This is a genomic window from Kitasatospora sp. NPDC059146 (genome assembly GCF_042786665.1).
Lineage (GTDB): Bacteria > Actinomycetota > Actinomycetes > Streptomycetales > Streptomycetaceae > Kitasatospora.
On the sequence record NZ_JBHZCY010000014.1, the window covers coordinates 16,735 to 73,856 of the forward strand.

At 74.4% G+C, this 57,122-nt stretch carries 44 protein-coding genes and 1 pseudogene (1 of these 45 running past the window's edge); 18 read left to right on the forward strand and 27 right to left on the reverse strand.

Annotated elements, in window-relative coordinates:
- From ACFXPX_RS08795 to ACFXPX_RS08805, 3 genes are all read right to left on the reverse strand, one after another.
- Positions 1 to 1,378, reverse strand: a 1,378-nt coding sequence (locus ACFXPX_RS08795) for an FAD-dependent oxidoreductase (RefSeq protein ID WP_380640242.1), incomplete at its 3' end; no start/stop codon positions are given.
- 152 nt (positions 1,379 to 1,530) lie between these two features.
- Complete coding sequence (locus tag ACFXPX_RS08800; protein ID WP_380640245.1) at positions 1,531 to 2,367, reverse strand: slipin family protein; 837 nt, start codon at positions 2,365 to 2,367, stop codon at positions 1,531 to 1,533.
- A 246-nt stretch (positions 2,368 to 2,613) separates the two neighbouring features.
- Entirely contained in the window at positions 2,614 to 3,474 is an 861-nt protein-coding gene (locus ACFXPX_RS08805) for an NAD(P)H-binding protein (RefSeq protein ID WP_380640248.1), read from the reverse strand.
- 255 nt (positions 3,475 to 3,729) lie between these two features.
- Between ACFXPX_RS08805 and ACFXPX_RS08810 the strand changes: the two genes are divergently transcribed.
- The 5 genes from ACFXPX_RS08810 (at position 3,730) to ACFXPX_RS08830 (ending at position 6,825) form a co-directional block, all read left to right on the forward strand.
- Positions 3,730 to 4,404: a pyridoxamine 5'-phosphate oxidase family protein gene (locus tag ACFXPX_RS08810; RefSeq protein ID WP_380640251.1), complete on the forward strand. Its 675-nt coding sequence runs from the start codon at positions 3,730 to 3,732 to the stop codon at positions 4,402 to 4,404.
- A 116-nt stretch (positions 4,405 to 4,520) separates the two neighbouring features.
- Complete coding sequence (locus ACFXPX_RS08815) at positions 4,521 to 5,186, forward strand: ATP-binding protein (protein ID WP_380640253.1); 666 nt, start codon at positions 4,521 to 4,523, stop codon at positions 5,184 to 5,186.
- A gap of 30 nt (positions 5,187 to 5,216) precedes the next feature.
- Positions 5,217 to 5,459 carry a plasmid mobilization protein gene (locus ACFXPX_RS08820; protein ID WP_350508867.1) on the forward strand — a complete coding sequence of 81 codons (243 nt, stop codon included), beginning with the start codon at positions 5,217 to 5,219 and terminating at the stop codon, positions 5,457 to 5,459.
- Entirely contained in the window at positions 5,456 to 5,827 is a 372-nt protein-coding gene (locus ACFXPX_RS08825) for a fic family toxin-antitoxin system, toxin component (protein WP_380399960.1), read from the forward strand. The genes ACFXPX_RS08820 and ACFXPX_RS08825 overlap by 4 nt, the downstream gene beginning before the upstream one ends.
- Positions 5,828 to 6,201: 374 nt before the next feature.
- On the forward strand, positions 6,202 to 6,825 hold the full coding sequence (locus ACFXPX_RS08830; RefSeq protein WP_380588913.1) for a hypothetical protein: 624 nt from the start codon (positions 6,202 to 6,204) through the stop codon (positions 6,823 to 6,825).
- A gap of 16 nt (positions 6,826 to 6,841) precedes the next feature.
- Here the strand turns inward: ACFXPX_RS08830 and ACFXPX_RS08835 are convergent, their stop codons facing one another.
- From ACFXPX_RS08835 to ACFXPX_RS08845, 3 genes are all read right to left on the reverse strand, one after another.
- Positions 6,842 to 7,834 carry a GlxA family transcriptional regulator gene (locus ACFXPX_RS08835; protein WP_380640255.1) on the reverse strand — a complete coding sequence of 331 codons (993 nt, stop codon included), beginning with the start codon at positions 7,832 to 7,834 and terminating at the stop codon, positions 6,842 to 6,844.
- 126 nt (positions 7,835 to 7,960) lie between these two features.
- Positions 7,961 to 8,950, reverse strand: coding sequence for a phosphotransferase family protein (locus tag ACFXPX_RS08840; protein ID WP_380640257.1), 990 nt, complete (start codon positions 8,948 to 8,950; stop codon positions 7,961 to 7,963).
- A 1-nt stretch (position 8,951) separates the two neighbouring features.
- The gene (locus ACFXPX_RS08845; protein ID WP_380640259.1) at positions 8,952 to 9,554 is read right to left on the reverse strand and encodes a TetR family transcriptional regulator; all 603 of its coding nucleotides are present in this window, start codon (positions 9,552 to 9,554) and stop codon (positions 8,952 to 8,954) included.
- Positions 9,555 to 9,627: 73 nt separating this feature from the next.
- On the opposite strand from ACFXPX_RS08845, the gene ACFXPX_RS08850 reads away from it, so the two are divergent.
- Positions 9,628 to 10,515, forward strand: coding sequence for a class I SAM-dependent methyltransferase (locus ACFXPX_RS08850; protein ID WP_380640261.1), 888 nt, complete (start codon positions 9,628 to 9,630; stop codon positions 10,513 to 10,515).
- Between the two features lie 102 nt (positions 10,516 to 10,617).
- Here ACFXPX_RS08850 and ACFXPX_RS08855 read toward each other — a convergent pair whose 3' ends face one another.
- Genes ACFXPX_RS08855 through ACFXPX_RS08865 form a run of 3 tightly spaced genes read right to left on the reverse strand, consistent with a single transcriptional unit; the run spans position 10,618 to position 16,500 of the window.
- Positions 10,618 to 11,445: a class II aldolase/adducin family protein gene (locus ACFXPX_RS08855; protein WP_380640264.1), complete on the reverse strand. Its 828-nt coding sequence runs from the start codon at positions 11,443 to 11,445 to the stop codon at positions 10,618 to 10,620.
- Positions 11,397 to 16,043 (reverse strand): AAA family ATPase, encoded by a 4,647-nt coding sequence (locus tag ACFXPX_RS08860; protein WP_380640266.1) that lies wholly within the window; start codon positions 16,041 to 16,043, stop codon positions 11,397 to 11,399. Before ACFXPX_RS08860 ends, ACFXPX_RS08855 begins: the two co-directional genes overlap by 49 nt.
- Positions 16,044 to 16,050: 7 nt before the next feature.
- Positions 16,051 to 16,500 carry a hypothetical protein gene (locus tag ACFXPX_RS08865; protein ID WP_380640268.1) on the reverse strand — a complete coding sequence of 150 codons (450 nt, stop codon included), beginning with the start codon at positions 16,498 to 16,500 and terminating at the stop codon, positions 16,051 to 16,053.
- Between the two features lie 277 nt (positions 16,501 to 16,777).
- On the opposite strand from ACFXPX_RS08865, the pseudogene ACFXPX_RS08870 reads away from it, so the two are divergent.
- Positions 16,778 to 17,596: pseudogene (locus ACFXPX_RS08870) on the forward strand (VOC family protein).
- A gap of 170 nt (positions 17,597 to 17,766) precedes the next feature.
- On the forward strand, positions 17,767 to 18,018 hold the full coding sequence (locus ACFXPX_RS08875; protein ID WP_380522222.1) for a hypothetical protein: 252 nt from the start codon (positions 17,767 to 17,769) through the stop codon (positions 18,016 to 18,018).
- Between the two features lie 17 nt (positions 18,019 to 18,035).
- Here ACFXPX_RS08875 and rox read toward each other — a convergent pair whose 3' ends face one another.
- Positions 18,036 to 19,466, reverse strand: coding sequence for a rifampin monooxygenase (gene rox / locus ACFXPX_RS08880; RefSeq protein ID WP_380640271.1), 1,431 nt, complete (start codon positions 19,464 to 19,466; stop codon positions 18,036 to 18,038).
- Positions 19,467 to 20,048: 582 nt separating this feature from the next.
- On the opposite strand from rox, the gene ACFXPX_RS08885 reads away from it, so the two are divergent.
- Positions 20,049 to 21,212: a DNA gyrase subunit B gene (locus ACFXPX_RS08885; RefSeq protein ID WP_380640274.1), complete on the forward strand. Its 1,164-nt coding sequence runs from the start codon at positions 20,049 to 20,051 to the stop codon at positions 21,210 to 21,212.
- Positions 21,213 to 21,233: 21 nt separating this feature from the next.
- On the opposite strand, the gene ACFXPX_RS08890 is transcribed toward ACFXPX_RS08885, so the two are convergent.
- Entirely contained in the window at positions 21,234 to 21,764 is a 531-nt protein-coding gene (locus ACFXPX_RS08890) for a GNAT family N-acetyltransferase (protein WP_380640277.1), read from the reverse strand.
- Positions 21,765 to 22,090: 326 nt separating this feature from the next.
- Between ACFXPX_RS08890 and ACFXPX_RS08895 the strand changes: the two genes are divergently transcribed.
- Entirely contained in the window at positions 22,091 to 23,371 is a 1,281-nt protein-coding gene (locus ACFXPX_RS08895; protein WP_380640279.1) for an MFS transporter, read from the forward strand.
- 53 nt (positions 23,372 to 23,424) lie between these two features.
- Here the strand turns inward: ACFXPX_RS08895 and ACFXPX_RS08900 are convergent, their stop codons facing one another.
- Together ACFXPX_RS08900 and ACFXPX_RS08905 are read right to left on the reverse strand one after the other, a co-directional pair.
- On the reverse strand, positions 23,425 to 25,176 hold the full coding sequence (locus ACFXPX_RS08900) for a penicillin-binding transpeptidase domain-containing protein (protein ID WP_380640281.1): 1,752 nt from the start codon (positions 25,174 to 25,176) through the stop codon (positions 23,425 to 23,427).
- A 195-nt stretch (positions 25,177 to 25,371) separates the two neighbouring features.
- Positions 25,372 to 26,439 carry an alcohol dehydrogenase catalytic domain-containing protein gene (locus ACFXPX_RS08905; protein ID WP_380640283.1) on the reverse strand — a complete coding sequence of 356 codons (1,068 nt, stop codon included), beginning with the start codon at positions 26,437 to 26,439 and terminating at the stop codon, positions 25,372 to 25,374.
- A 282-nt stretch (positions 26,440 to 26,721) separates the two neighbouring features.
- Here ACFXPX_RS08905 and ACFXPX_RS08910 point away from each other — a divergent pair, with 282 nt between their 5' ends.
- Together ACFXPX_RS08910 and ACFXPX_RS08915 are read left to right on the forward strand one after the other, a co-directional pair.
- A complete protein-coding gene (locus tag ACFXPX_RS08910; protein ID WP_380640285.1) occupies positions 26,722 to 27,963 on the forward strand; it encodes a styrene monooxygenase/indole monooxygenase family protein in 1,242 nt (413 codons plus the stop codon).
- Between the two features lie 152 nt (positions 27,964 to 28,115).
- Positions 28,116 to 28,661 carry a hypothetical protein gene (locus ACFXPX_RS08915; protein WP_380522203.1) on the forward strand — a complete coding sequence of 182 codons (546 nt, stop codon included), beginning with the start codon at positions 28,116 to 28,118 and terminating at the stop codon, positions 28,659 to 28,661.
- A 28-nt stretch (positions 28,662 to 28,689) separates the two neighbouring features.
- Here ACFXPX_RS08915 and ACFXPX_RS08920 read toward each other — a convergent pair whose 3' ends face one another.
- From ACFXPX_RS08920 to ACFXPX_RS08940, 5 genes are all read right to left on the reverse strand, one after another.
- Positions 28,690 to 29,742 carry a hypothetical protein gene (locus ACFXPX_RS08920; RefSeq protein WP_380522201.1) on the reverse strand — a complete coding sequence of 351 codons (1,053 nt, stop codon included), beginning with the start codon at positions 29,740 to 29,742 and terminating at the stop codon, positions 28,690 to 28,692.
- Positions 29,739 to 30,998, reverse strand: a complete 1,260-nt coding sequence (locus ACFXPX_RS08925) for a CHAT domain-containing protein (RefSeq protein ID WP_380640287.1) — start codon at positions 30,996 to 30,998, stop codon at positions 29,739 to 29,741. The genes ACFXPX_RS08920 and ACFXPX_RS08925 overlap by 4 nt, the downstream gene beginning before the upstream one ends.
- Before the next feature lie 6 nt (positions 30,999 to 31,004).
- A complete protein-coding gene (locus ACFXPX_RS08930) occupies positions 31,005 to 37,094 on the reverse strand; it encodes a tetratricopeptide repeat protein (protein ID WP_380640290.1) in 6,090 nt (2,029 codons plus the stop codon).
- 104 nt (positions 37,095 to 37,198) lie between these two features.
- Positions 37,199 to 37,942 (reverse strand): SOS response-associated peptidase, encoded by a 744-nt coding sequence (locus ACFXPX_RS08935; protein ID WP_380588871.1) that lies wholly within the window; start codon positions 37,940 to 37,942, stop codon positions 37,199 to 37,201.
- Between the two features lie 117 nt (positions 37,943 to 38,059).
- Complete coding sequence (locus ACFXPX_RS08940; RefSeq protein ID WP_380640353.1) at positions 38,060 to 38,815, reverse strand: AraC family transcriptional regulator; 756 nt, start codon at positions 38,813 to 38,815, stop codon at positions 38,060 to 38,062.
- Between the two features lie 141 nt (positions 38,816 to 38,956).
- On the opposite strand from ACFXPX_RS08940, the gene ACFXPX_RS08945 reads away from it, so the two are divergent.
- Positions 38,957 to 40,126: an MFS transporter gene (locus ACFXPX_RS08945; RefSeq protein WP_380640354.1), complete on the forward strand. Its 1,170-nt coding sequence runs from the start codon at positions 38,957 to 38,959 to the stop codon at positions 40,124 to 40,126.
- 143 nt (positions 40,127 to 40,269) lie between these two features.
- The gene (locus ACFXPX_RS08950; RefSeq protein WP_380640292.1) at positions 40,270 to 41,484 is read left to right on the forward strand and encodes a saccharopine dehydrogenase family protein; all 1,215 of its coding nucleotides are present in this window, start codon (positions 40,270 to 40,272) and stop codon (positions 41,482 to 41,484) included.
- 107 nt (positions 41,485 to 41,591) lie between these two features.
- Here the strand turns inward: ACFXPX_RS08950 and ACFXPX_RS08955 are convergent, their stop codons facing one another.
- The 3 genes from ACFXPX_RS08955 to ACFXPX_RS08965 form a co-directional block, all read right to left on the reverse strand.
- Positions 41,592 to 42,158 carry a rhodanese-like domain-containing protein gene (locus ACFXPX_RS08955; RefSeq protein ID WP_380640295.1) on the reverse strand — a complete coding sequence of 189 codons (567 nt, stop codon included), beginning with the start codon at positions 42,156 to 42,158 and terminating at the stop codon, positions 41,592 to 41,594.
- Between the two features lie 79 nt (positions 42,159 to 42,237).
- Positions 42,238 to 42,987 (reverse strand): sulfite exporter TauE/SafE family protein, encoded by a 750-nt coding sequence (locus ACFXPX_RS08960; protein WP_380522189.1) that lies wholly within the window; start codon positions 42,985 to 42,987, stop codon positions 42,238 to 42,240.
- Complete coding sequence (locus tag ACFXPX_RS08965) at positions 42,984 to 43,139, reverse strand: hypothetical protein (protein ID WP_380640298.1); 156 nt, start codon at positions 43,137 to 43,139, stop codon at positions 42,984 to 42,986. The genes ACFXPX_RS08960 and ACFXPX_RS08965 overlap by 4 nt, the downstream gene beginning before the upstream one ends.
- Positions 43,140 to 43,484: 345 nt before the next feature.
- Here ACFXPX_RS08965 and ACFXPX_RS08970 point away from each other — a divergent pair, with 345 nt between their 5' ends.
- The 4 genes from ACFXPX_RS08970 (at position 43,485) to ACFXPX_RS08985 (ending at position 48,457) form a co-directional block, all read left to right on the forward strand.
- Complete coding sequence (locus tag ACFXPX_RS08970) at positions 43,485 to 44,870, forward strand: rhodanese-like domain-containing protein (RefSeq protein ID WP_380640299.1); 1,386 nt, start codon at positions 43,485 to 43,487, stop codon at positions 44,868 to 44,870.
- A 249-nt stretch (positions 44,871 to 45,119) separates the two neighbouring features.
- A complete protein-coding gene (locus ACFXPX_RS08975) occupies positions 45,120 to 45,287 on the forward strand; it encodes a hydrophobic protein (protein WP_380522185.1) in 168 nt (55 codons plus the stop codon).
- Between the two features lie 29 nt (positions 45,288 to 45,316).
- Entirely contained in the window at positions 45,317 to 45,850 is a 534-nt protein-coding gene (locus tag ACFXPX_RS08980; RefSeq protein WP_380588857.1) for a DUF1360 domain-containing protein, read from the forward strand.
- Positions 45,851 to 46,219: 369 nt separating this feature from the next.
- Positions 46,220 to 48,457, forward strand: a complete 2,238-nt coding sequence (locus ACFXPX_RS08985; protein ID WP_380640301.1) for a catalase — start codon at positions 46,220 to 46,222, stop codon at positions 48,455 to 48,457.
- Between the two features lie 71 nt (positions 48,458 to 48,528).
- Here ACFXPX_RS08985 and ACFXPX_RS08990 read toward each other — a convergent pair whose 3' ends face one another.
- The 6 genes from ACFXPX_RS08990 to ACFXPX_RS09015 all read right to left on the reverse strand — a co-directional run.
- Positions 48,529 to 48,987, reverse strand: coding sequence for an SRPBCC family protein (locus ACFXPX_RS08990; protein ID WP_380640303.1), 459 nt, complete (start codon positions 48,985 to 48,987; stop codon positions 48,529 to 48,531).
- Between the two features lie 229 nt (positions 48,988 to 49,216).
- Positions 49,217 to 49,642, reverse strand: coding sequence for an ATP-binding protein (locus ACFXPX_RS08995; protein ID WP_380522178.1), 426 nt, complete (start codon positions 49,640 to 49,642; stop codon positions 49,217 to 49,219).
- Positions 49,643 to 49,701: 59 nt separating this feature from the next.
- Complete coding sequence (locus ACFXPX_RS09000) at positions 49,702 to 50,133, reverse strand: hypothetical protein (protein ID WP_380640305.1); 432 nt, start codon at positions 50,131 to 50,133, stop codon at positions 49,702 to 49,704.
- Positions 50,134 to 50,242: 109 nt separating this feature from the next.
- A complete protein-coding gene (locus tag ACFXPX_RS09005; protein WP_380640308.1) occupies positions 50,243 to 52,498 on the reverse strand; it encodes a SpoIIE family protein phosphatase in 2,256 nt (751 codons plus the stop codon).
- Complete coding sequence (locus tag ACFXPX_RS09010) at positions 52,495 to 56,586, reverse strand: HAMP domain-containing protein (RefSeq protein ID WP_380640310.1); 4,092 nt, start codon at positions 56,584 to 56,586, stop codon at positions 52,495 to 52,497. The genes ACFXPX_RS09005 and ACFXPX_RS09010 overlap by 4 nt, the downstream gene beginning before the upstream one ends.
- Before the next feature lie 241 nt (positions 56,587 to 56,827).
- Positions 56,828 to 57,122: the 3' portion of an STAS domain-containing protein gene (locus ACFXPX_RS09015; RefSeq protein ID WP_380640312.1), read on the reverse strand. The gene runs 53 nt beyond the window's last position; the window shows 295 of its 348 coding nt (coding positions 54–348); its start codon lies off the right edge, out of view; the stop codon is at positions 56,828 to 56,830.

The following is a 57,122-nucleotide window of genomic DNA, read 5'->3' on the forward strand; positions in this document are numbered from 1 at the left end:
GCTCCCGGAAGGCCACGCCGAACCGACGGCGGGCCCGTACACCGTGACGTTCCTGCTGGCGTACCTCTTCATCAAGACCTTCGAGTACAACGGCGGCATGTGGAACCAGGCCCAGCGCTACATGGCGACGGACTCCGCCCGCTCCGCGACCCGTTCGGCCCGGCTCTCCGCGATCCTGTGGCTGGTGTGGCCGGCCGTGCAGACGGCCGGCGGCACGGTCCTCCAGCAGGCAGGCGACGGTCTCGTTGGCGTCGCCCTTGGTGTGGCCGATCAGGCCGACCGGGCCGCGCTTGATCCAGCCGGTGACGTAGACGGCGGTGACGTGCGAGCCGTCGCCGTCCAGGACGCGGCCGGCCTGGTGCGGGACGGTGCCGGAGACCGGGTCGAAGGGCAGCTTGGGCAGCTCGTCGGAGTAGTAGCCGACGGCGCGGTAGACCGACTGGACGTCCCAGTCGGTGTGCCGGCCGGTGCCGCGCACGTTGCCGGTGCCGTCGAGCTCGGTGCGCTCGGTGCGCAGGCCGACGACCTTGCCGTCCTCGCCGAGGACCTCGACCGGGGACTCGAAGAAGTGCAGGTAGACCCGGTGGGGGCGGTCGCCGACGTCGCGGATCGCCCAGTTCTCGACGGTGGCGGCGACCAGGTCGACGTGCTTGACGGCGCGGCGCTCGGCGATCGAGCCCTCGTCGTACTCGATGTCCTCGGGGTTGACGATGACCTCGATGGTGGGCGAGTGGTCCAGCTCGCGCAGCTCCATCGGGCTGAACTTGGCCTGGGCCGGGCCGCGGCGGCCGAAGACGTGGACCTCGACGGCGCGGTTGCCCTTGAGGCCCTCGTACACGTTCGGGGGGATCTCGGTGGGCAGCAGCTCGTCGGCGGTCTTGGCGAGGATCCGGGCGACGTCCAGGGCGACGTTGCCGACGCCGAGGACGGCGACCTTCTCGGCCTCCAGCGGCCAGGTGCGCGGCACGTCCGGGTGGCCGTCGTACCAGGAGACGAAGTCCGCGGCGCCGTAGGAGCCGTCCAGGTCGATGCCCGGCAGGTCGAGCGAGCGGTCCGCCATCGCGCCGGTGGAGAAGACCACGGCGTCGTAGTGGCGGTGCAGGTCGTCCAGAGTGAGGTCGGTCGGGTAGTCGACGTTGCCGAACAGGCGGACCTGGGGCTTGTCGAGGACCTGGTGCAGGGCGGTGACGATGCCCTTGATCCGCGGGTGGTCGGGGGCCACGCCGTAGCGGATCAGGCCGAACGGGGCCGGCATCCGTTCGAACAGGTCGATCGAGACGCCGGGCGCCTTCGCGGCGTCGGACTTGAGCAGGGCGTCGGCGGCGTAGATCCCGGCGGGGCCGGCTCCGACGATGGCGACTCGGATCGAGCGGGTCATGCGGGTGAATCCTCCGGGTGGACGGAGCGGGCCGAATGGTCTGGACCCTTGCAGCCAACCCGCTGGCCGCGCGGAGGTGTAGGCGGTGTCGATCTATGACCTCATAGAGCCAAGCTATGGCCGGCCCGGGAACTTTCCGGGCCGGCCGGACGTCAGCTGCCGTCGACCGGGGCGGCGGGTTCGGCGTCGCGTGCCTGCGTGGGGACGGCGGGTGCGGCGGCCGCCGGGGCCCCCTCGGCGAGCCGGTTCGCGGAGGCCTCGAAGAACCGCAGCATCTCCACCGGGAACGGCAGCACCAGCGTCGAGTTCTTCTCCGCCGCCACCTCGACCACCGTCTGCAGCATGCGCAGTTGGAGGGCCGCCGGCGTCGCGGACATCGTGGCCGCGGCCTCGGCGAGCTTGGCGGCGGCCTGGAACTCGCCGTCCGCGGTGATGATACGGGCCCGGCGCTCGCGGTCCGCCTCGGCCTGGCGGGCCATCGAGCGCTTCATCGAGTCGGGCAGGCTGACGTCCTTGATCTCCACCCGGTCGATGTGCACGCCCCAGCCCGACGCGGGGCTCTCCAGCATGACCTCCAGGTCGTGGTGGAGGTTCTCCCGGCCGGACAGCAGGTCGTCCAGCTCGCTCTTGCCGATGATCGAGCGCAGCGAGGTCTGGGCGACCTGCAGCATGGCGAAGTTGTAGTTCTGCACGTCCACGGTGGCCCTGATCGGCTCGATCACGCGGAAGTACAGCACCGCGTCCACGCTCACCGACACGTTGTCCTTGGTGATGCCCTCCTGGGTGGGCACCGGCATGGTGACCACCTGGACGTTCACCTTGCGCATCTTGTCGAGCACCGGGATCAGCAGCGTCAGGCCCGGCTCGCGGACCGTCCCGCGCACCCGGCCGAGCCGGAACACCACACCGCGCTCGTACTGCTGGACCACCCGCACGCCGGTCGTCAGCAAGAAGAGGACGACCACGGCCACGATCACGAGTGCTGCCACGCCAGTTCCACCTGCTCCCCGTCGCGGTGCGGCCGGGCCGGGTCCGGTGTGGCCCTGTCGCCGGGCGCTCGCCGCGCGCAGCACAGTATGCGCCCGGCCGGACGGCACGGTAAGGGCTGTGCAGGGATCTTGACGGTGAGTTGACGATCTGCGGTGGCGCCGGGAGAGGTGGTGTCGGGGGCGGTGGTCCGTCCCCGTCCCCGTTCCCGCCCCCGGGGGCCCGGGGACGGGAACGGCGCGGGCGGCTCAGGCGCGGAAGGCGTCCGCGTGCTCGGCGGCGAACTCGGCGAAGGAGCGGGGCGGACGGCCGGTCAGCTTCTCGACGTCCGGGCTGACCGTCGAGGCCAGCCCGGCCGCGTACAGCCCGTACAGCTCGACCATGCCCTCGGCCCGCCACCGGTCCCAGCCCATGTTCAGCAGGCCGTCGAGGGCGACCTCCGGGGTGAGCGCGGCGTAGGCGACCGGGTGGCCCGCGGCGGCGGACAGCTGCTCGGCCACCTCGTCGTGGGTGAGTGCGGCCGGGCCGGTCAGGGTGTAGACCGCGCCCTCGTGGCCCTCGGTGGCCAGCACCTCGACGGCGGCCGCCGCGACGTCCCGGGCGTCCACGTACGCCACCGCGCCCTCGCCGCCCGGCACGGCCAGGTGGCCGGCCTTGACGGTCGGGGCCGTGCCGAGGAAGTTCTGGTGGAAGCCGTTCGGGCCGAGGACGGTCCACGGCAGGCCGGAGTCCTTGAGGTGGTCCAGGCCCGTGACGTGCGAGCCGACGAAGCGCACCCCCTCCGGCCGGTACTCGACGCCGGCGGCCGCGTGCAGCACGATCCGCGGCCGGCGGCCGGTGCGCACGGCGGCGTCGATCACGTTGCGCTCGTGCTGGGCCATCTCCGGATGCACGGCGACCAGCAGGTAGACGGTGTCGGCCCCGTCCAGGGCGGCGTCCAGCGAGACCGGGTCGGTGAAGTCGGCGGCGACCCGCTCGACCCCCGCGTCCCACTCGGCCGGGCCCGCCGACCCGCCGCGCACCAGGGCCCGCGCCGCCAGCCCGCGTTCGCGCAGTCCGACGACGACCCTCGAGCCGACCGTACCGGTGGCACCCGTCACGACGATCACGGATGTGTCTCCTTGCTTCCCCGTTGTTCCCCGTTGTCGCGAACCGGACTTGAGTCCGCGTCAGGGGGATGATCGCAGGCGGCGGACGGGTGATCAAGGTCGGGGCCCCGCGGGCCCGCCCCGGGGTGCTCCGACACGCACGGGGCGCTGCCGTTCCTCGACTCGGGGTGGGCCGGACGCTTGGATGGATCCGGCCTGGTCACCGCCCGGACACCGGTCCGGGCACCCCCCTTGGCGAGCCGAGGAGCCACCACCGTGAACGACACTCCCGATCCCGACCGCACCCCCGATCCCGACCCCGCCGTCGTGGCCCGCCGGATCGCCGAACGCCTCGGTCAACTCGGCCTCACCGAGGACGCCCTGGCCCAGCGGGCCGCGATGGCCCCGCAGTACCTGCGCCACCTGCTCGAAGCCGGACCCGCCTTCGACCCCGGCGGCTTCGTCCGGATCGCCGCCGCCCTCGGCCTCAGTCGGGAGGAGCTCGTGGCCGGCCGCGCGGACGCCCCGCCCGGCCACGAAGGGCCGGGCCCCCGGCCCCGCCTGCTCGACCTCACCGACGCCGAGTGCTGGGAGCTGGTCGGCACCCACGGGATCGGCCGGATCGGCCTGCCGGTGCACCCGGGCCCGGCGGTCTACCCCGTCAACTACGTGGTCGACCAGGCCTCCTTCGCCTACCGCACCGGTGAACGCACCGCCACCGCGCCGGAGTCGGGGGCACAGGTGTCCTTCCAGGTCGACCGCATCGACGAGTACCTGGGGCGCGGCTGGAGCGTGCTCGCCCTCGGCACGGCGCGGTACGTCGACGACCCGGCCGAACTGCAGCGCCTCGACGGGCTGCCCGGCGCGGCCCCCTGGGCCGGCGGCGACCGGCCCCGCTGGGTCCGGATCCGTCCGGCCGAGATCAGCGGCCGACGGCTCGTCACCGGGTGAGCGGAAGCCCCCGTGCGGCCGTCCGGCAACTTCCCTACCGGCGCGGCGTGTTGGGGGTCGACCGGTGCTGGACAGCCATGGTGGGCGGCCGCCGGGCGCTGGGGCATACTCCTCGGATGGACGCGACCCCGAAGGACACCTGGACCAACACCACCCACGACTGGGCGGCCGCCGTGGACGCCGAGCACCTCGCCTGGATCCGCGCGGGGGCGGGCGGCCTGGCACCGGGCGGAGTGGCGCACCTGGTGCTGGAGGTGCTCGCCTACCCGGGCGACGAGGCGGCCGCGCGCGGCACCGGCCGGTGCGTGGTCACCCTGCACGCCGACGGCGCGGTCTCGGTCCGCGACGACGGCCGGGGCACCGACACCCGGGTCGACGAGCACGGCGAGGCGGTCAAGAAGCCGGTCATGGCGACCAAGGACCTGCGCTTCTTCGACGACCCCGGCGCGGAGCTGCTCCCGGACGGGCACCCGCGCCGGGGCATGTCGGTGGTCGCGGCGCTCAGCACCCGGCTGCTCCACACCAACCGCCGGCTCAACGGCGCCTGGACGCAGCGCTACGAGCACGGCCTCCCCGTCACCGGCCTCGACCCGATCGAGCCCGACGGCACCACCGGCACCTGCGTGACCTTCCACCCGGACGCCGCGTTGGTCCCGCAGGGCCTCCCGGACGCGGAGCGGCTGGCCCGGTGGGCGGCGCACTGGCCGGCCCTGGAGGTCCGGGTCGAACACGGCCCGGCGGCGTCCCGTGCCAGCGGTCGGAGTGCCGAGGCCGCCTTGTAGCGATCCGTAGCTGGGGCTACGCTCACCGCCATGAAGCAGTTGAACGTCCGACTGGACGACGCCGTGCACGAGGCCCTGGAGCAGCGCGCGGAGGCCGCCGGGATGAGCCTGCCCGACTACGCGCGCAAGGTGCTGGCGGAGGAGGCGGACGAGCGGCGCGAGCGGTTCCTCACCGCCGCCGCCCACTTCGCCCAGGCCTGGGGGCCCGCGTTCGAGGAGGAGTTCGGGCCGTACCCGCGCAGCACCCGCGACGCCACGGCGGACGCCGCGTGATCCTGCGGATCGACCGGGTCTGGCTGCTCGACATCGCGCACCAGTTCCTGCCGAGCGACCCGGACGTCACCGACTACGGCACCCTGGCCGCCGCCGTGGCCCGGCACGCCGACGAGGTGATGGAGGTGCCGGTCTACGGCGCCGTGCACCAGCGGGCGGCCGCCCTGATGCACCAGCTGATCCGGGTCCCGGCGCTGGAGTCCGCCAACGAGCACTTCGCCGCCGTGGTGGCCGCCTCCTACCTGAGCGCCTCCGGCGTCATCGTCACGGCCGACTCCAAGCAGGCCGTCGAACTGGCCGCCCGGATCCGGGCCGGGAACGCCGACGTCCGGGAGACCGCGGCCAAGATCCGCACCTGGTACCACTGAGCCAGGGGAGTTCGGGGTGCCAGGGGAGCCCGGGGCCTTGGGACGGGCGTCGCCGGAATTCGACGGCGAACGACCGATTTGGGATCACGGTTCGGTGACCTTCCGCTCCTTGGCGCCCCCATGGTCCGGTCTTGGTGTTCGAGGGGCGATAGGTTTCCCCGGCGAACTTTCTTGATCACCACGGGGGATCCACCATTTCCACTCAGTCTGCCGAGCTGCCCGACGCCACCGGGCCCGCCGAAGCCACCGCGCCTGCTGCGCCTGCCGTTCCCGCTGCGCCCACGGAGACCGCCTCCGCCGTCCCGATTGAGGGGGCGGCGCCCGGTTACGGCGAGGGGCAGCTCACCTGCGCCGTCTGCGGCTCCGTCCCGGCCGTGAACGCCACGATCCGCGGGCACCAGGGCTTCATCGTCGTCCTGCGCTACCTCAAGCGCCGGGGCCCGTACTGCCGCGACTGCGGCATCGCCACGCACCGGGAGATGACCTCCGACAGCCTGTGGCAGGGCTGGTGGGGCATCCCGTCGATGATCATCAACCCGATCGTCATGCTGCTCAACATCCCGCAGCGCTCGAAGATCAACAAGCTCGCCGAGCCGCTGCCCGGCGGCCCCAGCACGCCGATGGACCCGGGCAAGCCGGTCTACCTGCGGCCCACGATCGTCGGGGTGCTCATCCCCGCCGTCCTGGCCACGCTGCTCTTCGTGCTCCTGAAGGACGACCCGGAGTTCGCCAAGGCCGGCGACTGCGTCCACAACAGCAACGTGATCGCCATCCCCGGTCTGGACGACAAGAACCCGGACCTCAAGGTGGTTCCCTGCTCCGACCCGCAGGCCGACGCCCGGGTCGTGGGCCGGGCGGACGACTCCAACGACGGTGAGACGGAGTGCCGGAAGTACCCCGACGCCGACAGCTACTTCACCTACAAGCACGGCAGCGACAAGTACCTGCTGTGCCTCAAGAGCCTCAAGCCGAGGCCGCAGTTCACCTTCGCGCCGTAGGCCCCGCTACGGGCCGTCACCAGTGGGAGAAGTGCCGGCGGTACTCGCCGGGGGTGACGCGCAGGGTGCGCCGGAAGCTGCGGTGCAGGGTCTCGACGGTGCCGAAGCCGCAGGAGTGGGCGACGGCGTCGAGGGTCGCGGTGGTGCTCTCCAGCAGTCGTCTGGCGGCCTCGATCCGGACGCTCTCCACGTACGCGGCGGGCGTGCGGCCGGTCTCCGCGCGGAAGACCCGGGTGAAGTTCCGCTCGCTCATCGCGGCCCGGGCGGCCAGGGCGGGGACGCCGAGGTCGCCGTCGGGGTGGTCGGAGATCCAGTCGAGGACCTCCCGCAGCGGGGCCCGCTCCGGCCGCTGGGCCGCCAGCTGGGCACTGAACTGTGCCTGCCCGCCCGGGCGTTGGACGAACATCACCAGCTGACGGGCGATCGCGCGGGACACCTCCGGGCCGTGGTCGGCCTCCGTCATGGCGAGCGCGAGGTCCATGCTCGCGGTGATCCCGGCCGAGGTCCACAGCTCGCCGTCGCGCACGAAGATCGGATCCGGGTCCACGGTGGCCAGCGGGTACTGGTCGGCCAGATCGGTGCAGCGCGACCAGTGGGTGACCGCGCGCCGCCCGTCCAGCAGCCCGGCGGCGCCCAGCAGGAACGCCCCGGTGCAGACCGAGGCGGTCCGGCGCGCGTGGCGGGCGGTGCGGGCGAACCAGTCGACGAAGCGGTGGTCCTCGCAGGCCTGCTGCACGCCCGCCCCGCCGACCGCCACGAGGGTGTCCACGGGGGCGTGGGCGCCGCCGTGCGCGCGGTGCTCGGCGCGTCGGTCGAACTCGTCGATCGTCAGGGTCGGGGAGACGGCGAGTCCGCCGCTGGAGGGCAACGGGCCGGGCGTCGCGGCCACCGTCTCGATGACGACGCCGCCGGTCAGGCGCCCGGCGTGGGTGAAGACCTCGTGGGGGCCGGTCAGGTCGAGGATCTGGAACTCGGGGAAGACCGCGAAGACGATGCGTGGACTGCTCACCCCTCCAGCCTGGCCGTACGGCCCGATGGCAGCAAGGACACGAAGGTGACGATTTCCGCCACGCGGGGGGTGCGACGTGCGGGCGAGCCCTCCGCGTGGCGGCCCTGCCGCACACCGGACCGTCCCTCAGCGGGCCAGGTCCAGCGCGCGGTTCAGGTTGTACTCGGCGATGGCCGCCATCGCCGCCCGGTCGGGGAAGTCCCCGTCGAGCAGCCGGAGCGGGCCCGCGGTCAGCGAGAGCCGCTGCGCCAGCAGGTAGAGGGCGAGCCTGTGTTCGTCCAGCCCGGCCGGTTCCAGTGGCCGGTAGTCCTCGTGCAGCCGGATCCGCAGGAAGACGTGCTCCCACTCGACGTCGAAGTACATCGTGCCCTCGATGTCGATCACCACGGGCAGTCCGGCCGGGTCGACCAGGACGTGGTCGGGCCCCAACTCGCCGTGCACCACAGCATGTTCAGCGCGCGGCCGGACGGCCTCGGCCAGCGCCGACAGCCGCGCCGCCAGCTGGTCACGGGCCTGCGCCACGCGGGGATCGCGCGCGGCCGCCTCGGCGAGGTCCCGCCGGGCGCGGGTGAGGACGACCTCCTCGCAGGACCTCCCGTGCGAGCGGCCGCCCTCGTCGACCACCGCCACCTTGCCGTAGCCGGGCGCGCGGTGGCCGCGCATCGCCTCCAGTGCCTCGCCGAGCCGGGCCAGCACCGGGGCCGCGGCCCGCCGGTCGCGGGCGAGCAGGGCCTCCAGGCTCTCGCCCCGGACGTCCTCGACCACGGCCAGGTCGGCCGGACCGTGCGCGCCCTCACGGTCGACCAGTCGGATCGCGGGGACCTGGACGCCGAGCCCGGTCAGGCGGGCGTGCGCGGCCTCGAAAAGGTCGAGGCCGAGCCCGGGGGAGAACGGGTCGGCGAGGTCGTCGTCGCCCTCGGCCGCCGGCCAGTAGTTCTCGCTGCGGTTCCAGCGGTAGGCGACAGCCGTGGTGGCGTCGTCCATCAGCAGGCGGTAGACGCCCTTCTTGCTGCCGCCCGCCAGCCGCTGCACGGCGGCGAGCCGCCGGCCCCCGCCCAGCGCGGCCCGCCCCGCGCTCGCCAACTGCGCCCGTACCGCTTCCGCTTCGGTCGCCATGTCAGCGGGGCCGTCGGTGGAGGACGTCGGCGAGGGCGGTGGTCACCAGCTGGCGGACGGTCTCCGTGGCGGGTGGGCCGGGGTCCCGGTCCGCGAAGAGGAGGTGGCCGCCGCCGACGAGGGAGAGGGTGAGCGAGTCGACGTCGGCGTCGGCCGCGATGCGGCCTGCCGCGCGTTCCTCCGTCAGGTAGGCGGAGACCGCCGCGGCGACCTGGGAGAGGATCGCGATGCCGCCGCCCGGCATGGCCTGCCGCAGGCGTGCGCGCAGCTCGTTCCGGAAGGTGATGAGCGGGATGATCGCCACCGGGACCGGGCCGAACAGGGTGGTCAGCGCGGTGGTGAGGTTGTCGGCCACGGTGCCGGTGCCGACGGAGTCGCGCAGGGCCCGGGCGTGGGCTTCGAGCTGCGCGGCCCGGTCGAGCACCAGTTCGGTGAGGAAGGCGTCGAAGTCGGCGAAGTGCCGGTGCAGCACGCCCTTGGCGCAGGCCGCCTCGTCGGTGACGGCCCGGCTGGTGAGCGCGTTCGGGCCGTCCCGCAGCAGGATGCGTTCGGCGGCGTCGAACAGCTGCTGGCGCGCGTCGCGCAGGTGTACCCCGGTCGGCACGTGCGGACCCCCTCCGGTGCCAGAAGTCTGGCGGTCGCTTGGCATGTGGGCGCTTGCCCACTACGGTGGGCGCATGCCCACTTTACCGCACGGACAGCAAGGGCGCCCGGAACAGGCGCAGTTGGCGGCGTCGGCGCAACCCCACCGGGCCCGGCAGGTGGCCGAGTCCTTCGGAGCGGAGGCGCAGCGCTACGACCGGGCCCGCCCTCCGTACCCCGACGAACTGGTGGCGCGCATCGTCGCGGGGAGCCCCGGGCCCGATGCGCCCGACGTGCCCGATGTGCCCGACGTGGTCGATGTGCTCGACGTCGGCTGCGGCACCGGCATCGCGGCCCGTCAGTTGCAGGCCGCCGGCTGCGCCGTGCTCGGGATCGACCCGGACCCGCGGATGGCCGCCCTGGCGCGGGCCCGCGGCCTGCGGGTCGAGGTGGCGACCTTCGAGGACTGGGAGCCGGCCGGTCGGACCTTCGATGCCGTGGTCGTCGGCCAGGCGTGGCACTGGGTCGACCCGGCCGTCGGCGCGGCGAAGGCGGCCCGGCTGCTGCGCCCGAAGGGCCGCCTGACGATCTTCGGCCACGTCTTCGAGCCGCCGGCCGAGGTGGCCGAGCCGTTCGCCGCGGCCTTCCGGCGGGTGGTACCCGACTCCCCGTTCGGCGACCGGCCGGCCCGGCGTCCGCTGGAGCTGTACCGCGCGGGGTACGCGAGGACCGCCGACGACATCCGCGCGACCGGGCGGTTCGCCGAACCGGAGCAGTGGAGCTTCGCCTGGGAGCGGTCCTACACACGCGACCAGTGGTTGGACCTGCTCCCCACCACCGGCGGCCTCACCGGGCTCCGACCCGCCCCGCTGGCCGAGGTCCTGGACGCGGTCGGCGCGGCCGTCGACGCCCTGGGCGGCCGCTTCACCATGCCCTACACCACCCTGGCGACCAGCGCCGCCCTCCGTGCCGAAGCGCCCTGATCCGCCCGGGGCGTGGAATGGTCGACGGGGTCGGTGAGTTGACTCCAAGTCAGCATGAGCGAGCCCGGATTCGGAGCCGACAGAGGTTCACGTCCCCTGAGGTCAGGGGTGATCGGTCCGCCGTACCCAGTAGCGCCAGCCGGCCTCGATCTGGCTGGACGGCCAGACGGACGCGTCCTTCTCCAGACTCTCCCGGTGGCCGGTCCAGTGACGCGGGCCGCCCGCCGCGCGAGCGGTGAGCTGGAGGCCGCAGGCCCGTTCCAGCAGTACGGCGTACATCACCGCGTGGGCGACGTCCCGGCCGACGGTGAGCAGGCCGTGCTGCGGCATCAGACAGGCCCGGGCGGCACCGAGGTCGGCGGCCAGGGCCCGGCCCAGCTCCGCGGTGCGGACCAGGTCGGCGGTCGCGCCGAAGCGCGGCAGGCCGTGCTCGGCGAAGGGCACCCCGTCGTGGCTCAGTGGCCGCAAGGGCTCGCCCAGCGAGGAGAAGGCGTTGACGGTGCCCGAGTGGGTGTGCAGCGAGACGTGCACGTCCGGGCGGGCCTTCAGCACCTCGGTGTGGATCGGGTACTCCAGGTGCACCCGACCGCCGCCGTCGAGCCGCTCGCCGCCCGCGAGTCGCTCGCCGTCCCAGGAGACCAGCAGCACCCGGTCCCGGTCGATCTCCTCCAGGCCCCAGCCCGAGGCCTTCATCCACACCCCGCGCCCGTCCGGATCGCGGACCGCCAGGTGCCCCCAGACCATGTCCCCGTGCCCCGCCTCGGCGAGCACCCGGCTGCCGAGCGCGGCCAGGGCGGCCGCCTCCTCGCCGGTTCGGGGGGTGACGGTGTCGATGGCGGCTCCCGGGGAGTGTGGTGGGGCGGAGAACGTCGGGGTGGGTGTCAGCCGCAGGGCCGGTCGTAGGGGGTGCCGGGGAAGTACTGCTTCCACTGGGCCTCGGTGATGGTGGCGCCCGCGACGTCGCAGAGGTGGCGGGTGAGGCGGTCGATGTCGGGGTCGAGGATGGTGACCCGGCTCGGGTCGTTGTCCCCGGCGGCTTGGCTGATCAGGAGGCTCCTGCCGTCGGGGCTGAACCCGAGGGCGGGGACGTAGTGCTTGGGGGCCTGCACGGCGATCTCGGTCGGGGCGTGCGGGTCGGCGACCTCCCAGAGGTGGATCTGCCCGCCGTTGAGGAGGGTGTCCCGTTCGGCCAGGGCCCTGCTGATGAGCAGCCGGTTGTCCGGGCTGAACTCGAGGTTGAACTGCTTCTGGGCGACGAGGGAGCCGGCCCGCTGCGGGTGGTGGACGTCGCTGACGTCCCACAGGTCGACGGTGCTGTCGTTCGACACCGCGAGGGTGCGCCCGTCGTGGCTGAACGCGAAGTCGGTGACGGGCGCTTCCGGGAGGGCGCCGTGCTCGGGGTGCCGGGGGTCGGCGAGGTCCCAGAGCTGGATGGTCTTGGGGTTGGAGCCGGCGATCTTGGCCAGGGCGATTGCGAGCCGGTTCTGGGCCTCGTCCGCCTGGGCCACGTTGGTGTCGAGGTCGATCGGCGGGGCGGCCGTCGGATGCGCGGGGTCGCCGAGGTCCCAGACGCTGATCCGGTGGCTGTTCATCCGGTCCAGGGAGACCAGCTTGCGGTTGACGAGGTGGAGCTGGCCGGGCGGCTGGGGGGAGGGGAAGGTGGAGAGCTCCTTCGGGGCGCTCGCGTCGGAGGCGTCCCACACGTGGATCCGGCCGTCGCGGCCGTTGGCCACGACCAGTCCGTTCCGGGCGTCCAGGTCCGTCATGAAGTCGGAGAGCACACCGGTGTGGTCCAGGGGTTCGGAGAGCGCGTTGAGCGTGCCGCCCCGGCGGGGGTGGTCCGGGTCGGAGACGTCCCACAGGAGGGGGGCCGCGACGTCGCTGTAGGTGAGCAGGGTGTGGTCGTCGACGGCGCGGACCGTCCCCCCGTTCAGACCCGTCAACGTCCCGGCCTGCCGGGTGTCGTAGGGGCCGTCGGTCCGCCACAGGCGGTACTGCCGGGCGCCGTCGGTACTGCGCCCGGGCGGTGGGTCGAAGGCCCAGGCGAGGGTGCGGCCGTCCTGGGTGAAGTTCCCGTAGGCGCCGGTGTCGGACAGCACGGTGGCCGGTGCCGGGTGCCAGCGCCGGAGGGTCGTGCCGGCGCTGAGCAGGGACGAGCCGCGGTCGTCGAGCGCGACCGCGTACACGGTCTCCGAGGTGGGGTAGTCGACGACGCCGACCGGGGAGTGCGGGTCGCGGAGGTCCACCGTCTCGGCGTGGCCGGTGAAGTACTCGTCCGAACGGGAGGAGCCGAACGCCAGGGTCCGGCCGTCCGGGGCGAAGACCAGGGCCGCCACGGTCTGCTGGGAGTCGATCGCCACCGGGGCCGAGGTGTCGTAGGAGGCCTGGTTGACGGGGGCGGGCTTGGCCGGGTCGGTGGTGTCCCACAGGCCCACGCCCCGGCCGTTCCTGCCGAGGGCCAACAACGGTGCCCGGGGGCTGAACGCCAGGCCGAGTCCGTGGCTGTCGGCGATGCTGCCGGTGAGCGCGGGTTTGGACGGGTCGGCGACGTTCCACAGCTGGACGGTGGTCGAGTCCTCGGACTCGCCGTGCAGGAGCGCGAGCAGCCGGCCGTCCGAGCTGAACGCGCCGGACTGCGGCGTACCGGTGGCGGTGGGCAGGGCAGCGGACCGGACGGGGTGCCGCGGGTCGGTGAGGTCCCAGAGCGAGGAACCGGTCTGGCCGAGCACGGCCAGCCGGTGCCCGCCCGGGCTGAGGGCGAGCGCGCCGGAGCTGTCGGGCAGGAGGGCGAGGGCCTCCGGACGGGTGGGGTCGGTCACGTTCCACAGGCGCACCGACGTGTCCGTGTCCTCGGCCGCGAGCAGCCGGCCGTCCGGGCTCAGCGCGAGGCCCGCATGGCCGGTGCCGGTCCGGGTGGTCGAGAGGGGTTTCGTGTCCCGGGGATCCGAGAGGTCCCAGAGCCGGACGCTCCGGTCGCTGCCCGTACTGGCCAGCAGGTGCCGTTCGGCACTGTGGGCGAGGTTCCGTACGGTGCCGGTGGGTTCGGCGACCGGCGTGGAGTACGGTGCCAGCGCCGAGTCGAACAGGCTGCCGCGCGCCTCCGGGGTGTCCGCGATGTGCCGTGCGGACAGAGCGAGTTGGAGCGCCAAGGTCGGATCGGTGGTCCGGATCCGGCCGGCCGCCTGGGCCCCCACCTTGGAGGCGAGGAGGTCCCGCTGCTCATGGGCGATCCGGTTCTGCCAGGCCGCCGTGCCGAACCCGGCGACCGCCACCGTCAACAGCACGGCCAGCACGCCGGACAGGGCGCGCAGCCGGGTGGTGCGGCGTCGTTCGGCGCGGCGTTCGGCGGCCTGCCGGGCCTGCCCGGCGGCGACGAACTCCCGCGCCACGGGGGTGGTCCCGTGCCGCTGGGCCGACTCCTCGACCCACTGCACGGCGGCGGCCAACCGGACGCCCCGGTACAGGGCTCCTTCGTCGCGCCCGTCCCGCTCCCAGGCGTCCGCCGCGTCGTGCAGCCGCTGGCGCAGCTGCAGGCCGGCCCGGTCGTGCTCGATCCAGTCCCGCAGCTGCTGCCAGGCGCGCAGCACCGCCTCGTGGGCGAGTTCGGCGTGGCCGTCGTCGGCGACGACCAGCCGGGCCCCGACGAGCGCGCGGAGGGCGGCCTGTGCGGCCGGGTCCGCGTCGAGGCCGAGCTCGGCGAGCGGGACCCGGCGGCGGGTGTCCTCGGCGCCGTCGACCACGTGCACCATGCGCAGCAGGAGCTGCCGGGCGGCCCGGCGACCGTCGGTGTCCAGGGCGTCGTAGGTGGCCTGCGCGGTCTGGGCGACCGCGCCCCAGATGCCGCCCGAGGCCTGGTAGCCCGCCATGGTGAGCACCCGGCCCGCGCGCTTCTGCCAGGTGGCCAGCAGCGCGTACGACAGCAGGGGCAGCGCGGCCCCGGGCCCGCGCGGGCGGTCGCCGCCGGTGCGCAGGTCGCGCAGCAGCAGGTCGACCAGGCCGGGTTCCAGGCTCAGTCCGGCGAGCAGCGCGGGCTTCTCGACGGCGTCGCGCAGTTCGCCGGTCCGCATCGGGCCGACCAGCACCTGGCCGTCCTGCAGCGCCTCCGCCAGTGCCGGGTACGCCGCGCAGTGGCCGTAGAAGTCGGCGCGCAGCCCCAGCAGCACCACCGCCCGGGGGAAGGCGTCCGGCTCCGGGCCCCGGGCGCAGGCGGCGGACAGGGCCGCGACGAAGACCTCCCGCTCGTGCTCGTCGGTGCAGGCGGTGAACAGCTCCTCGAACTGGTCCACCACCAGGACGGGCCGGGTCCCGTCGGCGGGCAGCCGGGCGAGGACCGACTCCGGCGCGGCCATCAGCTCGGCGCGGATCGCCTCGGGATCGCGGTGGCGGGGCCCGTCCGGTTCACCCGGTTCACCCGGATCGGCCAGTTCGGCCAGTTCGGCCAGGGCGTGGGCGAGCCGTGTCACCGGCCGCTCGCCCGGGGTCAGCACCACGCGCGGCCAGCGCCAGGCCTGGAGTGCCCCGGGCAGCCCGTGGTCGAGCGCGGGCAGCAGCCCGGCGCGCAGCAGCGAGGACTTCCCGGCGCCGGACGGGCCGACCACCATCAGCGGTCCGCCCCCGGTGAGCCGCGTGGCGACGCGGGAGACCAGCCGCTCGGTCAGCTCCTCGCGGCCGAAGAAGTACGGGGCGTCCTCCGCGCCGTACGCGGCCAGGCCCCGGTACGGGCAGGCGCCGGGGTGGGGCTCGGGCGGGTGGGGACCGACCGGCGGGTCGTAGGCCGGGTTGGGCGCCAGGACCAGCTCGCCGGCCCGCCCCTCGGCCTGGCGGCGCGGCGCCGGGAAGCTACGGTCGCGGAGCGTGCGGGACAGGGCCCGGTGGACGTCGTCCAGGGTCAGCTGCGGCGGGCCGACCGGGTCGCCCTCGCACAGCAGGCGCAGCAGCTCGCCGCTGAACGCGGTGTACGCCGCGCCGAGCGGGGCGAGGGCGAGCTCCTCCGGAGCGGCGGAGGCCAGGACGAAGCCGCCGCCGGGGTGGGCGGCCTCGAAGGCACGGCCCGCCCGGCCGACGGGCGCGGCTCGGCCGGAGAAGCAGCAGTCCAGGACCAGCACGACCGAGCGGGCCCGGGAGCCGGCCAGCGTGCGGCGCAGGGTGGCGTAGCGCAGCCCCTTGTAGGCGAGGCCGCGGGTGAGGTGCTCGGTGACGCGGGTCGCCAGGTACAGCTCGTTGTCGTCGTCGACCAGGCCGTGGCCGACGTAGTACACGAGCAGCACGGAGTCCGCCGACTCCGCGGCGGCGGTGAGCGCCTCGCCGAGCACAACGGGGTCCTCCGGGTCGAGCACGGTCCGGACGTGCTCGGGGGCGAGGCCGCAGTGCTCGACCAGCGCCCGCGCGACGGCGTGCACGGTGGCGGCCGCGGCCGGGACGTCGGGCAGGACGGAACCGGGGACGTGGGTGCCGGTCCCGATGACCAGGGCCCGGGCACCGGGGAGGCCCAGGGGCAGTCCGCCGCCGCTCACCGCCTTGTCGGGCATCTCCGGGTTACTCGTTGCCGGGCCGCGCGTTGCCCGGGTGCGCGCCGTCGGGCTGCGCGCCGCCTTCGGCGGGCAGGGCGGCCGGTCCGGGGCGCTCGGCCAGCGACGCGCCCACCTCGCGGACGAGGGCGGCGACGCCGTCCGCGTCGAGGCCGTGCACCGCCGTCGCCCGCAGTTCGACCGAGCTGCCGTCCGCGCGGGTCACCTGGACCACCGTCTCGCCGGCCCGGCGCCGGATCCACGCGATCAGCGCGCTGGTCAGGCCGGACACCGCCCCGCCGGCACCGACGGCGACGGTGAGCACGTCGGCGAGGGTGCCCAAGGAGCCGGGCTGCGGCGGCGCGGCCTCCAGCTCGACCCGGCCGCGCAACTCGTCCTCCGCCCGCAGCCAGGCGAGCAGGGAGGTGGTGGCGCCTCGATCGGCGTCGGTGACAAGGATTCGGAGCGATTCGTCCACGGTCTCCCCAGGAGCCAACGGTGCACGCTGTGTTGGCCCAGCGTCACAACAATGAGTGGCCCCGGTCAAACCCCGTGGTCGGGGGCCCATCCGGCTCGTTCGTGAGCCCCTGTTGCGCCGAACGGGTGAAGGTCGGGCGGTGGAGGGGAGGGGGTCCGGCGGGGTCCGCGGCGGCGCTGTGGCGGCGGCGTGGCGGCGGCGTGTCGGGTGGCGGATCCCCGGACGGGACGCGAGGGTGACTGGCGGGGGACCTCACGAGGAAGAGGAAAGAGCGAGCATGCCCGAAGTCACTACCCCGTACGTGACCGGCACCCCGTGCTGGGTCGACCTGATGGCGAAGGACCAGCAGGCCGCGCTGGACTTCTACCGCGACCTCTTCGGCTGGCAGGGGCAGCCCGGCCCGGCCGAGTTCGGCGGCTACGCCGTCTGCGAGCTCAACGGAAAGGCGGCGGCCGGCATCGGCCCGGCGATGTCCCCCGAGGGCATGCCAGAGCCGCCCACCGTGTGGACCAGCTACCTGGCCACCACCGACGCCCAGGCCACCCAGGACGCCATCGTCGGGGCGGGCGGCACCCTGCTGGCCCCGGTGATGGACGTCGGCCCGCTGGGCCGGATGCTGATCGCCGCCGACCCGCAGGGCGCACCATTCGCGATGATCAAGCTCGCCCCGATGTAGTCCTGTCTCGTATACACATCTCACGCGGCCGCGCCCGCCGGCGCCCAGGGGCTCACCGAGCCCGGCGCGCTGACCTGGCACGCGCGTCCCACCACGGACGTCCCCGGCGCCACCGCCTTCTACGGCGAGGCCTTCGGCATCGAGATCGAGCCGGCGGAGGGCGCGGACTCCTACTGGGAACTGCGGGTCGGCGGCCGCCCCGTCGGCGGGGTCTCGCTGCTCGCCAACGACCCGCCCGGCACCCCGGCGCACTGGCTGAGCTACTTCGCGGTGGACGACGTGGACTCCTGTGCCGACGTCGTGGTCAAGCGCGGCGGCACCGTCCTCGCCCCGCCCTTCGACATGGTGGCCGGCCGGATGACGGTGGTCGCCGACCCGCAGGGCGCACCATTCGCGATGATCAAGCTCGCCCCGATGTAGTCACCCCGGCCCGGTGCGCCGCCCGTCGGCCCCGTCCATCCGTCCGCCCCGCCCGCCCGGCCTGAACGGGCGGGCGGGGCGCGTCACGGTCCGGGAGCAGGGGAAGGGGCAGGAAGGACGGGAAGGACCGGGGGACGACCGGAATCACCAGGAGAGAACGGAGCGCCGCCGTGGCCGGACGCCACCGCCGCCCGCCGGAGCCGGAGTTCCCGGCCGACGCCGACCACCGGCTCCGGGCCATCGCCGAGCAGCAGCCGCTGGTGGAGGAGGGCGTCGTGCTGCTCCCCGGCTCGGACCACCCGTACCTGTACCGCACCGTGTACCAGCCGGACGGCACGGTGCAGCACTCGCTGCTCAGGATCGACCCGGGGCCGTCGGAGCCGCTGGAGTCGCCGGAGCCGCCGGAGCCGCCGGGCGAGTGAGCGTCCTCCGGGGCCGCTCAGGCGGTGGCGGGGCCGAACCAGCGGGTCAGCGCCGCGTCCAGCGTCGGCTGGTCCGCGCCGAGCCAGGCCACGTAGCCGTCCGGGCGGAGCAGGACTGCGGGGGCGTCGAAGTCCTCGGCGGGATCGGTGACGTGGTCGACGCGGTCGGCCCAGCCGGTCACCGAGAGGGCGCCCCCGGTGGCGTCGAGCAGCAGGGCCCGTCCGCCGTGCATCCGCTCGTACAGGCGGCCGCTCTTCAACCGGACGTTCCGCAGCCGCCGCCCGAGCAGCTCGGGACCCGCACCGAAGTCGTAGCGGACACCGACGCCGAAGACCATCTCGGTCATGTAGCGGTTCACCTCCTCGAAGTCCATCAGCGTGGAGAGCAGTTCCCGCAGCGCGACCGCACCGGGCTCGGAGCCCAGCAGCGTCATCTGGGCGCGGGTGTTGGCCAGTACCCGGGCGCCCACCGGGTGGCGCTCGGCGTGGTAGCTGTCCAGGAGCCCTTCGGGGGCCCGGCCGTGGACGGCCGCGGCGAGCTTCCAGCCGAGGTTGTAGGCGTCCTGGATGCCGAGGTTGAGGCCCTGCCCGCCGGTGGGCGGGTGGATGTGCGCCGCGTCGCCGGCCAGGAAGGCCCGGCCGACCCGGTAGTGCTCCGCCTGCCGGGTCGCGTCGCCGAAGCGGGACAGCCAGCGGGGCGAGTGCGCCCCGAAATCGGTGCCGGCGACGGCGCGCAGCTGCTGCCGGAACTCCTCCAGGGTCGGGCCGTCGGCACGGTCCTCGGCGACGCCCGGGGCGGGCACGATCACCCGGTACAGCCCCTCGGCCCGGGGGACGGCGCCGAACCGCAGCTCGGTCCGGCGGACCCGGGCGACCACCTCCTCGACGGTCGCCGGGTCCTCGGCCAGCGACAGCTCGGCGAGCAGGGTGTCGACCCGGGACGGCTCGCCGGGGAAGGCGACGCCCAGCCGGCGGCGCACCGTGCTGCGGCCGCCGTCGCAGCCGACCAGGTAGCGCGAGCGCAGCCGGGTGCCGTCCGCCAGCTCGACCGTGACCCCGTCCTCGTCCTGGTCGAGCCCGGCCACCTCCTGGCCGCGCCGGACCTCCGCGCCGAGCTCGGCGGCGTACGCGCCGAGCAGCCGCTCGGTGACCGGCTGCTCGACGGACAGGCCGTAGTCGTGGGCGGTGTCCATGGTCTCCGGCCACGGCTTGTGGATGTGGCCGAAGAAGCCGCCGATCCGGAACTTCCGGCCCTCCGCGAGGAACCGGTCCAGCAGCCCGCGCTGGTCCATCATCTCCACGCTGCGCACGTGCAGGCCCTGGCCCCGGGACTCCGGGGTCGGCTCGGCCAGCCGCTCCAGGACGACCACCCGGACGCCCTGCAGCCGCAGTTCGATCGCCAGCATCAGGCCGGTCGGCCCGCCGCCGACCACGATCACGTCGATCATCGGAACATTCCCCCAGTGAGTGTCGAACGAGGCCGACAGTTCGGGACACCGGCCAACGTACGGTGCGAACCGCGCGAATCGCCAGGTTCCGGCCTCGGTCGACGATTGTGCGCCCCGAGGGGGGCCTTGCCGCAAGGCCCCCCTGGCGCGGTACCTTGATAGTGGCGGGGAGGCTCTGACCTCCCCGCCTTCGCTGTTTACGGGGGCCGAACAGACGCCGCCGGGTGGCCGGGGAGCGCGCCCGGGGCGGGCTCAGTCGCCGAGGGCGCGGCGCAGAACGGCGCCGAGGCGGTCGCGATCGACTGAGCGGGACAGTGGCGCGGAGCCACAGCACGGAGCCCCGGCCCGCAGGCGGAAATTCTCGGAATCGGGGACCCCGGGTCCGCCCGGAACGGTGCCGTGTGCGCCGTCGTCGGCGGTGCGACGGCACTCCGGTGGCGGTTCGCGATACCTGGGTCCAACGCCTGCCGACGGGTGCTCAGGCGGCTGGATGCGGCTCTGGTCCACCCGCTCTGACCTGGTGTTCTGCTGGAAATCTCGTAGGCTGGGGGAGTTCTGACGGACACTTTCGGAGGGGACATCGTGAGCACGGAGACCAATGCCTACGTGGGCGCGCGGATCCAGGTGTACGAATGGCCGGAGGCCGTCCGGAAGCGGCCGGGGATGTTCGTCGGATCGACGGGTGAACGGGGCCTGCGGCAGCTGGTGTTCGCAGTCTCCGACCGGGCGGTGAACGACGTCCTCGACGGCCGGGCGAGCCGCGTGGACGTCACCCTCCTGCCCGGGGGTGCGGTGCGGATCGCCGACGACGGGCCGGGTGTCCGCGTCGACGACGCCGGGGGCGCGGACGGGCCCGGTCTGGAGAGCGTGCTGACCCGGCTGGGAGTCGGTGGCCACTACGATGTGGTGCTGGGCAACCCTGATCTGGGGCCTGCCGTCACCAACGCCCTGGCGAGCCGACTCACGGCCGAGGTGCGGCGCGACGGGGTCCGCTGGGTCCAGGAGTACGCGTGCGGGATCGCGCTCGCTCCGCTGGCCCAGGCCGGGCCGGTGGTCGGGAGCGGCACCACCGTCACCTTCCGGCCCGATGCCGAGATCTTCGGGGCGACGGAGTTCTCCTACGAGGCTCTGGCGGAACGCTTCCGCGAACTCGCCTTCCTCAACCGGGGCCTGGACATCTCGCTGACCGACGAGCGGTACCCCGGCGAGCCCCGCGCGGAGCGGTTCCGGTTCCCGGGCGGGGCACGGGACTTCGTCACCTTCCTGGACTCCCTCGACGGGCGGGGTGACGAGCCGATTCGTCCGGAGGTCGTCGGCTTCACGCAGGAGGAGCCGGGGATGGCCGGGAGGATGGAGGTGGCCTGGCGGTGGCACCGCGCACCGGAGCAGCGGGTCCGGAGCTTCGCCAACTGCCGCCCCACGCCTGGCGGCGGCACCCATCAGCTGGGCTTCCTGGACGGGGTGGTGGCGGCGGTCACCGCCTACGCGCGCGAGCGGCGGCTGCTGACCATGCCTTGCGCCGACCTCGGCGCCGACCGGGTTGTCGAGGGCCTGACGGCGGTCGTGTCGGTGACCTTGGAGCGGCCGGAGTTCGAGGGATCCCTCCGTGACCGGCTGGGCAACACGGCCGTGCGGGCCTGCGTGGCACGGGCCGTGGAGGAGCGGCTCGGGCGGTGGCTGGCGGAGCACCCGGCGGAGGCCGCGGCCGTCGTCGAGCGGATCGTCCGGCCGGTCCGCGGGGACTGACGGGCGAGCGGGGCGCGGGGGTCAGGTGGTCGGTAGGAGGTAGCGGAGCTTGTTCCCCTCCGTGGCGGTCAGGCGTCCGCCGTTGGCCTCGATCACGCGGCGGGAGGCCGTGTTGGTCTCGTCGCAGGTCAGCAGCGCGCCGGTGATGCCGAGTTCGGCGGCCACCGGCAGTGCCGCGGCGAGCATCGCGGTCGCGTGGCCCCGTCGGCGGGCGCCGGGGCGGACGTCGTAGCCGATGTGGCCGCCGATGCGCTCCAGGTTCGGGGTGAGGCGGTGGCGGATGGCCAGGCGCCCCAGCAGCTGGTCACCCTCGGCCCACCACAGGGTGGTCATCGGTACCCCCGCGTCCCTGCGCATCCCGGCCTCGGTCCGCTCGGCGAGGACGCGTGCGACGTACGCGGCGAAGGCGTCCGGACCCGGGTCGGTCAGCGCGGCCGGGTCGACATCCTTGACGAACCAGGGGACGGCCTGGCCGGGTTCGGCGTGGAACTCGGCCACCGCGGTCAGGAACGAGGCCTGCAGCCGTACGGTCGGAGTGATCAGTTCGGGCATCGCGCCATGATGCCCGACCGGTCGGGCCGCCGTCACGGCCCGCGCCGCGACCGCCGTCGACGTCGGGGAGGGCGAGGCGGGCGGTGAGGAGGGAGGTGCGTTGGGCCTCGGTGCACCCGGATTCCTCGGCCGAGGCAATGGTCGGGCGACGGGTGCCCGGGTACGGCGCTCACCAGTGGGTGGCCGGCTCGATTCTCGTGATCATGGCTCAGATGCTGGCACCGGCGCCTCGATCGGGCAAGTGCTTGTCCGGCGGAGCCCGTTCGGAGTCCGTTCGGGGCCGATCGGCACCGCGGAACGCCGCTGTTAGCCTGATCGGCATGATCATGAGGAGATCAGAGAAACGGACCGATGACCGTGCGACCTCGGGGCCGCAACGGGCCCTGATCGCGGCCAGTTTCGTCAGCAGGGTGGGCAACGGCCTGTTCAACACCGCGGCCATGCTCTACTTCACGCTCGTGGTGCACCTGCCCGCCGTCCAGGTCGGTGCGGGGCTGACGATCGCGGGCCTGTGCGGGCTGGCCGCGGGCATACCGGCGGGCAACCTGGCCGACCGTCACGGTGCCCGCACCGTCTGGCTGGTGAGCGTGGCACTGCAGGCCGTGACCATGGCGGCCTTCGTCCTGATCGACGGCTGGGCGGCGTTCACGCTCGTCGCCACACTGGACCGGCTGGCCGCCACGGCGAGTAGCGCGGCGGGCGGTGCGCTCGTCGCGCGGGCGGGCGGTGAGCGCCCGGCCGCTTTCCGGGCCAGGCTGCGCACCTACGTCAACCTCGGCGTGGTCGCGGGGACCCTGGGCGCGGCCGTCGCCATCCAGATCGACACCCGTGCCGCCTACACCGCGCTGATCCTCGCCAACGCCGCCAGCTTCGCGGGCGCCGGGCTGATCGGCCTCCTGGGCGTCCCGGACTACCCGCCGCTGCCGCGGCCCGCGGAGCACCGCCGGTGGTCCGTCCTGGCGGACCGGCCGTACGTGTCCTTCGTCGCGCTCTACAGCGCCATGGGCTTCCAGTACCAGACCGTCTCCCTGCTGCTGCCGATCTGGCTGAGCGCCCACACCGACGCGCCGCGCTGGACGGTGGCGGCGGTCTACGCCGTCAACAGCGGTGTCTGCGCGCTGCTCCAGAGCCGGCTCGGGTCCAGGGTGGAGACCCCGCGGCAGGGAGGTCGGGCCTTCCGGCTCGCCGGGCTGCTGTTCCTGGTCAGCTGTCCGCTGATGGCGCTGACCGCCGACGTCCCGGTGTGGGTCGCCCCGGTGCTCGCCGTGCTCGCGGTGGGCATCCACAGCGTCGGCGAGGTGTGGGAGTCCTCAGGCGGCTACGCGCTGGCCTTCGGGCTGGCGCCCGACCACGCCCAGGGGCAGTACCAGGGCCTGTTCGGGATCGGCTTCAACGCGGGCCAGGCGCTCGCCCCGGCGGCCCTGACCGGCGCGGTCCTGGCGCTCGGACAGCCGGGCTGGCTGCTCCTCGGCGTGTTCTTCGCCGCCCTGGGCGTGGCCGGACCACCGGTGGCCGCCTGGGCCGAGCGGAGCCGCCCCGGGGCGCCCGAGGCGCCCGAGGCGGCCCGTCCGCAGACCGGGTCCGCGCCGGTGGAGGCCGACCGTTAGCGTGGGGAGCCGGTCCGGCCGCGCCGTCGCGGCGGCTCCGAGCGCCGGCCCCGTCAGCCCTTGCCGCCCGCCTTGAGCACCTGGGCGGCCGCGACGCCGGCGGCGCTGTTGCCGTGGCCGCCGCCCTCGACCTCGGCCGCGACGGCGAGGTCGTTGCGGTAGGCGATGAACCAGCTGTTGGTGGCCTGGCCCGAGCCGGCCTCGACGGTGCCGGTCTTGGCCCCGATCTGGCCGCCGAGGCCGGACATCGGGGTGCGGGCGGTGCCCTGGGTCGCCGTCCTGGCCATCATCGAGCGCAGCCCCTGGGCGACGTCGGAGGGCAGCTTCCCGGGGGCGGTCACCCGCTTGACGTCCTCGCGGAGCACCGGCTGACGGAACGTTCCGCTCTGCACGGTGGCCGCGACGGAGGCCATCAGCAGCGAGTTCACCTGGATCTGCCCCTGGCCGATGTACGCGGCCGCCGCCTCGTCCTTGTTGCCCGGCACCGGGATGGTGGCGTCGCGGCTCGGGATGCCGATCCGCCACTGGAGGCCGAGGCCGAACTGGTCGCGGGCGACCGAGCCCAGCGTGCCGAGCTGGAGCTTCTCCAGGCCCTTGTCGATGAAGCCGGTGTTGCAGGAGTGGATGAAGTCGTCGCTGAGGCTGTAGTCGAGGTGGTTGCCGGGCTCGTCGTTGTGCCAGGTCCGGGGCGAGTTGGTGGTCTCCTTGCAGGGCGCGGCGGTGTCCGGGGTGACCCCGGCCTCCAGCAGCGCGGCCGCGGTGATCACCTTCATCGTCGAACCGGGCGCCTGTCCGCCGCCGACCGCGCGGTTGAAGCCGCCCTGCGGGGCGTAGGCCATCGCCAGGATGTTGCCGGTGCTCGGCTGGACGGCCACCAGCGAGGCGGGCTTGCCGTTCGCGGACTGCTGCTTCACCGCCTCCTCGGCGACCTGCTGGAGGTCGGCGTCCAGGGTGAGCTTGACCTGCGGGGCGCTCGGCGGGGTCAGCACGAACAGCTCCTCCGCCTCCTGCCCGCCGCCGGAGAGCACCACGGCCTGCCCGGTGACGGCCTTCGCGCCGTCGGGCGGGGCGATCTGGGGCAGCACGGACTGCAGCGACGGGAGCGCGTCCAGCGGCCGCCCCTTGCGGTCGGTGGGCTTGGACACCGGGTTCGGCAGGGCCTTCACGGCGAGGGTCCGGCCCGCGGCCAGCTTGGGGTGGACCACGGTCGGCGCCCAGCGCACCAGCACCCGCCCGTCGGAGGCACGCACCGCGCCGAGGGCGCTCTCGTACTCCCAGGCCTGCGCGGTGCCGTCGAACTCCGCCCGCACCCGGTAGCCGACGGCGGGCTCGCTCGGCGTGCCGGCGGGCGCGGGGCCCGTTCCGGTCAGGGTGAGGGCGCGGGCGGACACGTTGTCGTGGAACGAGGCGAGCGCCATCCGGGCGGCCTCCGGGCGATCGGTGAGCCCGGCCGCGACGGTGAGGTCGCCGCGGCCCCAGGCCGCCAGGAAGTCCTTGGCCACGGCGTCGGCCTGTTCGGCGGTGGGCGGCGCCTGCGGCTCCTTGGCGGTCGTGGAGGCGGCCCCGCCGCCGGTGTCGGTGGAGCCGCCGGACACGGCGCTCAGCACGTTGTAGGCGCCGTAGCCCGCGACGACGACCAGTGCCGTGAACACCCCGCCGACCGCCACCAGCCAGATCCGGCGGGAGCGCCGGCGCTGCGGGGCCTGCGGGTGGCCGTCTGCGTGGACGAGGTGGTCGTCGTACCCGTCTTCTCCGTACGGCTCGTACGACTCGTACGGTTCGTGCTCTTCGTGGTCCCGGTGCATGCTGCTGCGTCCCCCTGGTACGTCCTGTGATTTCCGGTGTTCGTGGGCCCGCCGACGCACCGGCGCGGCCGGCCGGGTGCCCGGGCGGCCGCCCGGCGGGTCGTTCGGGCGCGGACCAGCCTAAGCGTCGTCGATCGGGCGTTCGACGGCGGGGTCTTTGCCAACGCTTGACCTACCCGAGGGGCGGCCGTCGGGTCAGCGGCCCGTGGTGACGACCATCCGGAACCGGGCCCGCCCGCTGCTCATCCTCGCCACGGCGGCGGCGGTCTCCTCCAGCGGGAGCTCCTCGACCCAGGCCCGGACGCCGGTGCGCTCGGCGAAGCGCAGGGTGTCCCGGGTGTCGAGGGCCGCGCCGGAGGAGTGGGCGTAGACCTTGCGGTCCGCGGCGATCAGTTGCAGCGGGCTGATCGCGAGCGGGGCGGGGGACACCCCGACGATGACGAGCTCGCCGCGGCGGCCCAGGCCGTCGACGGTGGCGGACATGGCGTCGGCGTCGGTGACGGTGGCCAGCACGACCTTGACCCCGCCGAGCGCCTGGAGGGCCTCGGCGACGTTCCCGGCGGTGCTGTCCACGTAGTGGTCCGCGCCGAGCCGGTACGCCAGCGGCCCCTTCTCCGCGCCGCGCGCGACGGCGACCGTGCGCAGGCCCATGGCGTGGGCGAACTGGACGCCCAGGTGGCCGAGGCCGCCGAGGCCGAGCACCGCCACGGTGTCGCCCGGGCGGGCGGCGGAGCGGCGGAGGGCGTTGAACACGGTCACGCCGGCGCAGGCCAGCGGCGCGGCCTCGACGGCGGTCAGTCCGTCGGGCACCGCCGCGAGCGCGTCGGCGGGCACGATGACGGAGTCGGCGTAGCCGCCGGGGTAGGCCGCGCCGGGGACCTGGAGGTGGGGGCAGAGGATGGCGTCGCCGTCGCGGCAGGCCTCGCAGTGCCCGCAGCTGCCGCCGAACCAGCCGACCGCGACCCGGTCGCCCACCTGCCAGCCCTCGACGCCCTCGCCGAGGGCGTCGATCCGGCCCGCGATCTCGTGACCGGGGGTGACCGGGAAGGTGGTGCCGGGCAGCTGGCCGGCCGCGATCAGCAGGTCCGAGTGGCAGACGCCGCACGCCTCGACGGTGATCCGGACGGAACCGGCGCCGGGGGTGCGTAGTGGGACCTCGACCAGCTCGGGAGCCCCGCCCGGGGCGGCGATCCGGACGGCCCGCACGACGCCGTCGGCCGGGGCGGGAGCGGGAGCCGGGGTGGAGGCAGGGGTGGCAGCCATGGCGATCCTTCGGCGGGAGGTCGGCGCGGGGCGGGCCCGCACGCGCTGTCCCCACCAGCTTGCCGCCTGCTCCCGCCGTCCGCTCCCGCGCCGGCTGTCGCCGCCCGCGCCCGCGCTTCCGTTCGTGCCTGCGCCCGCTCCTCCGCCCGCTCCCGAGCGCCCGCCCGGCGCGCGCCCGTCCCGTCCGCGCCGTGGACGCGGACGCTCCGGACTGGTATCCAAACCCTGGCAGCCGGGTCGACGGGCGGCCCGGGCCGGACGGACCACCAGGAGAGCAGGGCGATGCGCAGGATTCTGATCGTCGGCGCCGGACAGGCCGGCCTCCAACTGGCCCTCGGACTGCAGTCCCACGGCTACGACGTCACGCTGCTGACCGACCGTGACGCCCAGGAGGTGCGGGACGGGCGGGTGCTGTCCAGCCAGTGCATGTTCGACTCCGCGCTGCGCCACGAGCGCGCCCTCGGCCTGGACCTGTGGGCCGGTGCGGCGCCCCGGATCGAGGGCATCGGCCTGTCGGTCGGCGGCCCGGACGCGACCAGGGTGATCGACTGGACCGGGCGGCTCGCGGCCCCCGCCCACTCCGTCGACCAGCGGTTGAAGATGTCCACCTGGTTGGAGCTCTACGCCGAGCGCGGCGGCCGGATGGAGGTGCGGCGGGTGAGCGCCGCCGACGTCGAACACCTCGCCGGCTCCTACGACCTGGTGCTGGTCGCCACCGGAAAGGGCGGACTGGCCTCGCTGTTCGAGCGCGACGAGGAGCGCTCCCCGTTCCGGCGTCCGCAGCGCGCGCTCGCCGCGAGCTATGTGTACGGGCTGGCGCCGCGCCCCGACCAGGAGTTCCCGGCGGTGCGCTGCAACCTGGTGCCCGGCGTCGGCGAGTTCTTCGTCGTGCCGGCCCTGACGGCGGCCGGGCCCTGCGACATCCTGCTCTGGGAGGCCCAGCCGGGCGGTCCGGCGGACGCCTTCGACGGGCTCCGCGCGCCTGGTGAACACCTGCGGGTGACGCTGGAGTTGATGAAGGCCTTCACTCCTTGGGAGCACGACCGCGCCCGCTCCGGCGTCGAACTCACCGACGCCGGCGCCACCCTGGCGGGCCGCTTCGCCCCGGTGGTCCGCCGACCGGTCGGCGAACTGCCGGGCGGCGGCGCGGTGCTGGGCGTCGCCGACGTGGTCGTCACCAACGACCCGATCACCGGGCAGGGCGCCAACGCCGCCGCCAAGTGCGCCGCCCGGTACCTGGAGGCGATCCTCGCGCACGGCGACAAGCCCCTCGACCGGGACTTCCAGCAGGCCGCCTTCGACCGCTTCTGGGCGGAGACCGGCCGGGCCGTCACCGACTGGTCGAACGCGATGCTGCGCCCCGCGCCCCCGCACGCCGTCGAACTGTTCGGCGCGGCCGGCCGGTTCCAGGCCGTGGCCGACCGGTTCGCCAACTGCTTCGACCACCCGGAGGACGTCGAGGAGTGGCTGCTCGACCCGGGGAAGGCCGCCGCCTACCTGGCGTCCCCGGCGGTCCGGGGCTGAGCCCCGGCCCCGCCCCGGCGTCGAAGCGGTCACGACAGGGTCAAGCTCTCGCCAAGTACCGCACGGCAACGACCTGATGATGGTGGGTTCGTGTCGGCCCCGGTCCGCCGGGGAACGACGGAGCACGGAACGCGAACAACAGGAGACACGTGGTGGCGGTCGACGGCGGCAACATGGCGCACGCGGTGGTGGAGACGGCGGTGAAGGAGCGCACGCGCCTGCAGACCGGGCGCAGCCGGACCACGGCGCTGGTGCTGCTGGTCCTGCTGGCCGGCCTCGGCCTCTTCCTGGCGCTGGTCGTCGGCAAGGCCGATCCGACCAGCGCCCCGGACTGCGACGGCCAGACCATGACCAGGCAGAACACCTGCCAGATCATCTCCAACCGCGGCGGCGGGGGCACGTTCAGCTACGACGAGATGATCGACCGCCGGGAGTCCGGGAAGGGCGTGTGGCAGGCGGTCGGCTTCATCGGCACCGGCCTGTCCGTGGTCCTGATGGGGGTGGCGATCAGCAAGCTCAACCCCAACCGCCCCTGGGGCAAGCAGGTCGACGCCGCCTGCCCGCGCTGCCACCAGCTGACCCTGCGCGAGAAGCTGACGATGCACACCGTCTCGCGGGGGCGCACCAACTACCGCTACAGCGGCATCGTCACGCTCTGCACACCGGTCTGCGGGTTCACCGCCGTCCGCCAGCGCTGACCGGCGCCGGACCGCGGCTGGGCCCGTCCTAGCGGGAGTGCGAGGCCAGGCTGAGCAGCAGGTGCGCTGACTCCGGGTGCTGGAAGTCGGAGTGGGCGCCGGACGGGTGGAGGCGACGGGCGGCGAGGCTGCCGCGGTAGCGGTGGCCGGCGTCGATGTTGACGATCGGGTGGTCGAGGTCGGTGTGCGGGTACGGGGAGTCGGTGGGCCGCAGCCGGGTGGTGAACTGGGGGACGGGGGCGGCGCCGGTGCCGGAGTGGCCGATGCCCGGGTGTCCCTCGGCGCGCAGGTGCCAGAAGCCGGTGGCGCGGTCCCAGCGGGAGTGGGTGAGCACCAGTGGGCCGCGCAGCGGGGCGCCGGCCCGGCCGGGGCCGAGGAACAGCCGGGGGAAGAGCCGGGTGAAGGCGTCCCGGGGCGCGGCCATCTGGAAGACCAGGGCGCTGTCGACGGTGAACGGGCGGCCCGGGTCGCCGGGCCGGGCGGTCCAGCTGAGCACCGGGGGCCCGGCCGGGCGGTCGGCCGCGTACTGGACGGCCTCGCAGAGGAAGCGGCCGCCGAAGGAGTGCCCGAGGAGGTGGAGGTACTGGCCGTGGCGGTTGGCCAGCACCCGCGGGGCGTCCGGTCGGCCCCGGCCGGTGTCGAGGTAGCCGAGCAGGTGGCCGAGGATGCGCCCGGCCTGGCCCCGGGCGCTCATCGCGTGCGCCCGCTCGCGGATCCGCCGGTAGCCGTGCAGGGTCGGCAGGCTGGAGGAGGGCCAGCGCACCACCACGCACCAGGGGCGGAAGCCGGCGGCCAGCCCGGGGTAGCCGGCGGGTGCGGCGCGGTGCAGGGCGGCCGCCCGCTCGACCAGGGCGGCGGCCGAGCGGTCGGCGGCGGCCGGGCTGGTCTGCCAGCCGTGCACGTAGACGTACAGGTCGGTCGCCCACTCGGGGATCCGCAGGTGGCGGGCCAGGTGGTCGGCGACCCGGGCCTCGGGGACGGGGGTGGTGGTGCCGGGGACGAGCAGTCGGCCGTGCTCGTCCAGGTCGACGGTCGCGGGCCGTACGGTGGCCGTCGAGGCCGGGTGCAGGGGGGCGGTCACGGGTTGAGCTCCAGGATGCTGTCGATGCCGCAGTGCAGGGAGTAGGCGAGCGCCAGCGGGTTGCGGTACTCGCGGGCGAACCACCGCACCAGCTGCTGGGTGATCTCGCCGGCCGTGAACTCGCCGGTCAGGTAGTGGTCGAGGAAGGCGAAGGCGTACTCGGCGGCGAACTCCTGCGGGATCTGGAGCTGCGGCCCGAGCACGCCGTCCGCGCCGAGGTCGACCAACGCCCGCCCCAGGTGGTCGAGTTCGGCGGCCGCGGACTGCCCGGTGTGGCAGGCGTTCAGCAGCACGAACGGCCGGAACACGGCGTCCGGCCGGTCGAGGTGGCGGCGGCGGTGGCGGCGCACCAGGTCGGCGTCGATGTGCCGGTCGTCGGAGAGCCGCACGGCGAGCTGCTCGTACGGGGAGTCGTTGGCGACGAACTGGCCGTGGCACCAGAAGTACATGACGTCCTCGTCCAGCACGGCCGCGGACAGCGCCTCCAACAGCCGGTCCGACTCGGTGCGCACGGTCAGCTGGGAGCGGTCCTCCAACAGCTTGCGGACCTCGGGCGCCCGGCCGATCCCGGTGAGCTGGTCGTCGGTGTTGAGACTGGTGACGGGTTTGGTGCGGGGGGAGGAGGGCGGCTGGATCGGCGGGTAGGCGGCGCCGGTCTGCTCGACCTGGTGGCGGTGGCCGAGGAAGTCGGCCCAGTCGTCCGGCTGGTGGCCCTCGACGGCGAGCATCGGCCAGGGGAGGTGGAGGTCCGAGTCGAAGCTGATCCGCAGTGAGCCGTGCTCGGTGAGGGTGCGGTTCAGGTAGTCGCGGAACTGGACCAGGCTGCGGTCGCCGCCCTCGAACATCTTCTCCAGGAAGTACCGCCCCTCCTCGGCGAGTTCGGCGACCGTGCGTTCGGCGGCCTCGGCGAGCGGGGTGAAGTCGACGGCGGTGGCGAAGGGGTAGGGGTGGTACGGGTCCGGGTTGTAGCCGATCAGCCGGTCGCGCCAGACGGAGCGCAGCCGGGCGGCCTTGGCGAGGAGGGTCGGCGCGGAGACGGCCAGCCGGGCCCGGTGGATCCGGCTCCCGGGGGTGCGCTCGCCGGGGCGGAAGGCGCTGATGTGGAGCTCGTCGCCGTGCCGGCGGAGCGAGACGATCAGGTCCAGCGGGGCCGGGCCCTTGAGCGGGAGGCCGTCGGCGGGGCCGAGCTGCCGGGGCAGCCGGGTGTAGTCGGCCGAGGGGTTCTGGCGGACGGCGACTTGGAGGTCCCGGGGCACGTCGATCTACTCCTGCTCCTGGTCTTCGGGTTCGGCCGGGACGGCGGCCCCGGCCTCGGCGGGGCTCTCGGCGGGGACGTCCAGGACGGCGGAGAGGTCCTGGAGGACGGCGCCGTGGCCCCGGTCGAAGACGGTGATCCGGACGGTGTGCGGGCCGGCCACGGCCGGGGTGAGGGCGAAGCGGGCGGGCGCACCGGCGGGGACGTGGTCGGTGACGGGCGGGTCGAGCACGGCCTCGGGGGACACTGCGGCGACCAGGCGCAGCTCGGGGAGGGCGGCGGGCACGGAGCCGTCGGCGGGTTCGAGGTGGAACTCCAGGTGGGTGGTGACGCCCACGGCGGGGTCCTCGACGAGGGTGAGCCGGGGCCGCCAGGCGGGCCGGGGCGCGGGTGGGTCGACGGCGCGGTGCACCGAGCCGCGGCTACGGCGGGGGAGCAGTTGCGGCGCACCCCGGCCGAGCCCGGCCTGGGCGGGCGCGCCGGGAACGGGTGCGCCGGGGACGGGCGCGCCGGCGACCGCGCCGAGGGGCACCCGCTCGGCGCGGTCGAGCCCGGTCAGTGTGGCACGGGCCTCGGCCGCCAGCGGGTGGCCGGGGTCCATCAGGGCCTCGCGCCCGACGCAGACCGCCGCCAGCAGCTCCCGGGCGGTGTCGCGGCGCCCGTCCGCGGCGAGGGCCGCCGCCAGGCCGACGGCGAGGCTGGGCGTGACCGGCACCGGCCCGGTGCGCAGGGCGCCGAGGCTGACGGCCACGTCGTCGGCGCTCGCGTGCCCGGCCAGGAGGGCGGCGGTCGGCGCGGCGCCCCCGGCCGGGAGCCGGTCGGCGACGATCCGCTCGTACACCCGGACCGCCCCGTCGGCGTCCCCGGCGCGCAGCCGGGCGTGGGCGAGGCCCTGGCGGACCTCCAGGGTGAGCGGGCTGCGCGGGCCCCGGCTCTCGGCGCACGCCTCCGCCAGCTCCTCCAGCCGGACGACGCCCCGCAGTGGGCGCGGGCCGTCGGCGAGCAGGAGCGCCTCGGTCAGACGGGCCGGCACGGTCGCGTCGTCCGGGTCGCCGAGGGCGGCGGTCGCGGTGGCGACCAGGTCGCCGGCCAGCCGGAGTGCGGTTTCGCGCTGCCCGTCCAGGTGGTGGGCGAAGGCGAGGACGCAGCCGGCGTGGACCAGCTCGGGCAGGCCGGGGCCGGTGAGCCGGGTCCACTCGTCCGCCAGTGGGGCGAGTTCGGCCACGGCCGCGGCGCTCTCCCCGGCCAGCAGCAGGGTTCTGGCGAGGTCGCGTCGGAGCTCGCGGACGAGGGAGTGCCCGGGCCCGTGCGCGGCGAGCGCGTGGGCGAGCGCGTCGCGGTAGGCGGCGGTGGCCTCGGGGTGGCGGCCGGCCGCGGCGAGGTTGCGCGCGAGGCTGTCCCGGACGTCGAGCACGTCGGGGTGGTCGGTTCCCAGGATCCGGTCGCAATCGGCGAGCAGGGCCCGGTAGAGCGCGTCGGCGCGGTCGTGCTGCCAGCCGTGCCGCAGGGCGTGGCCCAGGCGGTGGCGGGCGGTGAGCGTGTCGGGGTGGTCCGGGCCGTCGACGCGTTCGTGGTCGGCGAGGAGCGCCCGGACCTCGGCGATCTCCTGGCGGTGGCGTCCGGCGAGGCGGTGGGTGTAGGCGAGTTCGTCCCGCTCCTCCAGGGTGTCCGGGTGGTCCCGGTCCTGGAGACGGCGCCGGGCGGCGACCAGGTCGGTGAGGAGCGCGGTGGCCCGGTCGAGTTCGCCGGTCTTGGCGAGTTCCTGGGCGAGCAGGGATCGGACGGCGAGGGTGTCGGGGTGCTCCGGCCCGAGGACGCGGTCGTGGTCGGCGGCCAGTTGCTCCCGGTCGGTGGCGGCCCGTCGGCGCAGTCCGGCGTACGCGAGGTCGGCGGCGAGGATGCTCCGGGCGGTCAGCACGGCCGGGTGGTCGGGGCCGTGGATCCGGATCCGGTCGAGCAGCAGGGCCTCGCTGAGCCGGATGCTGAGCAGGTGGTCGCCGGCGGTCCGGTGGGCCCAGGCGAGGAGGAGCCGGGCGTCGAGGGTCTCCGGGTGGTCCGGGCCGTCGAGCCGTAGGCGGTCGGCGAGCAGCTGCTCGCACAGCTGCCGGGCCCGGTCGAGGTCGCCGTCCGAGCGGCGCGAGGCCGCCTCCCACCAGCGGGCGTTCAGGGTGTCCGGGTGGTCGGCGCCGAGCACCCGGGCGCGGTCGGCGACCAGGGCGGCGAACAGGTCGCCCGCCCTGCGGTGGTGGCCGGCCTCGCTCTGGGCGAGGGCCTGCCACCAGCGGGCGTCGAGGGTGTCCCGGTAGTCCGGGCCCAGGATCCGGGTGCGGTCGGCGACCAGGGCCGCGAACGACTCCGCGGCGCGGCGGTGGTCGCCGGCCCGGGAGTACGAGCGGGCCAGCTCCCGGCGCAGCTCCAGGGTGTGCGGGTGGTCCGGGCCGTGGACCCGGGTGAGGTCCGCCACCAGCGAGGTGAACTCGGCGATGGCGCTGGGGTGTTCGTCGGATCCCCGCCAGGCCGAGGCCCGCTCGCGCCGGCACCGGACGGTGGTGGGGTGGTCCGGGCCCAGGACCCGGACGAGGTCGGCGGCGAGCGTCTCGAACAGCCGGGCCGCCCGTGGGTGGTCGCCGGCCTCGTGGCAGCTGAGGGCCTGCCCGATGCGGATGTTGAGGGTGTCCGGGTGCTCGGGCCCGAGCACCCGGTCGCAGTCGGCGACCAGCGCCTCGAACAGCGGTACGGCGCTTTGCGGGTCGTTGGCGGTCTGGCAGGCGGACGCGCGGGTGTAACGGGCCAGCAGCGTGTCGGGGTGGTCGGCGCCCTGGACGCGGGTGCGGTGCTCGACCAGGGCGGCGAACAGCCGGTCGGCCCGGCGGTGGGAGCCCGCGTTCTGGTGCGCGGTCGCCAGCCAGTGGCGGGCGGTCAGGGCCTCCGGGTGGTCGGCGCCCTGGAGCCTGGTCCGGTCCCGCACCAGGGACTCGGCCAGCTCGACCGCCCGGCGGTGGTCCCTGGTGTTCAGGTGGAGCGCGAGGCAGCTGACCCGGGCGTCGATGCTGTCCGGGTGCTCCGGCCCGAGGATCCGGACGTGGTCGGCCACCAGGGCCTCGTACACCTCCAGGGCGCGGCGGTGGTCGCCCAGGGACTGGTGGCTGTGGCCCAGCCAGAAGCGGGTGTTCAGGACGTCGGAGTGGTCCGGGCCCTGGATGCGGACGCGGTCGGCCAGCAGCGCCTCGTACTGGGCCAGGGCCTCGCGGTGCCGGCCGAGGTTGCGGTGGGTGGTGGCCAGCCAGAAGCGGGTGTTGAGCACGGCGGGGTGGTCGGGGCCCTGGAGCCTGGTCCGGTCGGCCAGCAGCAGCCGGAACAGGGTCAGCGCCCTGCGGTAGTCGCAGGCGTTGGAGCGGATCGAGGCCTGCCACCACCGGGTGGTGAGCACGTCCGGATGGTCGGGGCCGACGGTCCGTTGCCGGTCGGCGACCAGGCGGTCGCACTCCTCGGCCGCCCGTCGGCGCTGTCCGGCCTCGTCGAGGGAGCGGGCCAGCCGCAGCCGGGCGTCGAAGGTCTCGAAGTGCTCCGCGCCGTGCACCCGTTGCCGGTCGGCGACGAGCCGCTCGCGCAGGGCGAGCGCCGCGCGCGGGTGGCCGGCGGCGTTCAGCGCCCGGGCGAGGCCCGAGCGCTCGTCCAGGGTGTCGGGGTGGTCGGGGCCCTGGATCCTGACCCGGTCGGCCACCAGGCGTTCCAGCTCCTCGACCTCCAGCTCGGGCCGGCCGGCGACCCGCAGCGCGTAGCCGAGGAAGCTGCGCTCCTCCAGGGTGTCCGGGTGGTTCTCGCCCTGGACGCGGGCTCGGTGGCGGACCAGCGCCCGGTGCTGCTCGACCGAGCGGTCGGGCGTGCCCGCCTCCCGGTGGGCGCGGGCGAGGCCGCTGCGCGCGTTCAGGGTGTGCGGGTGGTCCGGGCCGAGCACCCGGGTGTACGCGGGCACCAGGTCCTCGAAGTCGGCCACGGCGACGGCGGCGAGGCCGGACTTGCGGTGCACCGAGGCCAGGCGCTTGCGCGCGAACAGCGTCTGGGGGTGCTCCCGGCCCTGCACCCGGGCGCGGTCCGCGACGAGCGCCTCGTAGCCGGCCGCCGCCGCGAGGTGGTCGCCCGCGTCGGAGTGGGCGGCGGCGAGCCAGCCGCGGCTGTTCAGGGTGTCGGGGTGGTCGGGGCCGAGCAGCCGGGTGCGGTCGGCGACCACCTGCTCGTACCCGGCGATGGCCAGGTCGTAGTGTCCGGCCGCGAGCCGGGCGAAGGCGAGGCCGCTGCGCCGGGTCGACACGATCCGGTGGCCCGGTCCCCGCATCCGCGTCGCGTCCGCCACCAGCTGTTCGTACTCGGCGATCGACTCCCGGTGCCGTCCCGCCATCTGGAGGGCGTACGCGAGGCTCGCCCGGCTGTGCATGGTGTGGGCGTGGTCCGCCCCCAGCACCCGCGCCCGCTCGGCGACGACGGCGCGGAACTCCGCGACGGAGAGTTCGTGCTGACCGGCCCGGCGGTGGCTCTCGGCGAGGCTGTGCCGGTCGGTGAGGGTGGCCGGGTGGTCCGCGCCCTGGAGGCGGGTGCGCCGGGCGACCACGTCCAGGCAGAGTGCGACGGCCCGGGCCGGGTCGCCGGTCTTGGCCTGGAGCCGGCCGAGCCGCCCCTGGGTGGTGAGGGTGTCCGGGTGGTCCGCGCCGAGCATCCGCCGCTGCCCGTCCGCCACCGCCTCGACCAGCCGTACGGCGTACACCCGCTGGGCCCGGTCGGTGAGTTCGGCCGCCGCCAGCTGGTACAGGGCGACGGTGCCGGCCGTCGGCCGGTCGGCCGGGCCGCTGTCGGCCAGTTCCCGGACGTGCGGCAGCAGGGCGCGGCGCAGGCCGGGGCCGCCCGTGGGCCAGAGCCGGGCGGCGGCCGCCGCGAGGTGGTGCTCGGCGCGCTGCCGGAAGGTGCGGTCGCCGTCGGCCCCGCGCAGTACGGCCTGGAGCAGCCGGTGGACGGCGACGGTCTCGCCGAGGGTGATCAGGTGGTAGTCGGCGAGCAGCCGCAGCGCCCGGTCGACCTCCTCGGGCCGGCGGGAGCCGTACGGGGTGAGCACCTCGCGCGGCAGCGCCTCGGGGGCGTACCAGGCGAGGGTGCGCAGCAGCTCGACGGCGAACGGCGCGGTGTGCTGGACGGTGCGCAGCGTGGTCCGCCAGAGCCGGGCCACGGTGGACTCGGCGCCCGGCCCCACCGGGCCGGTGGCGCGCAGGAGTTCGCGGTAGGCGGCGAAGGTGGTGCCGGTCTGCTGGACGTAGGCGCCGGCCTGGGCGAGGGCGATCGGCAGGTGGCCGAGTTCGTCGGCCAGCGCCCGGGCCTCGTCCTGCTCGGCGGCGTCCAGGGTGTCGCCGGTGTAGGCCGTGGCGCACAGCAGCCGGGCGGCCTCGGGGGCGTCGAGGACGTCGACGCGCACCGGCCGGATCCCGGGGTGCCAGCCGCTCGCGCGCCGGCTGGTGACCAACTGGTGGCCGCGGCCGAGGAGTCGGCCGACGTACGGGGTCAGGTGGGCCGGGTCCTCGGCGTTGTCGTAGACGAGCAGCCAGCGGTCGTGGGCGCGCAGCCAGGCGATGGCCCACTCGACCTGCTGGCCGGGCGGGGCGGTGAGCGCCCAGGAGGGGTGGAGGTGGACGGCGAGCCCGGCGAAGGCCTCGGCGAGCTGGCCCTCGGACTCGGCGGTGATCCACCAGATCAGCCGGTAGTCCCCGGCCCGGGCGTAGGCGTGGTGCAGGGCCAGGCTGGTCTTCCCGACGCCGCCGAGGCCGTGCAGGGTGGTGGCCTGGGTGACCAGTCCGCCGCCGTCCGCGTGCCCGAGGGCGTCGGCGACGGCGCGCAACTCGCCCTCCCGGCCGATGAGTCGGCCGGCGGCCCGGGGCGGGAGGTTGGGGGTCGCGGTGGTGGCCCGGACGGTCAGCGCGGCCCGGGCGGCCTCGGGCGGGAGGACGGCGACGTGCGGGTCGCCGCCGCCGGCGAACGGTGAGCCGGGGCGGCGGCGCTGCTCGTAGGGCTCCGGGCCGGGCATGCCGTGCTCGGGACGCCCGTGTGCCGTCATGGACATCAACACTGCGCCGCCCTCGCCCCCGTGCCCTGCTGCTCTGCCCGCCTACCGTAGTGCAGGCCGGACGCGCTGTCAGCGGAACCTGGGCGGGCGGTCCGTCAGTCGGCGAGCCCCAGCGGGTCCGGGGCGGCGGCGAGCAGCTCGGGGCCGTTGTTGCGGACGCTGTTGACGACGGGTGGGACGGCTCGCACCCGCAGCGCGCCGTCGGCGGGGCGGCGCATCAGGTGGTGGAGTTCGGCCGGGTCGGTGCGGTCGGGGGAGAGCCAGGCGGGGACGTCGTCGGGGGCGACGGTGAGCGGCATCCGGTCGTGCACCCGCCCGGCCGAGTCGGTGGCGTCGGTGGTGACGACCGTGGCGGTGGCGAGCCAGGCGAGCGGGTCGTCCTCGGCGCGGGCGGGGTCGCGCCAGAACTCGTACAGGCCGGCCATCAGCATGGTGGCGCCGGTGCTGAGGAAGTACGGCTGCTTGTACTTCTTGCGGTCGGCGGTGGCGGGCACCTCGCGCCACTCGTAGTAGCCGTCGGCGGGGATGACGCAGCGGCGGGCCCGGAAGGCCTTGCGGAAGGCGGGCTTGCTGTCGACGGTCTCCGAGCGGGCGTTGATCATCCGGGCGCCGCCGGACGGGTCCTTGGACCAGGACGGCACGAGGCCCCAGCGCAGCGGGCGGAGCTGGCGCAGCAGCTCACCGGTCTCCCGGTCGACGCGTTCCAGGACGGCCGGGACGGCGTCGGTGGGGGCGACGTTCCAGCTCGGCGCGAGGGTTTCGGCCGGGTCCCACCGGAGCTCTCCGAGCAGTGAGACGAGGTCCTGGGGCGTGGTGGTGGAGACGAAGCGGCCGCACATGCCCCCAGCCTGCCACCCGGCACGGACAACCGGGCGCTCGGCACACGACGGTGGTCGGCCAGGGGGCTCGGTCGGGGGCCGGGCAGGGGCCCGGTGAGGGGTCGGTCGGCGCGCCGGTCAGCGCGCCGGACGGCCGTCGGGGCCGTGCCCCGGGGTGTGGCCGAAGGTGCGGCGGTGGACGTCGATGAACGCGCTGGCGGAGGACCAGCCGCAGCGGTGGGCGACGGCGGTGACCGGCTGCCCCTCGGCGAGCAGCACCAGGGCGTGGTGCAGCCGTAGTTGGGTGCGCCACTGGGGGAAGGTCATGCCGAGGTCGGCGCGGAACAGCCGGGACAGCGTCCGGTCGCTGGCGCCGACGGCCCGGCCGAGTTCGGCGAGGGTGCGGTGGTCGGCGGGGTCGGCGTGCAGCAGCGCGCACAGGGCCCGGAGCAGCGGCGCGGAGGGGGTGGGCAGGTGCAGCGGCTGCTGGGGGGAGGCGCGCAGCTGGTCGAGCAGGACGGCGCGCAGCCGGGAGCGTTCGGGGCCGTCCTGGGCCGGGGCGCGGGTGTAGGCGACGATCAGTTCGCGCAGCAGCGGGCCGACGGCGAGGACGGTGGGCCGGTCGAGGCCGAGCGGGTTCTCGGTGGCGGGCAGGCCGACGAGGTGGAGTTCGAGTTCGCCGTGCGCCTGGTGGGCGTGCACGGAGCCGGCCGGGATCCAGAGCGCGCGGGTGCTCGGGGCGACCCAGGATCCGGCGTCGGTGGTGATGGCGACCACGCCGCGGGCGGCGTAGGCGATCTGGTGGTCGTCGTGGCGGTGGGCGTCGATCCCGGTGCCGGGGGCGAGCAGCTCGGCCCGGGTGGGGGCGACGGGATCGTGGCGGATTTTCGGCATCACCTGGCAGATTATCGGAAGTCCGACAGGAGGTTCCGGTTCCAGCATGTCCGGGTGAGCACTCCAACGAATCCACCGACGCCAACGACGCCAACGACAGCAACGACACCGACGAAGCGGGCGGCCGGACCGACGGGAGGGCTGTCGGGGCGGACCTCGATCACCCTGCTGTCCGTCGGGCACTCCTGCGTGGACGTCTACCAGGGTGCGGTGGCGGCCCTGGTCCCCTTCCTGGTCGCCGAGCGCGGCTACGGCTACGCCGCCGTCTCCGGCGTGGTGCTGGCCGCCTCGCTGCTCTCCTCGGTGGCCCAGCCGCTGTTCGGGGCACTGACCGACCGGTGGCCGCTGCCCTGGCTGCTGCCGGTCAGCACCCTGGTCGGCGGCGCGGGCATCGCGCTCTGCGGACTGGACGACGCGTACGGGCCGACGCTCGCCTGGGTGGCACTCTCCGGCGTCGGGGTGGCCGCGTACCACCCGGAGTCGGCCCGGGTGGCGCGGGCGGTGGCCCGGGGGTCCGGGCACCGGGGGATGGCCTGGTTCTCGCTGGGCGGCAACCTGGGCTTCGCGGCGGCCCCGCTGCTGGTCGCCGGCGTGGTCGGCCTCGGCGGGCTGCGGCTGAGCCCGCTGCTCCTGCTGCCGGCCCTGGCGGGGGCGCTGCTGTGCCTGCCGGTGCTGCGGGAGCTGGCCCGGCAGCGGGCCGCTGGGGCGGGCCCGGTGGAGCGGACCGGCCGCGACGACCGGGCCGCCTTCGTCCGGCTGTCGCTGGCCGTGGTCTGCCGCTCGATCGCTTTCACCGGGCTGAGCACCTTCCTGTCGCTGTACGTCACCCAGCGCCTCGGCGGCGGTTCGGCGGCGGGCACGGCGGCGCTGGTGGTGCTGTACGCGGGCGGCGCGGTGGGCTCGGTGCTGGGCGGGGCACTGGCCGAGCGGTGGGGGCGGGTCGCCGTGTCGCGCTGGTCGTACCTGGTGGCGGCGGTGGCGGTCGCCGGGGTGCTGGTGGTACCCGGCCCCGCGCTGTACGGGTGCGTGGCGCTGACCTCGGCGGGCCTGTACGTGCCGTTCTCGCTCCAGGTCACGCTGGGGCAGGACTACCTGCCCTCGCGGATCGGCACGGCGAGCGGGATCACCCTCGGGCTGACGGTGAGCATCGGCGGGCTGGCCAGCCCGCTGATCGGCGGCCTCGCGGACGCGACCTCGCTGCGGACGGCGCTGGTGCCGCTGGTGGCGATGCCGCTGCTGAGCTGGGCGCTGTTCCGCACCCTGCCGGAGCCCGTCCTGCCGGAGCCCACCGGGCCGGAGGACGGTTCCTGACGGTCGTGCCCTGACGGTCGCGTCCCGGCGGGCGGTGGCCGGGCCGGGCCCGTATCCACGCAGCTGTCGTTCACAGTCACAACGTTCGTAGATGATACGTTCGTAATGGACACGATAGTTCAGCGACGGAAGGGACGACCGACATGAAGGTGCTCGCCCTCGGCGGAGCCGGTGCGATGGGCCGCGTCGCCGCCCGGGTCACTGCTCGGCTCCCCGGCGTCCGGGAACTGGTGATCGCCGACCGCGCCCCGGACGCCGCCCGCCTCACCGCCGCCGGGCTCGCCGACCACGCCTCGGGCGCGGGCGTGACCGTCCGGGCCCGGCGGGTCGACGTCACCGACCGGGCCGAACTGGACACCGCCCTCGACGGGGCGGACGCGGTGCTCAACACCGTCGGGCCGTACTACCGCTTCGGACTCGACGTGCTGCGCGCCGCGATCCGCACCGGGACGGACTACCTCGACATCTGCGACGACTGGGAACCCACCGTCGCCATGCTGGAGTTGGACCAGGAGGCGCGCTCCGCCGGAGTCCGCGCGGTGATCGGCATGGGCGCCAGCCCCGGCGTCAGCAACCTGCTCGCCGTCCGGGCCGCCGCCCTCCTCGACACCCTCACCGACCTCCATACCGCCTGGCCCGTCGACGTCGGCCCCGATTCCGTCACCGGCCCCGATTCGGGCGACACCCCGCTGCTGAGCCGCGACGGCGCCCCGGCGGCCGCCGCCGTGCACTGGATGCAGCAGGTCAGCGGCACCGTCGCCGTCGTACGCGGCGGGCGGCTCACCCGGCGGCCACCGCTCGAACAGGTCGCGCTCGACCTGCCCGGCGGCCACCGGGGTACCGCGTACACCGTCGGACACCCGGAGCCGGTCACCCTGCACCGCACCCTCCGGCCGGGCGGCGACGCGGCCAGCCTGATGGTGGTCAGGGCGGGCACCGCCGCCTACCTGGACGTGCTGCGCCGCGACCTCGACGCGGGGCGGCTCAGCAACGAGACCGCCGCCCTCGCCCTGGACCGGCCCTCGCTGCGCCGCATGCTGCGGGCGGGCGCCCGGACGGTCCGCTTCGGCTCCCCGGGCAGCCTGCCCGGTTTCTTCGCCGCCGCGACCGGGACGGTGGACGGCCGCCGGGCGAGCGCCCTGGCCCGGTTGACCGGCGCGGACGCGCTGCTGGCCGACATGGCCGAGGGCACCGGCGTCCCGGCCGCGCTCGGGCTGGCCCAGCTGCTGGACGGCACGGTGCGCACACCGGGCGTCCACCCGCCGGAGACGGCCGTCGACGCGGAGCGGTTCTTCGCGGACCTGGCGCGGTACCGGCCCGGGGTGGGCGTGGTGGTGCAGCTGGGCGCCTGCGCCTGACGACGAGGTCCCCCGCCCCGGGGGGGTGGGCAGGGGACCCCGGGCCGGCGGATCGGCGGGCCCTGGCAGGCCCCGGTGGGCGCGGCCGCACCCGCCGGGGCAGGGGCTCAGCCGCCGAGCGCGGCGAGCGTGTCGTCGAGGGTCGGCGTGCCCGGGCGGGGGCGGTTGTACGGGAGCCTGCCCAGCGCCGTCCCCAGCGCGCAGCTGTCGGTCAGCGCGGAGAGGACCAGCCCGCCGCCGACCGCGGCGGAGATCCAGCGGGCGCCCGGCCGGGCACGGTCGGCCAGCAGGCCGAGCAGCACGATCGAGCCGGCCACCAAACGGACCTGACGGTCCATCGCCCACACCGGGCGGGCGCCGGCCACCCGGTCGACGGGGCGGCCCGCGTCCGTCCAGGCGTTGGTGCCGCCGGTCACGACGAGAGCGGTGATCCCGGCTTCGTCGAGCCGCGCGCAGGCGTTCAGGGCCCGCTGCCCGGCCGCGCAGACGACGGCGAGCTGGGACCGTGCGGCCGCGCTGCGCAGGGCCGGCAGCGCGTGGTCGAGCCGGTCGAGCGGGATGTTCAGGGCGCCCGGGATGTGTCCGGCGGCGTACTCGCCGGGGGAGCGGACGTCGATGAGGGTGAGCCGGCCGAGGCGCGGCTCCAACTGGTCGACGGTGAGCGGGGTGTTCATGGGGAAGCGGTGTCCTCTCGGGACGGAGGGGCGGGGGGACCGGCACGCCCGGGGGAGGCGGCCGGGGCGGGAGGGCCGGTCACGTCAGCGTGGTGACCAGCATCAGGGCGGCGACGCCGAGCAGGGCGATCGCGAAGGCCCGCTGGAGGGCGCGTCCGCTGAGCTTGTCGGCGAGCCGCTTGCCGTCCCAGGCGCCGAGGATCGCGGCGCCGGTGAAGGGCGCGGCGACGGCCCAGTCGATCGAGCCGGCGGCGCCGAGGCGGGGCAGCAGGGCGGCGAGGGAGTTGGCGGTGATCACCAGCAGGCTGGTGCCGACCGCCTCGGCCATGGTGAAGGCGAGCACCGAGACCAGCGCGGGGACGGCGAGGAAGCCGCCGCCGACGCCGAGCAGTCCGGTGACGGCGCCGAGGCCGGCGCCCGCCGCGGTCGAGCGGCCCGGCCCGGCGGCGGAACGTTCCTGCCGGTCGGTCCTGGCCGGCAGCAGCATCCGCCAGGCGGCCAGTGCGGCCAGCACCGCGAAGGCGCCGGTCAGCAGCGCGCCCGGCAGACGGGCCGAGAGCGCCCCGCCCGCCGCGGCGGCGGGCAGCCCGGCGGCGGCGAACAGCGCACCGGTGCGCCAGCGCACCCGTCCGGCCCGGGCGTGGGCGAGCAGGCCGGTCAGCGAGGTCGCGGCGACGATCACCAGGCTCGCCGTGGTGGCCAGCGCGGGGGAGAAGCCGAGCAGGTAGACCAGGGCGGGCACGGCCAGCATGCTGCCGCCGCCACCGAGGCCGCCGAGGGCCAGCCCGACCACCGCGCCGGCGGCCAGCGCCAGCAGGAGCGTGGTCATATCACGTGCCCCGTAGTGCCGTTGGGCTCGGCGGTCGGCAGGCCGGCCCGGGCGGGCGCGGACCGCGCGGGGGCGCTCGGCCCGGGGGTGGGCAGGCCGGGGGCGGACGGGCCGGCGGTGGGCGGGCCAGGGGTGGGCGGCAGCTGGGGCACGGGCTTCTCCAGTGGTGCGGGCCGGGCCGCGGTGGTCCGGCGGGTCGGGGGTGCCGCGGTCGCACGGTGCCGCCGCCCGGTGCGGGCGGTGGCGGTGGTGCGCGAGGTGGTGCGGGTCTCTCGTCGGCTCGGCCGGGCCCGGGCGATGATGCCCGGGGAGGCGGCGGGCCGGTTCCCCCGTCGACGCCCACCATAGTACCCCCGGGGGTATTATCGAAATCCTTCGGCGATACCCCCGTCCGTATTCGGCCATGGCGGCCGTATGCTGGTAGAAATACCGAGGGGGGTATCTGAGAAACCCGCGCCCGCACCGTGGCGCCCGGCGTCGCCCAGGAGGAAAACCCCATGTACTTCGCCCAGTTCTACCTCGACTGCCTCTCCCAGGCCTCGTACCTGATCGCCGACGAGCGCACCGGCCGCGCCGTCGTCGTCGACCCGCGCCGTGACGTGGAGGAGTACGTCGCCGACGCCGAGGCCCACGGCTTCACCGTCGAGGCCGTCATCAACACCCACTTCCACGCCGACTTCCTGGCCGGCCACCTCGAACTGGCCGCCCGCACCGGCGCCTGGATCGGCTACGGGCAGCGGGCCGAGACCGAGTACCCGATCCGCAAGCTCGGCGACGGCGAGCGGATCGAACTGGGCGACGTCGCCCTGCAGATCATGGAGACCCCCGGCCACACGCCCGAGTCGATCAGCATCCTGGTCTTCGAGCAGCCCGACGACGCCGTCCCGTACGGGGTGCTCACCGGCGACGCGCTGTTCATCGGCGACGTCGGCCGGCCCGACCTGCTCGCCTCGGTCGGCGTCACCGCCGAGGAGCTCGGCGCGATGCTCTACGACAGCGTCCACCGCAAGCTGATGGGCCTGCCCGACGAGACCCTGGTCTTCCCCGCCCACGGCGCCGGCTCGGCCTGCGGCAAGAACCTCTCCACCGAGAAGCGCTCCACCATCGGCACCCAGCGCCGCACCAACTACGCCTGCCGGGCCATGGACCAGGACACCTTCGTCCGCATCGTCACCGCCGGCCAGTCCACCGCCCCCGCCTACTTCGGCCACGACGCCGCCCTCAACCGCCAGGACCACCCCCTGCTCGACCCCGGCACCGCAGCCCGCCCGCTGTGCCCCGAAGGCCTCAAGGAGGCCCGCACCGCCGGCGCCGTCGTCCTCGACGCCCGCAGCCCCCAGGACTTCGCCGCCGGACACCTGCGCGGCGCCGTCAACGTCCCCATCGACGGCCGCTTCGCCGAACAGGCCGGCACCGTCCTCACCCCCGACAGCGACATCGCGATCATCGCCCCCCAGGACCGCGAGAACGAGGTCATCACCCGCCTCGCCCGCATCGGCTTCGACCGCATCGCCGGCTACCTGCGCAACCCCGGCACCGCCCTACCCGCCCTCGCCGACCACCTCACCCCCGCCAGCCGCCTCACCGCCGACCAACTCCGCACCGCCCTCACCACCGACCAGCCCCCCACCGTCCTCGACGTCCGCACCTGCGGCGAACGCGAAACCGGCGCCATCGAAGGCTCCCTCCACATCCCCCTGGCCGAACTCCCCACCCGCCTCGCCGAGATCCCCACCGACCACCCCCTCGTCATCCACTGCGCCAGCGGCCACCGCTCCTCCATCGCCGCCAGCCTCCTGCGCCACCACGGCCACCCCGACGTCTCCGACCTCCTCGGCGGCTACCACGCCTGGCACACCACCACCCGCCCCACCCAGCCCTGAACCCAGCCGCCGCGGAGGGGCCGCCCAGGCTTCTGAGGTCACTTCGTCGGAGGTCACGATGGTGTCGCTCGGGTGCGAGACGGGGAACGTCCATGCTTCGCGCGCTCGGTCACGGTGGCATCTGGAGGGGAGGAGGGAGCGGTGCGACAGAGGACGACGGATCGGTTCCAGGACCCGGCTTGATTCGGGTCGAATCGGGCAGGCGCGATGTCCGGAACATCCAGCCAACCGTGAGAAGGGCCGACTCCCATGCTTCTCCTCGTCCTCGTCCTGCTGCTCGCACTGATCCTGGGCGGCGCCGGCTTCGCGATCCACATTCTGTGGTGGATCGCCCTGGCCGTTCTCGTCGTCTGGGTTCTCGGCTTCGTCTTCACGGGCGGCGGAGCCGCCGGTGGTCGCCGGTGGTACCGATGGTGACCGGCCTCCACGCGTACCCCGATCCGACCGTGAGCGGCTCCGGAAGGTCTGGCCTGGATGCCCTTGGATCGTCGCTCCGCCGTGAACGCCGGGCGTACGAGCCGGACGGTGAGCAGCCGATCGGCGGCTACCTCGCCGTCATGGTCGGCTACCTGGGCTGCGTCGGAGTGCTCACGGCCTCCGCCCGACGGGCGAGACGGCCGCTGCCGACACCTGGCCCGTGGGACGTTCTGCTCACCGCCGGCGCCGTGCACAGGCTGTCCCGGCTGGTGGCGAAGGATCCGGTGACCAGTCCGGTCCGGCTGCCGTTCGCCCGCTTCCGCGGCCAGGCCGGTCCGGCCGAACTGGCGGAGGACGTCCGGGGCACGGGCGTTCGTCGCGCCATCGGCGAGCTGGTCACCTGTCCGTTCTGCGCCGGTCTGTGGATCTCCACGGGTCTCACGGCGGGCCAGGTCCTCGCTCCGGAGGTGACCCGGCTCGTCAGTGCGGGCCTGTCCGCGCTCGCGCTCTCCGACCTGCTGCACTTCGCCCGGGCCGGGCTTCAGGAGGCCGCGTCGCGGTAGATGTCGTGGCCCCTCAGTGACGGGTCGAACGCGAGGCGTCCGCAGCTGGCCGCCGCGATCAACCGGACAGTCACCGTTTGGCTCCGGCGGGGGCGGCAACCCGCAGGGGCATGGCGTATCCGGCGGAACCCGTACCAACCGCTGCGCGGCCCAGGCCCCGGTCAGCTACGTCGACTCGGCCGAGCCCCGGCGGTTCACCCACGGCCCGCTCGCCTCGGACGTCAGAGGCGTCGCGGCTTCGGGCGCGACGGCGCGCGTCGCCAGCACTCGCCCGCAACGGAGATCCCGCGCTGGTCCGGCCGGCCGACCTCTGGTGCCTGGGGTGCGCTCGCGGCGGTCCGGCACCGACACCAGGACGGAGAACACGAGATGAGCACCGATCCCGCAACCCCTCAGAACCCCGACCCCGCGCATTCGCCCCTGGTCACGGAGACCCCGGCTCCAGAACCACCCGCCGAGCCCGAGCACGAGCCGGATTCCCCGCTCGTCACCGAGACTCCCGAACGCCAGCGGTCCGAGGAGCCGGAGCGCGACGAAAAGGACTGCGCGCTGGACGTCGTCCGCGCGGTGGACCCGGACGGCCCGCTCACCACCGATCAGGGGGTGGGTGTCGACGACACCGACAACTCCCTCACCGTCGCCGACCGGGGACCCACCCTGCTGGAGGACTTCCAGCTGCGGGAGAAACTCACCCACTTCGACCACGAGCGCATCCCCGAGCGGGTGGTGCACGCACGCGGCGCGGGAGCGTACGGCTTCTTCGAACCGTACGCGTCGCTGGCAGAGTCCACCTGCGCCGACTTCCTCCAGGAACCCGGCCGCCGCACGCCGGTCTTCGTACGCTTCTCGACGGTGCAGGGCCCGCGCGGGTCCGCCGACACGGTGCGGGACGTCCGCGGCTTCGCCACCAAGTTCTACACCAGGCACGGCAATTACGACCTCGTGGGCAACAACATGCCGGTCTTCTTCATCCAGGACGCGGCCAAGTTCCCCGACTTCGTCCACGCGGTGAAACCCGAGCCGGCGGACGAGATCCCCACCGGCGCCTCCGCCCACGACACCTTCTGGGACTTCTGTTCACTCCAGCCCGAGAGCACCCACATGCTGATGTGGGTGATGTCCGACCGGGCCATTCCCCGCAGCTACCGGATGATGCAGGGCTTCGGCGTGCACACCTTCCGCCTCGTCGACGCCGGGGGCCGGGGCACCTTCGTGAAGTTCCACTGGACGCCGAAGCTCGGCACCTACTCCCAGGTCTGGGACGAGGCCCAGCTCACCGCCGGACGCGATCCCGACTTCCACCGCCGCGACCTGTGGGAGGCGATCGCGGCCGGCGACTTCCCCGAGTACGAACTCGGCGTCCAACTCATTCCGGAGGAGGACGAGTTCGCCTTCCCCTTCGACCTGCTGGACCCGACCAAGCTGGTCCCGGAGGAACTCGTCCCGGTGCGCCCGGTCGGGCGGATGGTCCTGGACCGCAACCCGCAGAACTTCTTCGCCGAGACCGAGCAGGTGGCCTTCCACACCGCCAACATCGTCCCGGGCATCGACTTCACCAACGACCCGCTGCTCCAGGGCCGCAACTTCTCGTACCTGGACACCCAGCTGATCCGCCTGGGCGGCCCCAACTTCACCCAGCTGCCGGTCAACCGCCCGCTTGCCGACGTGCGCACCAACCACCGCGACGGCTACGGCCAGCAGGTCGTCCACGACGGAACCAGCTACACCCCGAACTCCGTGGGCGGCGGCTGCCCCTTCACGATGGGCGGCGGCCGCTTGCCCGAGGGGGTGTTCGAGCACTACCAGGAGCGGATCGACGGCGCGGCCGTGCGCCGCCGCAGTCCCAGCTTCGCCGACCACTACAGCCAGGCCGCTCTGTTCTGGCACAGCATGAGCGACTGGGAACAGCAGCACATCACCGCCGCCTTCGCCTTCGAACTCGGCAAGCTGGGCAGCGACGAGGTCCGCCGCCGCATGGTCGGCAACCTGGTGCACGTGGACGGAGGGCTGGCCGCTGAGGTCGCCCGGCGGATCGGCGAGCCCGAACCCGAGGCCGAGCCCGCAGACAGGGCGACGGCATCGGCCGGTAGCGGTACGGCCGGGCCTCGGACTTCCCCCGCGCTGAGCCTGGAGAACCTGCGCGGTTCCGGCATCCGCACCCGCAAGGTCGCCGTACTGGCGGCTCCGGGCGTGGACGGGGAACAGATCCGTTCCGCCCATGAGCAGTTGGGTGCCCGGGGCGCCGTGGTGGAGACACTGGCCGCGCACGGCGGCCACGTGCTCGCGCACGACGGCGCCCGGGTGCCGGTGGACCGGCCGCTGCCGACCGTCGCCTCGGTCCTGTACGACGCGCTGGTGGTCCCCGACTTCGGCGACCTGGCCCGTCACGTCGATCCGGACGCGGTCCGGTTCCTCGCCGAGACGCTGCGCCACGGCAAGCCCGTCGCGCTGCTGGGATCCGGCGTCGAGCTGTCCCGCATGGCCGGCCTCGACCTTCCGAACGCGACGGCGGGTGTAGCGGTCCGCGGTGCCGACGAGGCAACCGGGCCGGCGTTCTGGGGGGACTTCGCCCGCCTCGTCGAGCAGCATCGTTTCCCACAGCGCTGACTCTGCGCAACCGCGTCCGGTGGTGCCCGCTCGTTCGGGCACCACCGGACGTCGTGGTCGAGGTCGGGACCTCAGGCGGGGGAGATCCTGCCCCGCCAGCCGCCTTCCTCCCGGCCGCGCTGCTCGATGAACTCCTTGAACCGGTGAAGGTCTCCCTTCACCCTGCGGTTCACGACGCCGAACAGGTCGCCGGCCCTCTCCGCCATGCCTTCGGGCTGGAAGTCGATGGCCATGTTGACGCGGGTGTGCCGGTCGTCGAGCCGCTCGAAGGTCACGACGCCCTTCTGTTGCACCTCCCCGTCCATGGTGCGCCAGGCGATCCGCTCGTCGGCCAGCTGGTCGACGATCTCGGTGTCGAACTCACGGCTGACGCCGCCGATGCTCGTGCGCCAGTGGTTGTGCCGGTCGTCCAGCTGGGTCACCGAGTCGACACCCTCCATGAACCGGGGGAACTCCTCGAACTGCGTCCACTGGTTGTAGGCGGTGCGCAGCGGGACGCCGACCTCGACGGACTCCTTGACCATGCTCATCCTGTGCCTCCTCGGGGTCACCGACCGGGTCTCTCCCGGCCGCCCCAGCGCCTGCCCGGCCCGCGCCGTCGTAAGCGCGGATGCCGGGACGAACCGACCGGGACGCGCCGGGGTTGCGTGGGGTGGCCGAGTCCGTGCGTTCCGGAGGCAAGGCGTGGGCGGGGCAACCTGCCGCAGGCGTTCGTGCACGTGATGCTGCTGGAGTGCTCCGGGCGCCTGGCAGGGACCGTCAACCAGCCGGAATCCGCAGCTCGCACCAGACGACCTTTCCCGGGCCCCACCGACGCCAGCCCCAGCGCAGTGCGAGGCGGTCCAGCAGCAACAGGCCGTGGCCGCCCGGTTCACCGGGGCCGCGCGGGCGACGCGGCACCGGCGGACGGGGGCTGGAGTCGCTGACCTCGATCCGTAGGAGGTCGGGGCGGCGGACAAGGAGGAGCCAGCCCGGCTGACCCGTGTGGCGTACGGCGTTGCCCACCAGTTCGGCCACCAGGAGCGCGGCGTCGACTGCCACGACGGGATCGGCCACGTCGGCCAGGAAGGCGACGGTCAGGGCCCGGGCCTCGGCCGAGGCCCCCGCGTGCCGCGACAGCCGCAGTCCTCGAGCCCGTACCCCGCCGTGAGCGCGCGAAGCGGCGGCCAGCGGTGCCCTGGTCATCCGTCAGCACCTCCCGTGCTCCTCCGCCGTGTCGTCCGGGCTCTACCACTCCTCTGTTGTCAGTGTCCGAACAGGTGCCGGATCCGGCCGCCTCGTGCGGGTTCGGCCTCCGGCATCCCGGCGGCCCGACCACCCTGTTCGGCGGCCCGCCGTTCCGGTGTCGGGGTTTCCGCCTCCACCGGCGGGGCGAGCGGCTCGACAGGCCCGATGGGCTGCGCCGGGCGGGCCCGGCGGTACGGTGCCCGGTGGGTGATCGGCCGCGGCCGGCGGCGCGGGGCCCGCCTGGTCAGCCCGATCAGGGCGAGGCCGAGGCAGAAGAGCAGGGCGAGGGCGACGCCGGACAGGAAGACGCCGAGGCTGTTGAGCGTCACGAGGTCGTTGCCCAGCACCGTGACCTGGTACTCGGGTCCACCGGAGAGGTTGTCCGCGATCAGCAGTCCGGCGAATGTGCCGGACGCCGCCGTCAGCAGTAGTCCTAGCAGTAGCAACATGGGAGTCCCTTTCGGTCCCGGTCTCGGCCACCCCCTCACTCGGCCGCGCCTACCCGGACCCGTCCGCTCCTAACGCTGCGCGCACACGCCGCCGCCCGCTCTGTGCGACCTATTCGACCCGGACGGCGATCAGGCAGGTGTCGTCCTGGGTGTCGGCCGAGCTGAGGGCCAGCAGCCGGTCGAGGTAGTGCTCCAGGTCGGGGCCGGGCGGCCCGGCGGCCCGGATCAGCTCGTTCACGGACTCCTCGGCCGGGCGGTCCCGCCGTTCGACCAGGCCGTCGGTGTAGAGCAGCAGTACGTCGTGGGTGCCGAGCCGCACGGTCCGCTCCTCGTAGCGGGCCTCCTGCAGAGCGCCGAGCAGTACCCCGTGGGGCAGTGGCAGGAGTTCCGCTCCCTCGCCACTGAACCGGACCGGCGGCAGATGGCCCGCGCGGGCCCAGCGCAGCTGGCCTGCCGCCGGGTCGAAGAGCACACAGGCGGCTGTGGCGGTCACCTGGCCCGGCTCGCGCAGTGCGACAGCGTTCGCCCACTCCAGCAGTCGGCCCGGCCCGGCACCCGTGACGGCCAGACCGCGCAGCGCGTGCCGCAGGGCGACCATGCCGGTGGCAGCGCCGACGCCGTGGCCGGCCACATCGCCGACCGCGAGCAGTACCCGCTCGTCCGGCAGCGGCAGCACGTCGTACCAGTCCCCGCCCACCCGGTCGCGCTGTGCGGCCGGCCGGTAGCGTACGGTGGCGCGCAGGCCCATCGCGGCGAGCGGAGGCGGTGCGCTGGGCAGGATGGCCTGCTGCAGCCGCAGCGCCAGCTGCTCACCCTCAGAGGCCTGCTTCTCGCTGTCGACGAGGCGCTCCTGGGTGGCGTCGAGCGCGACCTCGGTCCGGTGCTGCGCGGAGACGTCGTGGTAGGCGCCGCGGATTGCGAGGAGCCGGCCGTCGTCGTCGAGCAGCGGCTCGGCGATCACGTGGGCGTAGCGGTGCGTGCCGTCCGGGAGGGCGAGGCGGAAGACCCCTGAGGCGGTGCGGTGTCGTTGTCGGACCGTGTCGACCAGGCGCCGTACGGCGGGTTCGTCGTCCGGGTGGACGAGCCGGGTCAGGTGGCGCAGTGGGACGGGTGCGGCTTCGGGCGGCAGGCCGAAGAGTTCTCGCAGGCCGTCGCTCCAGCGGATCACGCCCTGGCCGGGGAGTTCCTCGAATCCGGCGACGCGGGCCAGCCGTTGTGCCTGGCGCAGTAGTGCGACCTGCTGGTCGTCGTCGGACGGTGAGGTCCCCAGCTGCCATCCGACCACCAGCCGGCCACCGAACGGGGCGATGGCCAGCTGGGTGTCGGCGGGAAGCGCGAGTCGTCCCGTGGTGAAGCCCAGTTTGACGGACTCGCCGGGCAGGGGGATGCCGGTGCGGTGGGCCCGCAGCAGCCGTTCGAAGAGCCCGGTGGCGCAGGCGAGCGGGTAGGTCTCCAGGAGAGAGGCACCCTCCAGCGCCTGCCGGGGGCGGCCCAGCGGGTCGTCGAAGCGGGTGCTGACCCGCACGAGCGTGAAATCAGTGGCCTGCCCGCCCCGGATGACCGGTTCCAGCAGCAGCGCGGGAGAGAGCAGCCCCTCCAGCAGGACGGCGAGTTCGTCGGCCGGTTCGGGCTCCTGTACGGGGCCGAGGAGGGTCGCGCAGAGGTCGGCGAGCCCGACCAGCAGTCGGCGGTGGGACGGACCGAGGGCGGGAGCGGGCCCGGACCACAGCACCTCGAACGCGCCACGGCAGCGGCCCCCGTCCAGCAGCGGCAGCACGGCCCGCGCGTTTGCGGCACCGATCGAAGGAAGTGCTGCGGCCCGGTCGCCGGGCCACAGGGCCGTTCCGCCTTGGACGACATGCTGCGCGGGGGTGTCGACGCGGGGCGGGACCCGGCTCCAGACGGCGGCTTCGTCGGCGGTGAGCCCGGCGTGCGCCGCGAGGGCGAGCGCTCCGCCGGGCAGCCGCTGCCAGAGTGCCACGCCGCGGACGCCGAGCGGGTCCGTCTGTTCCAGGACCGCGTCGGCGGCCCGTTGGAGGTCGGTTTCGGCCGCGAGGGCGGGCGTCAGGTGCGGCGGGGCGGCCAGGCCGCCCTCGGGGGCCTCGGGCGTGGCGTCGTGGATGCGGGCGATGTCGGCGGCCAGGGTCGGGACCGGTACGCCGGCCTCGCGGGCGAGCCGGGCCAGGCGTGCGGAGGCTTCGGCGGGCACGAGCCCGAGTCGTTCGGCCAGCATGCCCGTGGCCACGTCGACGACCGTTCTGCGTCGGGCCTCCTCCCGGGTTCGCGCGGCGGCGTCCTGGAGTCGGCGGACGGTCGCGGCCAAGGCCCGGGCGGTGGTCCTCCCGGGCTCCTCCTCGGCGGTCACGGAAGGTCCGTCCACTGTCGGATCCGGTCGAGCAGGCTGCCGGTGTCGACCGGCTTGGTGACGTGGTCGTCGGCGCCCGCCGCGAGGCTCTTCTCCCGGTCCCCGGGCATGGCCTTCGCCGTGACGGTGACGACCGGCAGGTGGGCGAAGCGTTCGTCGGCACGGATGGCGGCGATGGCGCCGTAGCCGTCCAGCCCGGGCATCATCACGTCCATCAGGACGAGCGCGGTTTCGGGGTGTGCTCGCAGCAGGGCGAGACCGGCGTTGCCGTCCGGGGCGTGCAGCACGTTCAGACCGCCCTGTTCGAGGGCCTCGGCCAAGGCGAAGACGTTGCGGATGTCGTCGTCGACGATCAGGACGGTCCGCCCGGCGACCGCTTCGTCCGCGGTGGCGGATGCCGGTGCGGGGCTCTGCTGTACGGGACGGCGCCCGCCGAGCAGCTGGATCACCCGGTCGTGCAGGTCGTCCAGTCCGTGGACGAGGTCGATGCCTCCGATCGCGTCACCGGGGGGCCGGCGCGTCCGGTCGCCTGCGTAGCCGAGGACGGGAGTACCGTCCGCCAGCTCCTCCAGCAGGGTCGGTGCGAGTTCGCCGGAGCGGGAGATGTCGAGGATGACGCACTGCGGGCCGGGTCCGGACAGGGCCGCCCGCAGCCCCGGTGCGTCTTCGGCGCTGACGACCTTTGCCGCCGCCTCGGTCGCGCCCACGGATTCGACGGCGGTTCGGGTGAGAAGGGTGAGCAGGCCCGGCGGGTCGGGTTCGACCACGAGGATCAGCGGATCGGCGGGGTCGCCGTTCTCCTGCTGCGGCTCGGTGACCGGCAGGTAGAGCGTGAAGCAGCTGCCTCGTCCGGGTGTGGAGGTGACGTCGAGGCTTCCGCCGAGGAGCCGGGCGAGTTCGCGGCTGATGGACAGGCCGAGGCCGGTGCCGCCGAAGCGGCGGCTGGTGGTGCCGTCCTCCTGCTGGAAGGCGCCGAAGATGGTTTCCAGGTGGGCGGTGTCGATGCCGATGCCGGTGTCCTCGACGTGGAAGGCCACCGCGGTTGTCCGGCGGAGCTCGGGCGGCACGTCCGCTCCCTCGGCACGCTCGATCCGGAGCTCGACCCGGCCGGTGTCGGTGAACTTGACGGCGTTGGAGAGCAGGTTGCGCAGTACCTGGCGCAGCCTGGCCTGGTCGGCGACGAGTTCGTCGGGAATGCTGCGGTCCAGGGAGACCTCGAAGTGGAGTCCCTTCTGGTCCGCAAGGGGTTTGAAGGTGGATTCCACGTACTCCAGGAGTTCGCGCACGAGGAAGGGCTCGGGAGTGATCTCCATCTTTCCGGCCTCGACCTTGGAGAGGTCGAGGATGTCGTTGATGAGCTGGAGCAGGTCGGTGCCGGCGGAGTGGATGACGCCCGCGTACTCGACCTGTTTGGCGGTGAGGTTGCCGCCGGTGTTCTGGGCGAGCAGTTGGGCGAGGATGAGCAGGCTGTTGAGCGGGGTGCGCAGTTCGTGGCTCATGTTGGCCAGGAACTCGGACTTGTACGTCGAGGTCAGGCTCAACTGCCGGGCGCGTTCCTCCAGTTCCTGACGGGCCTGCTCGATCTCCAGGTTCTTGGCCTCGATGTCGCCGTTGCGTTGGGCGAGCAGGGCGGCCTGCTCGCCCAGTTCGGTGTTGGAGCGTTGCAGCTCCTCCTGCCCCTTCTGCAACTGCTCGGACCGGGCCCGGAGTTCGGCGGTCAGTCGCTGGGACTCGGCGAGCAGTTCGTCGGTGCGGGCGTTGGCGAGCAGGGTGCCGATGTTGACGCCGCAGGACTCGGTGAACTGCTCCAGGAAGTCGAGGTGGACCGGGGTGAACGGGTGGACGGAGGCGAACTCCAGGACGCCGAGGAGCCGTTCCTCCAAGGTGATGGGCAGGACGACCAGGTACCGGGCGTCCGCCCGCCCGGCTCCGGAACCGATGACGGCGTAGCCGGCCGGCAGGTCGTCGACGGCGATGATCCGCCGACTACGGGCGGCCTGGCCGACCAGGGAGTCCCCGAGCCGCAGGCGCTGTTCCGGGAGGTCCGCGAGGGAGCGGCCGTAGGCACTGATGAGGACGAGCTCGGGGTGGTCCTCGGTCTCCTCGGCGAGGTAGAAGGCGCCGTACTGGGCGCCGACCAGGGCGGTCAGTTCGTCGGTGATCATGTCGGCGACGGCCCGGACGTCACGTCGACCCTGGACGGCGGCGGAGAAACGGGCCAGGTTGGTCTTCAACCAGTCCTGTTCCTGGTTGGCCAGGGTGGTGTCGCGCAGGGACCCGACCATGGCGTTGATGTTGTCCTTGAGGTCGGCGACCTCGCCGGAGGCGTCCACGCTGATCGAGCGGGTGAGGTCGCCGGCTGCGACGGCGCTGGTGACCTCGGCGATGGCGCGGACCTGCCGGGTCAGGTTGCCGGCCAGTTCGTTGACGTTCTCGGTGAGGCGCTTCCAGGTGCCCGAGACGCCTTCGACCTCTGCCTGGCCGCCGAGCCGGCCTTCGCTGCCGACTTCGCGGGCGACCCTGGTGACCTCTGCGGCGAAGGAGCTCAGCTGATCGACCATGGTGTTGACGGTGGTCTTCAACCGCAGGATCTCGCCGCGGGCGTCCACGTCGATCTTGCGGGTCAGGTCGCCCTCGGCGACCGCCGTGGTCACCTGGGCGATGTTGCGCACCTGGCTGGTGAGGTTGTGCGCCATGGAGTTGACGTTGTCGGTGAGGTCCTTCCAGGTGCCGGCGACGTTCGGCACCCGGGCCTGACCGCCGAGGATGCCCTCGGTGCCGACCTCGCGGGCGACCCTGGTCACCTCGTCGGCGAACACCGACAGGGTGTCGACCATGGTGTTGATCGCGCCCGCGAGGGCCGCGACCTCGCCCTTGGCCTCCACGGTGATCTTCTTCGAGAGATCACCGCGCGCGACGGCCGTCGCGACCTCCGACATCGAGCGCACCTGGCCGGTCAGGTTGGAGGCCATCTCGTTCACGTTCTCGGTGAGGTCCCTCCAGGTGCCGGAGACGCCCCGGACGGTGGCCTGCCCGCCCAGGTTGCCGGCGGTGCCGACCTCCCGGGCCACCCTGGTCACCTCGTCGGCGAACGCGGACAGCTGGTCGACCATCGTGTTGATGGTCTCCTTGAGCTCCAGGATCTCCCCGCGGGCATCCACCCGGATCTTCTGCGTGAGGTCGCCCCCGGCGACCGCCGTGGTCACCTCGGCGATCGAGCGGACCTGGGCGGTCAGGTTGTCCGCCATGACGTTCACGGACTCGGTGAGGTCGCGCCACGTCCCGGAGACGTCGCGCACGTCCGCCTGTCCGCCCAGGCGGCCCTCGGTGCCGACCTCCCGGGCGACTCTGGTGACCTCGTCGGCGAAGGCGGACAGCTGGTCGACCATCGTGTTGAGGGTCGTCTTGAGCTCCAGGATCTCCCCGCGGGCGTCCACGTCGATCTTGCGGGTGAGGTCACCCTCGGCGACGGCCGTGGCGACCTGGGCGATGTTGCGGACCTGGGCGGTGAGGTTCCCGGCCATGAAGTTCACCGAGTCGGTCAGGTCGCGCCAGGTCCCCGCGACGCCCTCGACCCGGGCCTGTCCGCCCAGGCGGCCCTCGGTGCCGACCTCGCGGGCGACTCTGGTGACCTCGTCGGCGAAGGCGGACAGCTGGTCGACCATCGTGTTGACGGTGTTCTTGAGTTCCAGGATCTCCCCGCGGGCGTCCACGTCGATCTTCTGAGTGAGGTCACCGCGGGCCACCGCGGTGGTCACCTGGGCGATGTTGCGCACCTGCCCGGTCAGATTGCCCGCCATCGCGTTCACCGAGTCGGTCAGGTCCGACCAGGTGCCCGACGCTCCCGGCACCTGCGCCTGGCCGCCGAGACGCCCCTCGGTACCGACCTCGCGGGCCACCCGGGTCACTTCGGAGGTCACCCGGGCCAGCTGGTCGGCCATGCCGTTGAAGACCTCCGCGATCTCCGACAGCACTCCGGGCTTCCCCGGAGTCAGCCGGATGCGAAAGTCGCCGTCGCGGACGGCCGTCAGCCCGGCCAGGAGCTGGCGGATCGGCTGCTCTCCGCCCGCCGCCAGTTGCTCGTCCATCCGTCCCACCGTCCGGATCGCCCTTCGGCCAGGCGCCGTGCACTGCGCCCCGGCCCGACGGCGGCAGCGCCGTCGCCTGATCCCACTGTGCCACCGGAGGCCGAAGGGTGACAGCCGTGACAGGTATCAGGCCGCAGGGCGCGGGCGAACGCCGACCTTCGGACCGGCCGGGAACTGGCCTCTTCGGCCGGTTCGGCTCCGGTTCGACGGTGGTCAGCCGGCCGTCAGGTGCCTTCCCTCATCAGCCGGGGACGGTGTCGCGGATCGGGAACGCGTGCGTGACGCCGGTGAGTTCGAGCATGCGCCGAATCATCGGCCGGGGGCAGGCCAGCTCGATGCGGCTGCCGTCCGCCGTCGCGCGGGCCCGGGCCCGGAGCAGGAGGTTGAGTCCGGTGGAGTCGCAGAACTCCAGGCCGGCGCAGTCGACCACGATGACGCTGCCGGGCTGGGCCAGCGCCGGGGTGAGGGCAGGCTCCAGGTCGGCGACGGTTTCCAGGTCGAGCTCGCCGTACGGCGCCAGGACGGTTCCTTCGGCC

What these genes read in the sequence shown, in the direction of transcription:
- ACFXPX_RS08960 (WP_380522189.1), bottom strand. Translation starts at nt 42,987, where the DNA reads ATGACCACGCTCCTGCTGGCGCTGGCCGCCGGCGCGGTGGTCGGGCTG.
- ACFXPX_RS08820 (WP_350508867.1), top strand. Translation starts at nt 5,217, where the DNA reads ATGAAGCAGTTGAACGTCCGACTGGACGACGCCGTGCACGAGGCCCTG.
- ACFXPX_RS08950 (WP_380640292.1), top strand. Translation starts at nt 40,270, where the DNA reads ATGAAGGTGCTCGCCCTCGGCGGAGCCGGTGCGATGGGCCGCGTCGCC.
- ACFXPX_RS08970 (WP_380640299.1), top strand. Translation starts at nt 43,485, where the DNA reads ATGTACTTCGCCCAGTTCTACCTCGACTGCCTCTCCCAGGCCTCGTAC.
- ACFXPX_RS08990 (WP_380640303.1), bottom strand. Translation starts at nt 48,987, where the DNA reads ATGAGCATGGTCAAGGAGTCCGTCGAGGTCGGCGTCCCGCTGCGCACC.
- rox (WP_380640271.1), bottom strand. Translation starts at nt 19,466, where the DNA reads ATGATCGACGTGATCGTGGTCGGCGGCGGGCCGACCGGCCTGATGCTG.
- ACFXPX_RS08930 (WP_380640290.1), bottom strand. Translation starts at nt 37,094, where the DNA reads ATGACGGCACACGGGCGTCCCGAGCACGGCATGCCCGGCCCGGAGCCC.
- ACFXPX_RS08890 (WP_380640277.1), bottom strand. Translation starts at nt 21,764, where the DNA reads ATGCCCGAACTGATCACTCCGACCGTACGGCTGCAGGCCTCGTTCCTG.
- ACFXPX_RS08940 (WP_380640353.1), bottom strand. Translation starts at nt 38,815, where the DNA reads ATGCCGAAAATCCGCCACGATCCCGTCGCCCCCACCCGGGCCGAGCTG.
- ACFXPX_RS08860 (WP_380640266.1), bottom strand. Translation starts at nt 16,043, where the DNA reads ATGCCCGACAAGGCGGTGAGCGGCGGCGGACTGCCCCTGGGCCTCCCC.
- ACFXPX_RS08905 (WP_380640283.1), bottom strand. Translation starts at nt 26,439, where the DNA reads ATGGCTGCCACCCCTGCCTCCACCCCGGCTCCCGCTCCCGCCCCGGCC.
- ACFXPX_RS08815 (WP_380640253.1), top strand. Translation starts at nt 4,521, where the DNA reads ATGGACGCGACCCCGAAGGACACCTGGACCAACACCACCCACGACTGG.
- ACFXPX_RS09010 (WP_380640310.1), bottom strand. Translation starts at nt 56,586, where the DNA reads ATGGACGAGCAACTGGCGGCGGGCGGAGAGCAGCCGATCCGCCAGCTC.
- ACFXPX_RS08935 (WP_380588871.1), bottom strand. Translation starts at nt 37,942, where the DNA reads ATGTGCGGCCGCTTCGTCTCCACCACCACGCCCCAGGACCTCGTCTCA.
- ACFXPX_RS09000 (WP_380640305.1), bottom strand. Translation starts at nt 50,133, where the DNA reads ATGTTGCTACTGCTAGGACTACTGCTGACGGCGGCGTCCGGCACATTC.
- ACFXPX_RS08895 (WP_380640279.1), top strand. Translation starts at nt 22,091, where the DNA reads ATGAGGAGATCAGAGAAACGGACCGATGACCGTGCGACCTCGGGGCCG.
- ACFXPX_RS08910 (WP_380640285.1), top strand. Translation starts at nt 26,722, where the DNA reads ATGCGCAGGATTCTGATCGTCGGCGCCGGACAGGCCGGCCTCCAACTG.
- ACFXPX_RS08995 (WP_380522178.1), bottom strand. Translation starts at nt 49,642, where the DNA reads ATGACCAGGGCACCGCTGGCCGCCGCTTCGCGCGCTCACGGCGGGGTA.
- ACFXPX_RS08840 (WP_380640257.1), bottom strand. Translation starts at nt 8,950, where the DNA reads ATGGCGACCGAAGCGGAAGCGGTACGGGCGCAGTTGGCGAGCGCGGGG.
- ACFXPX_RS08850 (WP_380640261.1), top strand. Translation starts at nt 9,628, where the DNA reads ATGCCCACTTTACCGCACGGACAGCAAGGGCGCCCGGAACAGGCGCAG.
- ACFXPX_RS08985 (WP_380640301.1), top strand. Translation starts at nt 46,220, where the DNA reads ATGAGCACCGATCCCGCAACCCCTCAGAACCCCGACCCCGCGCATTCG.
- ACFXPX_RS08955 (WP_380640295.1), bottom strand. Translation starts at nt 42,158, where the DNA reads ATGAACACCCCGCTCACCGTCGACCAGTTGGAGCCGCGCCTCGGCCGG.
- ACFXPX_RS08975 (WP_380522185.1), top strand. Translation starts at nt 45,120, where the DNA reads ATGCTTCTCCTCGTCCTCGTCCTGCTGCTCGCACTGATCCTGGGCGGC.
- ACFXPX_RS08900 (WP_380640281.1), bottom strand. Translation starts at nt 25,176, where the DNA reads ATGCACCGGGACCACGAAGAGCACGAACCGTACGAGTCGTACGAGCCG.